Below are 55,052 nucleotides of genomic sequence, written 5' to 3' on the forward strand. Positions count from 1 at the left end.
CACCCGTGTGGGGCCATATCGCTCTGCCAGGCATGCCTGCGCGCTGCGGCGCGGGCCTGTTTCCGGCTGCCCGGCAGGCCGGTGCGAATGCCTGGCGACACCGGTGCATTCGGCGCATCATCCCTTGCGTGGCCACGTTTTGCGGATGATGCGCATGGGCAGGCCAGCGACGACTCGGTGGGGGGGCGCGACCGGATATGCCAGAAATGGCATGGATGTTGCGTGGCCTATTCGGCGCATCGCGCTGCCGTGCCCTGCCCGACGGGGTTGGCGGCGCGCAAGCGCAATCCCCATACAGACTCCTCGACAGCCTGAACATGACTTCAATCGACAACAAGGCCTTCAGCCGCCGCGACCTGCTTGCGCTGGTCGGCAAGGCGGCGGGTGGCGCGGCGATGTACCAGGCCATGACCTCGCTCGGCCTCGCGGCGGAATCCGGCTACACGGGCCCGCCAAAACTCGATGGCGCCAGGCGCGGCGCCTCGGTGCTGATTCTCGGCGCGGGACTGGCCGGCATGGTGGCTGCGCTGGAGTTGCGGCGCGCCGGCTACAAGGTGCAGATCCTGGAATACAGCGGCCGCGCCGGCGGCCGTTGCTGGACCCTGCGCGGCGGCGACGTTTTCGCCGAGATGGGCGGCGCCGTGCAGCGCTGCGAGTTCGCCAAGGGCGAATACCTGAATCCTGGGCCGTGGCGCATTCCTTACCACCACCATGCGGTGCTCGACTATTGCAAGCGGCTGGGCGTGGCGCTCGAGCCTTTCGTGCAGGTCAACTACAACGCGCTGGTGCACTCGGCCAAGGCCTACGGCGGCAAGCCGCAGCGCTACCGCCATGTGCAGAGCGATTTCCAGGGCTATGTGGCGGAGCTGCTCGGCAGGGCGGCCACGCAGGGCAACCTGGACACGGCGCTCACGCGTGAGGACAAGGAAAAGCTGCTGGAGGGCCTGCGCAAATGGGGCGCGCTCGATGCGCAGATGCGCTACCGCGAAAGCGCACTCACCAGCGACCGGCGCGGCTACGAGACCGATCCCGGCGGCGGCCTGATGCCGCTGGCCAAGCCATCCAGGCCGCTGGAGCTGGGCGACCTGCTGCAATCCGGCCTGTGGCGCTATATCGCCAGCGGGCAGGAGTACGAATTCCAGAGCACGCTCTTCCAGCCGGTGGGCGGCATGGACATGATTGCCCAGGCCTTCCAGCGCGAGGTGGGCAGCCTGATCCGCTATCACGCCAAGGTGACGAAGATCGTGCAGGACGAGCGCGGTGTCACCGTGACCTATACGGACGACGCGCACGGCGGCGCCGTCACCCAGGCCAGGGCCGACTGGTGCCTGTGCACCATCCCGCTGTCGGTGCTGAGCCAGCTCGATGTGCAGGTGGGCGACGCCATGCAGCAGGCCATCAACGCGGTACCTTATGACGCCTCCATCAAGATCGGCCTGCAGTTCAAGCGCCGCTTCTGGGAGGAGGATGAAGCCATCTACGGTGGCATCAGCTATACCGACCTGCCCATCACGCGCATCTCCTATCCCTCCACGCGCTACGGCGCCAAGGGCAAGTCGGTGCTGCTGGGCGCCTACGCCTTCGGCCCCAATGCCTACGAGTTCACCGCCATGACGCCGCAGGAGCGCGTGCGCCGCGCGGTGGAGCAGGGCAGCCAGCTGCATCCGCAATATGCGCGGGAGTTCGACAACGGCATCGCGGTGGGCTGGCACCGGGTGCCGTGGTCGCAGGGCTGCTATGGCTTGTGGACCGACGAAAGCCGGGAGAAGCACTACAGGAACCTCTGCCAGATCGATGGCCGCATCGCGCTGGCGGGCGAGCATGCTTCCTATATCCCGGCCTGGCAGGAGGGCGCGTTGCTGTCCGCGCTCGACGCGATCGAACGCCTGCATGCGCGTGCCGTCTCGTGATCCGCTGATCCGCTTCCACAGGAATCCACATCCATGAATGCCATGATCTTCCAACGTGCGCTTGCCGTGCCGGCCCTGCTGCTGGGGCTGGCGTTGTCCGGGCTCGCGCAGGCGCAGTCCGATCCGGTCTTTTCCGCCGGGCCCAGGTTCCAGCAGACTTCCGGCGAGGCGATCTTCCATGCCATCTGCCAGGGCTGCCACATGCCGCAGGCGCAAGGGGCGAAAGGCGCCGCCGCGTATCCCGCGCTGGCCGGCGATCCCCGGCTGGCGGGAGCGGACTATCCGCTCTATGTGGTGCTGAACGGCCAGAAGGGCATGCCGTCTTTCGGCAAGATGCTCGACGATGCGCAGATCGCCGCCGTGGTGGGCTACGTGCGCACGCATTTCGGCAACCAGTACACCGATACCGTCACCGCGGAAAACGTCGCGAAGCTGCGGCACTGAGCGACGCGCCGCAAGGTCCGCCCGAGGCAGCACCAACGCCGATATCAACTACAAGGATTCCTACATGTCATTTCACTTCCGCAAGCCGGTCCTCGCGCTCTGCGCACTGTCCGCCTTCGCCGCCGGCGCGGCACACGCCGCCGACGATGTGATCCGTCACCGCATCCCCAACTCCACCTTTCCCATCGCCGCCGCCGTCGAGATTCCGACCACGGTTTCCACGGTCTATCTGTCCGGGCAGGTGCCGCCGGTGCAGGACGCCACCCAGCCGCGCGACAACCCGCTCGCCTATGGCGGCGATACCAGGGCGCAGACCGTCGGGGTGCTGAAGGCGATCGAGAAAAGCCTGGCCGGCCTGGGCCTGGGGCTGGGGGACGTGGTGAAGATGCAGGTGTTCCTGGTGGGCGATCCCGCCAAGGACAACAAGATGGATTTCGCCGGCTTCATGGAGGGCTACACGCAGTTCTTCGGCACCAGGGAGCAGCCGAACCTGCCGACGCGTTCGGTGTTCCAGGTGATGGGGCTGGCCAATGCCGCCTGGCGCGTGGAGATAGAAGTGGTGGCCGCGCGCCGCAAGTAGGGCCGGCACGCTTGCGCGGGCGCTAGCCGGGTTCGAGTTCGCGCCACGCCAGGAACAGGCGCGTGTCGAATTCCAGCTGGTGGTAGGCCGGCTCCATGTATTCGCAGAGCCGGTAGAACGCCTTGTTGTGATCGCTTTCCTTCAGGTGCGCGAGTTCGTGCACCACGATCATCCGCAGGAATTCGGGTGGCGCTTCCTTGAACAGGGACGCCACGCGGATTTCCTTCTTGGCCTTGAGCTTGCCGCCCTGCACGCGCGAGATGGCGGTGTGCAGGCCGAGCGCGCGATGCACCACGTCGATCTTGGCGTCGAACGCAACCTTGTGGATGGGCGGCGCGGTGCGCAGGAATTCCTGCTTCAGCTCCGCCGTGTAGTCGTACAGCGCGCGGTCGGTCTGCACGGTGTGGCGCGCGGGGTATTTCTTCGCCAGGTGCTCGCCCAGCCGGTTGGCGGCAACCAGCTGGCGCACCTGGTCCAGCACGCCCTCCGGATACGCGCTCAGGAAGCGCAGCGGGTCCTTGACGCCGGGGCGCCAGGCGTTGCTGCCGGGGACGGGCATGTTACGGCTGCTCAATGGTGATGGTGGTGGTGATGCGACCAGTTGCCGTCGACGGAGCTGACGAAGGATGCCACTGCATCCTTGTCGCCGGTGGCGTGGCGCATCAGTTCACCGCACTTGCACCAGCCCTGGTACGGCGTGATATGCGAGCATGCCGATACTTTCTGCAGGAACAGCGTGACGGGCTTGGTGCACTTCTTGCACTTGAAGGTCAGGGTGCGGGCGGGTTTGGGGCTCATGTGATTCTTGCCTGGAAGCGGGATGATTCAACGGCGCCGGGACTGCCGCCGGCGCGCAACAAGCCGCATTTTAGCCTGCCCTCGCCACGCGCGTTCCCTTACTCCTTCACCGCCCCCGTCATGCCCGAGACGTAGTACTCGACGAAGAACGAATACACCAGCGCCACCGGCAGCGAGCCGAGCAAGGCGCCGGCCATCAGCGCGCCCCAGTGGTACACGTCGCCCTCGATCAGCTCGGTGACGATGCCCACCGGCACCGTCTTCACCTCGGAGGAGGAGATAAAGGTCAGCGCGTAGATGAACTCGTTCCACGACAGCGTGAAGGCGAAGATGCCGGCCGAGATCAGGCCGGGCACGGCCAGCGGCAGGATGATCTTGACCAGGATCTCCCAGCGCGTGGCGCCGTCGATCAGCGCGCACTCCTCCAGCTCGTAGGGAATGGAGCGGAAGTAGCCCATCAGCAGCCAGGTGCAGAACGGGATCAGGAAGGTCGGGTAGGTGAGGATCAGCGCCCAGCGCGTATCGAACAGCCCGAGCTGGAACACGATCGACGCCAGCGGGATGAACAGGATCGAGGGCGGGATCAGGTAGGCCAGGAAGATGGCTAGCCCGACCGGCTTGGCGCCCTGGAAGCGCAGCCGCTCGATCGCATAGGCGGCCAGCACGCTGGCCGCCAGCGAGGCAAAGGTGGACACCGTCGAGACGATCACGGTATTGAGCAGCCAGGCCGGGTAGGGCGTGTCGAACAGCAGCTTCTTGAAGTGCGCGAAGGTGGGCGCCATCACCCAGAACGGGTTGGCGCTGCGCATCAGCAGTTCGCCGTCTGGCTTGAAGGCGGTGATCGCCATCCAGTAGAACGGAAACAGCAGCACGAAAACGAAGATGCCCAGCGGGATGTAGATGGTCACCCAGCGCCGCGGGATCGACTGCAGGTAGTCCATGCCCTGCTGTTCGGGCGCCGTCAGCGCCGCCGCATCGGCTTTTGCTTTTGCTTTCATTTGTCGCCTCCCTGTTGCCAGGCGCGCCGCTGCAGGCCGAAGTAGGAGAACAGGATTGCCGCCAGCAGGAAGGGCACCATCATGGTGGCGATGGCCGCGCCTTCGCCCAGCGAGCCGCCGGGAATCGCGCGCTGGAAGGACAGCGTGGCCATCAGGTGGGTGGCGTTGAGCGGGCCGCCGCGCGTGAGTACGTAGATCAGCTGGAAATCGGTGAAGGTGAACAGCACCGAGAAGGTCATCACCACCGCGATGATCGGCGTCAGCAGCGGCAGCGTGACGTAGCGGAACTGCTGCCACGGCGTGACGCCGTCGATGGAGGCGGCCTCGTACAGCGTGGGCGAGATGGTCTGCAGCCCGGCCAGCAGCGAGATCGCGACGAAGGGAATGCCGCGCCAGACATTGGCGGCGATGGTGGAGAAGCGGGCCAGCCACGGGTCGCCGAGGAAGTCGATATAGCGGTCGATCAGCCCGAGCTTGACCAGGGTCCAGCTGATGATGGAGAACTGCGCGTCGTAGATCCACCAGAAGGCCAGCGCCGACAGCGCCGTCGGCACGATCCACGGCAGCAGCACGATGGCGCGGAAGAAGGACTTGAACGGCAGGTTCTTGTTGAGCAGCAGCGCCAGCCACAGTCCCAGCGCGAACTTCAGCACGCTGGCCACCACGGTGTAGAAGAGCGTGTTGAACAGCGCCAGCTGCGTCAGCGAGTCACCGGCCAGGTAGGTGTAATTGGCCAGGCCGATCCATTCGCCGGTGCCGCCGATCTTGGTGTTGGTGAAGCCGAGCCACACGCCGAGACCGAGCGGATAGGTCAGGAAGACCAGCAGCAACAACGCGGTGGGCAGCATGAACAGCAGCCCGAGCGCATGGCGGTTGTTCAACAGCCGCGAGAGCGCGGGCACGCCCGGCGGCGGCTCCGGCATGACGAGCGGCTTGTCTATGCCTTGGTCCATCGGACCTCCTTTCCCCCGAGGGGCCTGGTTTGATGCACCGGCTGCCGCTTGCCCGGCACGCCCGCAGTGCGCTGCTTTGCCTCGCCCCGTCAAGCTCGAGCGGGGGAGACACGCCAGACGTCTGCGATGCCGGCCACGGCAAGGGCCGGCGGCGCTAAGCCTTGTAATACCGCTGCGCCCGCTCCGCCGCGCGCGCCGCCGCCTCCTTGGGCGTCTTGGAGCCACTGGCGGCCTCGGCCACCATGTCGACCACGATGTAGTCGGCCATGGCCGCTGCCGAAGCCGTGCCCAGCGGGCCGGCGTGGCCGTTGTCGAGCATCAGCGAGGCGGCCTCGCGGTAGACGGTGTGCTTGGGGTCGGCCGTCCAGATCGGGTTGGCCTCGTAGGCCTTGAGCGGCTGGCTGACGTAGCCGATGGCGGCTTCCATCCACGGGTTGTATTGCTCGGGCTCCATCATGAACTGCAGGTAGGCCTTGGCCGCGTTCGGGTACTTGGCATGCTTGAACAGCATCATTTGCGTGATCTGCATCAGCTCGGTCGGCTTGCCCGATGTGCCGATGGGAAAGTGCGCGTGCTGGATGTCGCGCGCCATTTCCTGCAGCTTGGGTTCCTTCGAATTCTTGGCCGCGTAGTAGACCGAGATGCCGTTGGCGGTCAGGCTGATCTGGCCGTCGAGGAAGGCCTTGTTGTTCGACGGGTCTTGCCACGACAGCGTGCCCGGCACGAAGGTGGCGTAGAGCTGCCTGGCATACTCCAGCGCGGCCCAGGTCTCGGGCGAGTTGACCACGACCTTGCCCTTGGTGTCGACCAGCATGCCGCCATGCGACCACAGCAGCCAGTGCGCCCAGTTGTTGCCGTCGCCGACCGCCTTGCCCAGCGCGAAGCCGCAGGGCGTGCCCTTGGCCTTGAGGCCCTGGCACAGCTTGAGGAAGCCGGGGAGATCCTTGGGAATGGTGTCGAAGCCTGCTGCCCTGACATGGCTTTCGCGATAGACCAGCGCATTGCCGACCACGCCCAGCGGCAGGCCGATCCACTTGCCGTTGTGCGTGCCGTATTTGCGGCAGACGTCGTACCAGCCGCCGTACTTGCCGCCCAGGTAGTCGGCCAGGCCGGTGAGGTCGACCAGCTTGTCGGGGTATTGCTGCGGGTCGTCGAACCAGCCGACGATGATGTCCGGCCCGCTGCCGACGCTGGCCGCCACCGCGGCCTTGGGCCGCACGTCTTCCCAGCCTTCGTTGTCGACGCGCACCTCGACGCCGGTCAGCTCGGTGAATTTCTTCGTGTTGGCATTCCACAGGTCTTCGTCGCCCTGCACGAAGCGCTTCCAGCGCAGCACGCGCAGCTTGGCGCCGGCTTCCGGCTTGGCCAGCAGCGGGGCCGGGGCGGCGAAGGCATGGCCGCCCAGCGCCGTGGTGGCGGCGACCGCAGCGGTGGATAGCAGGAAATCGCGCCTCGTGAAATTGGTCGGTGTGCTCATTGCTTTGTCTCCTCCGTGGTCAGGGGCTGCGCCCCGTGCTGGTCTTGCCTGTTTCCCGGGTCGCCCGCCGGTGCCGGTGCGCCATGGCGCAGCAGCGTCTGGCCCGATTCGGCATCGAACAGGTGGCTGTGCTGGTGGTCGGGCACCAGGTGCAGGATGTCGCCCGCGGCGAAGTCGTGGCGCTCGCGGAAGACCGAGATGAACTCCGTCTCGCAGAAGCGGGAATAGATCTCGGTGTTGGCGCCGGTGGGCTCCACCACCGAAACGCGGGTCTGCAGGCCCTGGCCGGGCGCGCCCAGGCTCAGGTGCTCGGGGCGCGCGCCGTAGATCACGCGCTGGCCGTCGATGCCGGTGCGGCTGTCGAAGCGTGCGGGCGCGGGCAGGCGCGTGCCATCGGGGAACTCGACCATCGCCGCGCCGCCCTGGCGGTGCAGCACGCCGGGGATGAAGTTCATCGCCGGCGAGCCGATAAAGCCAGCCACGAAGAGGTTGTCGGGGCGGTCGTAGAGTTCGAGCGGCTTGCCGCGCTGCTCCACGCGGCCGTCGCGCATCACCACGATCTGGTCGGCCATGGTCATGGCCTCGATCTGGTCATGCGTGACATAGACCGAAGTGGTGCGCAGGCGCTGGTGCAGCTCCTTGATCTCCGCGCGCATCTGCACGCGCAGCTTGGCATCGAGGTTGGAGAGCGGCTCGTCGAACAGGAACACCTGCGGATCGCGCACGATGGCGCGTCCCATCGCCACGCGCTGGCGCTGCCCGCCGGAGAGCTGGCGCGGGTAGCGGTCCAGCAGGCTGTCCAGGCCGAGAATGGCGGAGGCCTTGTCCACCTTCCGCTTTATCTCGTCCTTGTTGCCCCGGGCGAGCTTGAGCGAGAAGGCCATGTTGTCGTAGACCGTCATATGCGGGTAGAGCGCATAGTTCTGGAACACCATGGCGATGTCGCGCTCCTTGGGCGGCAGGCGGTTGACCACCCGGCCGCCGATGGCGATCTCGCCGGTGGTGATTTCCTCCAGCCCGGCAATCATGCGCAGCAGCGTGGATTTGCCGCAGCCGGATGGCCCGACCAGCACGGTGAACTGGCCGTCTTCGATATCGATGTCCACGCCGCGTATGACCTGCGTGCTGCCGAAGATCTTCTCGATGCCGCGAATCTGTACCGATGCCATGCCTGGTGTCTCCGTGTGGCGTTCGTGCGGGGGCCGCTGCTGCTAATCGTTCGACGTACGCCTCAGTGGTTGTCCTTGGGCACGGCGGCGCCGCTCTTGCCCACCAGGAAATCCAGGTCGGCGCCCAGGTTGGCCTGCTGCACATGTTCGACGTAGAGCCGGGTCCAGCCGCGTTCCATCGGCAGGGCGGGCGCCTGCCACGCGGCGCGGCGGCGCTGCAGTTCTTCGTCGGAAACATGCAGGTGCAGCTTGCGTGCGGCGACATCCAGCTCGACCATGTCGCCGTCACGCACCAGCGCCAGCGGGCCGCCGGTCGCCGCCTCGGGCGCCACGTGCAGCACCACCGTGCCATAGGCCGTGCCGCTCATGCGCGCGTCCGACACGCGGACCATGCAGGAGGCCGCGCCCATCATCAGCGCCGGCGTGGTCTTGTCGCAGCCCATCAGCAGCACCGCGCCGTCGATCGGGTTGCCGCGGATCGATTCGTCCACGTCCATGCTGGCCAGGTTGCGGAACAGCATCGCGTCGGGCGCAGCATGGTCTCGCCCAGCGACATCACCGGGAATTCGAGTGGGAAACCTCCCGCTTCCCACACGCCGATCTTGACCTGTTCAGCCAGCGTGCGGAAGTGCGAGTTGCAGGGGGGGAGTTCGGAATAGGTGTTGCAGATGCCGATGACCGGGCGGCCGTCGAACTGGTCGTGGGGGATGCGGCGGTTCTTCAGCCACGAACGGTAGATGAAGCCATCGCGGTCGAGGCGGCCGAACCAGGCCTGGCTGCGGCGCGTGGGAGGCAATGGGGATGACGGGGGCTTCGGCGGCGTTTCGTCGTTCACTCGGGTCTCCTGCGTTCTGCGGGGTGCCGCGTGGCAACGTCCAGCGCGTTGGCGCCGCCTGTGCCGATGCCCGCTTTATTGTGCGATGCAGCTCCGGAATGCCTGCGACCGTCACTGCCTTGCCGCGCATGCCGAGTGAGCGGAGTCTAGTTCAGGAGTGTGGACAGGTAAACTGGTATTACCAATTAATGGTCTCTACGGATGCCGCCGCCCAGGCTGCGGCGCGTTCGCGCCCGGTCTGGACATTCAGGGGGGCGCTGCATAGACTCCAGCGGAGCGGACAACTGGTCAAGCCAATTGCGGGGCGGAACCTGTCCGCAGGTATGCCATCGTATAATCCGCGCCCTGGAGATTCGTCCTGGCCGCTCGGGGCCGCTTGTCCATGCCTATTCAGTCGATCGAACCGCAACGCCTCTACCGCCAGATCAGCAGCCAGCTGCGCGCGCTGATCCTGGCAGGCGAATTTCCCGCGGGCTCGCGCCTGCCGGCCGAGCGGGAGCTCTCGGTGCAGTTGGGCGTGAGCCGGCCGTCGCTGCGCGAGGCGCTGATCGCGCTCGAGGTCGAGGGCTATATCGAGGTGCGGATGGGCTCGGGCATCTATGTGCGCGAGCCGCCTGTGCCCGCCGAAGGCGGTTTCGACCTGTCCGGCGAGGAAGGGCCGCTTGAACTGATCCGCGCGCGCGCCCTGGTCGAAGGCGAGGTTGCCGCGCTGGCGGCAAGGACCGGGCGCAAGGCCCAGTTCGACGCGATCGAGGCGGCGATCGAACAGATGGCCGCCGATGCCGCGGCCGGCATCAAGCCGCTGGAAGCCGATCGCCTGTTCCATGTGCGCGTGGCCGAGGCCAGCGGCAACAGCGTGCTGGCGGGCGTGGTCAGGCGGCTCTTCGACCTGCGCCTGGGGCTGCTGTTCGACCAGCTGGACAGCCACTTCGAGACGCCCGAGGTATGGGCGCAGGCGATCGCCGAGCACCGTGAGGTGCTGGCGGCGCTGCGCGGCAAGGATCCCGAGCTGGCACGCAGCGTCATGCAGCGGCATATGGACATTGCCTTCCGCCGCCTGACCTCCAGCCTGACCCGCGCCCGCAAGCGCAACCGCAGCCCGAATGGCGGCGCAGACAGCAGTCCGGATGGCGCCAAGGGCCCGCCCGCCGTCACCGGGAAAACCGCCCGATCGCGCAAGAAGGCCTCCTGACGGGCCGCGGCCGGAGCGGCTTTGCTACACTTGGCCGATTCCCTCCCCCGATTCCCTCATTTCTCTCGGATCCGCATGGCACAGTACGTATTCACCATGAACCGCGTGGGCAAGATCGTCCCGCCCAAGCGTCACATTCTCAAGGACATCTCGCTGTCCTTCTTCCCGGGCGCCAAGATCGGCGTGCTGGGCCTGAACGGCTCGGGCAAGTCGACCGTGCTGAAGATCATGGCGGGCATCGACAAGGAGATCGAGGGCGAAGCCACGCCCATGCCCAACCTGAACATCGGCTACCTGCCGCAGGAGCCGCAGCTGGATCCCGAACAGACCGTGCGCGAATCGGTGGAAGCCGCGCTGGGCGGCGTGTTCGAGGCGCGCCAGAAGCTCGATGAGATCTATGCGGCGTATGCCGAGCCGGACGCGGATTTCGATGCGCTGGCGGCCGACCAGGCCAAGTACGAAGCCATCCTCGCGGCCAGCGACGGCAACAATGCCGAACTGCAGCTGGAGATCGCCGCCGATGCGCTGCGCCTGCCGCCGTGGGATGCCAAGGTGGGCAACCTGTCCGGCGGCGAGAAGCGCCGCGTGGCGCTGTGCCGCCTGCTGCTGTCGCGCCCCGACATGCTGCTGCTCGACGAACCCACCAACCACCTGGATGCGGAATCGGTGGAATGGCTGGAGCAGTTCCTTACGCGCTTCCCCGGCACCGTGGTGGCGGTGACCCACGATCGCTACTTCCTGGACAACGCGGCGGAATGGATCCTGGAACTGGACCGTGGCCACGGCATTCCCTGGAAGGGCAACTACAGCTCCTGGCTGGACCAGAAGGAAGCCCGCCTGAAGCAGGAAGAGTCGAGCGAGTCGGCACGCCAGAAGGCGCTGCACAAGGAACTGGAATGGGTGCGGCAGAACCCCAAGGGCCGGCAGGCCAAGTCCAAGGCGCGTCTTGCCCGCTTCGACGAACTGAACAGCCAGGAATACCAGAAGCGCAACGAAACCCAGGAAATCTTCATCCCCGCGGGTGAGCGGCTGGGCAACGAGGTGATCGAGTTCAACGGCGTGAGCAAAGCCTACGGCGACCGCCTGCTGATCGACGACCTCAGCTTCAAGGTGCCGCCCGGCGCCATCGTCGGCATCATCGGCCCCAACGGCGCCGGCAAGTCGACCTTCTTCCGCATGCTCACCGGCAAGGAACAGCCGGACAGCGGCGAGATCAAGGTGGGCCCGACCGTCAAGATGGCCTACGTGGACCAGAGCCGCGACGCGCTCGACGGCAGCAAGACCGTGTTCGAAGAGATCTCCGGCGGCGCCGACGTGCTGACGGTTGGCCGCTACGAAACGCCGTCGCGCGCTTATATCGGCCGCTTCAACTTCAAGGGCTCGGACCAGCAGAAGCATGTGGGCACGCTCTCGGGCGGCGAGCGCGGACGCCTGCACCTGGCCAAGACGCTGATCTCGGGCGGCAATGTGCTGCTGCTGGACGAACCCTCCAACGACCTCGACGTGGAAACGCTGCGCGCGCTGGAAGACGCGCTGCTGGAGTTCGCCGGCTGCGTGATGGTGATCTCGCACGATCGCTGGTTCCTGGACCGGATCGCCACCCACATCCTGGCCTTCGAAGGCGAGTCGCACGTGGAGTTCTTCCCGGGCAACTACCAGGAATACGAGGCGGACAAGAAGCGCCGCCTGGGTGAAGAGGGTGCCAAGCCCAAGCGTATCCGCTACAAGCCTATCGCGCGATAAGCACGATCAGGCCGGTGGCGCGCGGTTGCGCGCTACCACAGGGCAAAGGGCCCCGCGTGCGCGGGGCCCTTTGCTTTTTGCGTGTCCGGCTTTACGCCACGTTCGCGTTGCGCGCCGGCGCCGGCTTGGGCACCAGCCTCAGCTTGGTAATCTCCGAAGGCGCGCCAAACCGCTTGGGCGGTCCCCAGTAACCGGTGCCCCTGCTCACATATACCCACATCGCCTCGTGCCGGTTCAGCCCGGCGGTATAAGGCTGCTGCATCGGCACGAACAGGTTCCACGGCCAGAACTGGCCGCCATGCGTATGCCCGGAAAGCTGCAGGTCGAAGCCCGCGGTGGCAGCGGCGGTTGCCGTGCGCGGCTGGTGCGCCAGCAGCACGCGCGCGGCTGCGACGGCGGGTGCGCCCGCCAGCGCGCCGGCCGGGTCGCTGCGATGGCTTTCGTCGAAACGGTGCGCGGTGTAGTCGGTCACGCCGGCCAGCACCAGCGCTTCCTCGTCCTGGCCGATCACCACATGCTCGTTCATCAGCACGCGCAGGCCCAGCCTGCGCAGCTCGTCGATCCACGGCCCGGCGCCGGCGTAGTACTCATGGTTGCCGGTGACGAAGTAAGTGCCGTGGCGCGCTTTCAGGTCGCCCAGCGGGGCGGTGTGCGAGGCCAGTTCGCGCACGGTGCCGTCGACCAGGTCGCCGGTGATGGCGATGGCGTCCGGCGCCAGCCCGTTGACGCGCTCGACGATGCGTTCCAGGTAGGCGCGCTTGATGGTCGGGCCGACATGGATATCGCTGATCTGCACGATGGTGAAGTCGTGCAGCGAGTCGGGCAGGCCGGCGATCGGCACCTCCACCTCCACCACCCGCGCCAGTCTCCGCGCATTGACGAATCCCAGCGCGGTGACCAGCAGCGCGAGCACCGGCGCCGCGGCGGCGGTACGGGGCAGCAGCCAGGCCGGATGCCAGCCGGCGATGGCGCTCACCAGCAAGAGTACGTCGCGCCCCACCGTCAGCACCAGCAGCGAGGAGAAGAGGCCCATCGCCAGCATGCCGACCCAGGTGAGGGCGTCGGACCAGGGCTGGTCCAGGCGCCGGGCCAGCAGGCCGGCGGGAATCAGCGGCCAGGACAGCGCCAGCCACGCCACGGCCAGCGCCTTGGCGATGAACGGCACGGGCAGGTCGGGCAACAGGCGCAGCCCGATATAGGCGTGCAGCAGGCCGACCACGAGGGCGGCAACGAAAACGGTGGTGCGAGGGGGCATGGCACCTTCTGCGGAGGAGGATGGGCTTGGCGGCCGGCCGGGTGCGGCCCGCGTCACGCTGTTGCCGGTCGGGCGGCGGCCACAGTCAAGAGTAGTTTGGGCCGGAAGCGCCGCACTTCAAGGAAAGATTGCAGAGCGCGGCGACGCGTGCCGGCGGGCCGGATCAAGCAAGCTGCGAGCCCGGCATGCCCTGGCCAGCTCAGCGTGCCGACCAGTTCACCTGCCGCACGCCCAGCGCGGTTACCACGCCGTAGGCGCTGATGCCCAGCGCCACGCCGAGGAAGTGGCCGTCCAGGCCCATGCCGGCCACGTTCGCCAGCAGCCAGCCGCCGCCGGCGGCCAGCGCGATGCGCGAGACGCCGGCCGCCATCGGCCAGCCCATGCGGCCCGCACCCATCGACGCGAAATACAGCGCCATGCCCAGGCCGAAGCCGCCAAAGGCCGGGGCGACCCAGGACAGCGCGCGCGTGGCGATGCCCGCCACTTCGGCATCCTTGGTAAAGAGCGCGGCAAAGGTGTCCGGCGCCAGCCCGACCGCCGCGCCCACCGCGCCGGCCACCGCCAGCGCCAGCAGCGCCCCGGCCCAGGCCGTGCGCCGCGCGGTGATCCAGTCGCCCGCGCCCACCGAACGGCCCACCAGCGCGGTCAGCGCCGAGCCGACACCGAAGGCCAGCGGAATCATCAGGAACTCCAGCCGCGCGGAAATGCCGTAGGCGGCCACCGCCGCCGTGCCGTAGTGGCGCAGTTCGGCGGTCACCAGGATGGTGGTCAGGTTGGCCACCGAGGCCAGCGCGCAGGCCACCAGCCCCACCGACAGGATGCGCGTGAACAGCGCCCGCGAAGGGCGCGCCCGCAGCACCGGCACAAAGCCCGCGCCGCCACGCAGCACCACCCAGGCCATGGCCAGCGCCGCCGCCCACGACACCGCCGCCAGCGCCGCGCCGATGCCCGCCAGGCCCATGCCCGCCGGCTCGGCCAGCGTCCACGCCAGCACCGGGAAGGCGATCCACATCAGCGACAGCACGCGCGCCGCCAGCGCGTGGCGGCCGCCGCCGCGCAGCACCGAGGCCAGCGTGTTGGCCAGCCAGGCCGGCACCGCGCCCGCCCCGAACAGCCAGATCGCGTAGGTGGCGGCAGCGTCGGCGGCAGTCTGCCCGGCCACCGCGCCGAGGATGCCGCGCGGGAACCCGGCCAGCGTCACGGCGAATACCAGGCCCGCGGTGATGGCGATGATGAGCGCGTGCAGCACCAGCGACGAAGCCTCCTCGCGCTTGCCCGCGCCGAGCGCGCGGGCGATGGCGGCCACCACGCCGCCGCCCATGGCGCCGGTGGACATCTGCTGCAGCAGCAGGGCGAAGGGCAGCACCACCGCCCAGCCCGCCAGCGCCGCCGTGCCCTGGCGCGCCGCCAGCCAGGTCTCGAGCAGTTGCGCCGCGGCCTGCAGGAAGGCGATCAGGCTGGTGGGCGCGGCCAGCACCAGGATGCCACGCACCAGTTCGCCCATCGGCGGCTGGCCGGCAGCGGCGGTGTTTGCAATGGCAGAGGACGCCAGCGCGGCTCCGGCCAGCGGATTGGCTTGTGGCTCATTCATGGCCGGGCTCGCCTTCATCCGCCGTCATGGCGGCGGCTTCGCCGGCAAACCGCCGCCGCAGATAACCGCCCGCGCCCGGGCCGGGCGCCACGCGCAGGTCGTCCACCGTTACCGGACTGCCGTCGGCCCGGGTCAGCGCCGGCGCGGCGATCTCGCCGCCGGTACGCCTGTCCTGCAACAGGGTGAGCGGGCCGCGTTCGTCGGTCATCCAGCGGTCGGCCCAGGCCTTGAGCGCCACGAAGGCGGGGAAGAAGCCGCGGCCTTTTTCGCTGAGGCGGTAGACATGGCGCGCGCTGTCGGGCGCCGGCACCCGCTCCAGCATGCCGTGCTCCACCAGGGTTTTCAGGCGCGCGCTCAGGATGTTGGGCGCAATGCCCAGGTGGCGCTGGAATTCGTCAAAGCGGGTGCTGCCGTAGAACGCCTCGCGCAGCACAAGAATGGCCCAGCGCTCGCCCAGCACCGCCATCGAGCGGGCAATCGGGCAGGGCATGCTGGCAAAGTCGGTATGGCCCATGGTCTCCTCCGTCCGGCTTGCGGGTTTGGTCTTTACGTTTACTTTCGTATTGCAAGCCAAGGGTGTCCGCGCATCTTAGCTTGCAAATTGAAAGTTTGCAGGCGAGCGGGCAGGCTGCGGTTGCCGGCAGCCCCGGCCGGGCGTCAGGGTGGATCCAATGCAGCGGCATTGCCGCTGAAAACTTCCAGCGCCGGAATCCGCTGGCGCAGGAATTCGATCAGCGCCCGCGTGGCCATCGACGGGTGGAGGTTGGGCGTGGTGATGATGAAGAGCCGGTTGCCCAGGCCCTCGGGTTTCCATTCCTTCAGCACCGGCACCAGGCGGCCTTCGCGCACATCCTCCCAGCCCGCGTAGACCGGCAGTAATCCCACGCCGTGGCCCTCGCGCACCGCGCGCATCAGGAAGGGAAAATGCTCGGACTGCAGATGCGGGCTCAGCTCGACCTCGTCGCGCTGGTCGCCGCGATCGAGGGTCAGGATGAAGCGCCGCGCGGGGTAGGGCGGGCACAGGAACTGGCAGCGCGCCAGGTCGGCCGGCGCCAGCAGCGGTCCGCTGCGCGCCAGGTAGGCGGGCGCGGCGCAGAGTTGCCAGTCGATCGCGCAGATATCGCGCGCCACGTGGTCCAGCGGCGGCTGCGAGGTGACCTTGAGCGCCACGTCGATCTCGGCGGCGATCAGGTCTACCACGCGATTGGCGAAGAACACGCGCAGCGTGATGCCGGGATGCCGGTCGGCGAACTCCAGCAGCAGCGGCGCCAGGAAGGTGTCGCCCAGCCCGGTGGGCACGCTGATCCGCACATGGCCGCGCAGGGTCTTGCCCAGGCTGTCGATCTCGGCCTGGGCCGAGGCCACCTCCTGCAGGATGCGCAGGCCGTGCTGGTAGAGCGAGCGGCCCGGCTCGGTGAGCTCCAGCCGGCGCGTAGTGCGGCGCAGCAATTGCGCGCCGGCCTGGTGCTCCAGTTCGCGCAGCTGGCGGCTGACCTGCGAGCGCGTCACGCCGCGCCGGCGCCCCGCCTCGGACAGATTGCCGGCCTCGACGATATCGACGAAGGCCTGGATCAGGTTGAGGTCCATCGGGGATTCCATGGAGGATTGTCGATTCTGGCGCAACATTGTGAGTCGCTGCGGGGGAATTGTCGATGCCGTGCCACGGGACTACAGTGTCCCTTCCCCGCCGGACCGGCTGCGGCGGGGCCAGACCGGCGCAGGAACGCACCAAGGCGCCGCACAACAAGGAGGAGACACCATGTTCAAGGACGATCTTTTCGCCGGTCAGCGCGTGCTGATCACCGGGGGCGGCACCGGGCTGGGCCTGATCATGGCCCAGCGGCTGGCGGGGCTGGGCGCGGAACTCCACCTGTGCGGCCGGCGCCTGGCGGTGCTGGACCAGGCCGCCGAGATGCTGCGCGGCCAGCATGGCGGCAAGGTGGTGACCCATGCCGTGGATATCCGCGACGCCGCCGCCGTCGATGCCATGATCGAGTCCATCTGGACCCGGCACGGCCCGCTCGACTGCCTGGTCAACAACGCCGCCGGCAACTTCATCAGCCGCACCGAGGACTTGTCGCCCAATGGCTTCAACGCCATCTCCGACATCGTTTTCCGCGGCACCTTCTACACCACCCAGGCGGTCGGCAAACGCTGGATCCGCGACGGCCATCCCGGCACGGTGCTCTCCATCGTGGTGACCTGGGTCTGGACCGGATCGCCCTTCGTGGTGCCGTCCGCCATGTCCAAGGCCGGCGTGGATGCCATGACCAAGTCGCTGGCGGTCGAGTGGGGCCGGCACGGCATCCGCTGCAACGCCATCGCGCCCGGCGTGATCCCCACCGAGGGCGCGGGCTCGCGCCTGCGCCCGCAGGATTCGCAGCAAGACGCGATGAGCGGCCAGAACCCCACCGGCCGCATCGGCCAGCCGCAGGACATCGGTAACCTCGCTGCTTTCCTGCTGGCCCGCGACAACTCCTGGATCAATGGCCAGACCATTGCGCTGGATGGCGGCGACTGGCTCGCCAACGGCGCTTATTTCAAGCAATACCTGGGCTGGGGCGATGCCGAGTGGCAGGCCGCGCGCGAGCGCATCGCCGCCAGGAACGCCGCCGACCGTGCCGCCCGCACGGTCAACGCCCCGGCTCCCACGACCATGACCAAACAAGCTGGAGACAACTGAATGGCAGCCGACCTCTGGTTCGAAGGTACCCACCTGAGCGGCGACGCGCTGCTGGATCGCGGCGCGCGCCTGGCCGGCGGCCTGCGCGCGCTCGGCCTGGCCGAAGGCGACGTGGTGGCGGTGCTGCTGCGCAACGACGCGGTCTTTGCCGACATCGTTCACGCCTGCCGCACGGCCGGCGTGTATTACTGCCCGATCAACTGGCACTTCACCGCCGAGGAGATCCGCTTCCTGATGGCCGACAGCGGTGCCCGCGCCTTGATCGGCCATGCCGACCTGCTGGACGGCATGCGCGCCGCGATACCCGAAGGCGTGCAGGTGCTGGCCGTCGCGGTGCCGGGCCAGGACAGTCCCGCGGGCGCGATCGACTACGAAAGCTGGCTGGCCGTGCAGCCGCACTACGACGGCCCGCGCGTGGCGCCGCGCGGCCATATGGCCTATACCTCCGGCACCACCGGCCGCCCCAAGGGCGTGCTGCGCGCGGCGATACCGCTCGCCACGATGGAAGAACAGCTGGCGCGCATGCGCTCGGTGGTGGCGCAGACCATGGGCATCGAGCAGGGCTGCCGCGCGCTGATGGCCGCGCCGCTGTACCACAGCGCGCCGGGTGTGTTTATCCAGAACGCCCTGCAGGTCGGCGAACGCCTGGTGCTGTGCGCGCGTTTCGATCCGGAGCAGGTGCTGGCGCTGGTGGAGAAGCATCGCATCGATGTGCTCTACCTGGTGCCCATCATGTATGTGCGCATGCTCAAGGTGCCGCCCGAGGTGCGTGCGCGCTACGACCTCTCCTCGCTGCGCTTCGTCGCCTCCACCGGCGCGCCGTGCGCGCCCGAGGTCAAGCGCGCCATGCTGGACTGGTTCGGCCCGGTGATCCACGAAACCTACGCGTCGAGCGAGGCCGGCATGATCACCGTGGCCACGCCCGCGGACGCGGTGGCCAGGCCTGGCACAGCCGGCCGCGCGGTCGACGACGGCGAAGTGCGCATCCTCGACGAGCAGGGACGGCCTTGCGCGCCCGGCGAGATCGGCCTGGTCTATGTGCGCCAGCCGGCTTATCCCGACTTCACCTACCGCAACAACGAAGCGGCCCGCAGCGCCATCGACCGCGACGGCCTGGTCAGCCTGGGCGACATGGGCTATCTCGACGCCGACGGCTACCTGTTCATCTGCGACCGCGCCTCCGACATGGTGATCTCGGGCGGCGTGAACATCTATCCGGCCGAGATCGAGCACGAACTGGTGCGCTATCCCGGCGTGGCCGACTGCGTGGTGTTCGGCGTGCCCGACGACGAATATGGCGAGCGCCTGCTGGCCATGGTGCAGCCGGTGCCGGGCGCCAGCCTGGAAGAGGGCGCGATCATCGAATGGCTGCGCCGGCACCTGTCCGGCTTCAAGGTGCCGCGCACCATCGTGATCGAAGCCCAGCTGCCGCGCGACGACACCGGCAAGCTGGCCAAGCGCCGCCTGCGCGACAAGTACTGGGAAGGGCGCACGCGGCGCGTCTGAGACGGGCAGGCCCGGCTTCCGGCAAGCCGGGTACGAGGCAACAAGGCAACAAGGCAACAAGGCAACAAAGCAACAAAGCAACAAAGCAACAAACACGAAGGAGACGATATGCAACGCTGGATACCCGGATGGCGCGCCCTTGCCGGCGCCGCGGCGCTCGCTTGCGCGCAGGTCGCAATGGCTGCTGCCTTCCCCGACAGGCCGGTCAGGCTGGTGGTGCCCTATGCGCCCGGCGGCTCGGCCGACCAGCTCGCGCGCGCCATGGCCGATGGCATGGGCCGCGAACTCAGGCAGCCGGTGGTGGTGGAGAACCGGCCCGGCGCCAACACCATGATCGCCGCCACCGGCGTGGCGCGCGCCACGCCCGACGGCTACACCGTGCTGCTGGCGAGCAATGCCAGCATGGTGCTCAACCCGATGCTCTACAAGAAGGTCAACTACGACGCCAAGCGCGATTTCAAGGTGATCTCGATCACCGCGGAGATTCCGCTGGTGGTGGTGACCAATGCCCAGGTGCCGGCCGCCAATATCCGCGAGTTCGCCGGCTATGCCAAGGCCAACGCCGGCAAGCTGAACTACGCCTCGGTCGGCCTCGGCAACCCGCTGCAGCTGGCCACGGAAATGCTCAAGAGCGAACTGGGCATCAACCTCACCCATGTGCCCTACAACGGCAGCGCCCCCGCGCTGGCGGCATTGCTGGCCAACGACGTGCAATTGATGATCGATGTGGTCAGCACGTCGCTCCCGCATATCAAGGCCGGCAAGCTCAAGGCGCTGGCAGTGACCAGCAAGGAACGCCTGGAAGTGCTGCCTGACGTGCCGACCGTGGCCGAGGGCGGCCATCCCAACTACCAGGCCGCCACCTGGTTCGGCCTGGCGGTGCCGGCCCAGACCCCGCCCGACGCCATCGCGCGCCTGCAGGCCGCGGCGGCCAGGACCACCAGCGATCCGCAGTTCCGGCACACCTTCGCCACGCTTGGGCTGGTGATCCAGCGCCCGCGCGACAGCGCTGAAATCCAGCGCTACGTGGAGGCCGACCGCGCTCGCTGGGGTACGGTGATCCAGGCCAACCATATCTCGCTGGATTAACGAGGCACGAGGCGCGAGGCGCCAGGCTCCGGTAGCAGCGCGGCACCTGCGGCGGCGATGGGCGTATAGTTCCATCACGCCGTGATGAATCCGACCCTCGGGCCAGTCACGGTGTTTTTTTGCCCATGCCTGCCGCACCATGAACGACAACGCGTCTGATCCGCCACGCGACCCGCAGCACGATCCCCATCGCGATCCGCCCCCCGTCCCCCGCGAGCCGCATCGCGATGCCAGCGCCGAAACCGACCGGCTGCGCGCCCTGCGCCGCCGGGCCCGCCTGGCCGCCGACCGCAAGTCGCGCCAGATGTGGCGCATCTCCCGAACCACGCTGCGCTACGCCGTCTTCATGTGCGGCGCCGGCTGCGTGGCGCTGTTCTCCCTGATCTTTGCGTGGATTGCCGAAGTGGCGCTGCGCTGGAACTACCGGCTGACCGAGGCCACGCCCTGGCTGGCCTTCGTGCTGCTGCCCTTTGGGCTGGCCGCGCTGCGCTGGCTCACCATCCGCCTGGCCCCGCAGGCACGCGGCAGCGGCATTCCGCAGGTGATCGCGGCCGTCAATCTGCCACCCTCCGGGCCGGCGCAAACCGTGCTGGTGTCGTTCCGCCAGTCGATGTGGAAAGTGCTGCTGACCACCGGCGGCCTGCTGGCGGGCGCCTCGATCGGGCGGGAAGGTCCCTCGGTGCAGGTCGGCGCCGCCGCCATGCTGGCCTGGGGCCGCTGGTGCCATGAGCGCCTGCAGTTCCGCATCGGCTTCCACCCCAATGCGCTGATTGCCGCCGGCGCCGCCGGGGGCCTGGCAGCGGCGTTCAATACACCGCTGGCCGGCGTCGTGTTCGCGATCGAGGAACTCGGCCGCGGCACCGCCGTGCGCTGGGACCGGCTGGTGCTGTCGGGCGTCCTGACCGCCGGTTTCCTGTCGCTGGCCATTCTTGGCAACAACCCGTACTTCAGCGTCAAGACGCCAATCCTGGCACTGCATGATGCCTGGGGGCCGGTGCTGCTGTGCGCGCTGGTCAACGGCGTGCTTGGCGGCCTGTTCGCCAAGTTGCTGGCCGGCGGTGTGCCGGCGCTGCTGCCGGCGCGGCTGCGTGCGTGGCCGGCGCAGCACCCGGTACTGGTGGCTTTCCTGTGCGGCCTGGTGGCCGCGGCGATCGGCTGGTCCACCGGCGGCGCCACCTTCGGTACCGGCTATGAGCAGGCAGCCGGCCTGATCAACGGCGAGCCGCATGCCACGCTATGGTTCGGCATCGCCAAGCTGGCGGCCACCGTGGTGTCGTATTTCGCGGGTATCCCGGGCGGCATCTTTACGCCCTCGCTGGCCATCGGCTCCGGCATCGGCGCCAATGTGGCGCAACTGGTCGGCCACTTCTTCGGCGGCATGACCGAGCCGCGCGTGCTGGCGCTGGTTTCCATGGCGGCCTTCCTGGCCGCCGCCACCCAGGCGCCCATTACCGCCAGCGTGATCGTGATGGAAATGACGCGTTCGCAGGATCTCACGGTGTTCCTGCTGGCCGCCTCGCTGCTGGCCTCCTTCCTCGCGCGCCAGTTCTGCCCGCATCCGTTCTATCACCACGTGGGGCATGCCTTCCGGCGCGAAGCGCTGAATGTCACGCGCAAAGTGGCGTCCGCCCCATAAGGGCAGGATGAGGCCATGGTACGGGGCGCTGCTTTGCCTTAACATGAGCGGCGCCCGGGCCATGCACCCGGCGATGTGCAGCGGCGGCACATGAGGATTCGCGCCGGCATCATGCACCGGGGAGCACAGATGGCCACGCAACGACCGCCGGGCGCTACCGGCGCCAAACGTCCGTCCAGCACGCGCGCTGCGCAGCCGCGCCCGGCACGTTCGCCACGCCGGCAGCTACCACCCAGCCGGGTGCCGCGGCTGCTGTTGTGGGGCCTGCTGCTGGTGCTGCTGGCGGTATTGGCAAACGCGGTGCTGCATATGACGCATTAACCCCCGGCAGGCGGCTGCCATGCCACCTGATGGCAGGTGGCAGGAACCACGCACGCGGGGGGCGCTCCAATCCGGAGCTTTTCTCAGGAGTCTGGATGAAATACCCCCTCGCCGGGCTGGCCATGGCCAGCCTGCTGTTGATATCGCCCTGGGCCGGTGCCGCGTCCAAGGATGGCGCCGCCGACACGCTGGCGCCGATGCTGGATAGCCTGGCGATCGGCAGCCCGCTGCCGGCGCTGCCCGATTGTGCCGACAAACGCAGCGCCGATGGCCGCGATGTGACCGCCCTGTGCGTGGAATTGCGCGGTGACGGCGTGATGCGCCAGGTTGGCGTGCCGCGCGATAAGCGGCCCGCCTTCATGGACGGCCCGCATGTCGTCGCCTTTGTCGATGGCAATGCCCTGGTCGGGCTGATCGTGCCGACCGACGGCGTGCGCTCCGAGAACGACGCAGTGGAGAGCCTGACCGCGCGCTTTGGCAAAGCCTACCGATCGGAGCAACTGAGCATCAAGGACAAGGCTGGCAAGGTCGTCAAGAGCGTGCATGCCGGCTGGATGAAGAAGCCGCTGACCGTGGAGCTCTACGCCATTCCGGAAGATCCCAATACAGGCACCATCGAGATGCTGCTGCCCCAGGCGCGCTTGCTGATGGCCAACCAGGATGCCGCCATGGCGCAACAGCTCAATCCCACGCCGGCATCCGAAGCGCAGGCGGCCGGCAAGGCGGGGGCGAAGAAGGGGAAGGACGGGAAATGGTGAAGAGGCGCCGGCGCGGTTTGAAGCGCGTGACGCTTACCCGCCCGGGCGCAAAACGAAGCTGACCCGATTCGCCAAAGCCTCAAAGCCCTTCCATCACCTTGTCCAGCCCGCGCACCAGCCCCGTTACCGTGTGCACCTTGCGGATCGCCAGCAGCGCCCCGGACACATAAGGCTTGGAGCCGTCACCCGCCTCATGCTTGAGGTGCAGGCGCTGGCCGTCGGCGCCGAAGATCACTTCCACGCCCAATTGATACCCGGGCAGGCGCACCGCATGCACCTGGCTGCCGGACAGGGTGGCGCCCCGGGTTTCCTTCGGCCCTTTGACCTGATCGACGGGCACCACCTGCGCCGCCTCGCGGACCTGCCCCAGCCGATAGGCCAGCTCTCGTACCGTGCCGGAGGGCACGTCGACCTTGCCTGCCTTGGCGTAGTCGATGATTTCCCAATGTTCCAGGTGCCGCGCAGCCATCTCGGCGAATTTCTGCAGCAGCACCACCGTGATGGCGAAGTTGCCGCAGGCCAGCACGCCGCGCCCGGCCTGGTGCGCGGCGGCATCGATCTCGGCGTAGTCCTCGTCGGACAGCCCCGATGTGCCCACCACCACATGCGCGCCCTTGGCCAGCGCCTGCAGGATATTGCGCTTGGCAACGTCGGGCCTGGTGTATTCCACATAGACGTCGAAGGCGCCCTCCGCCAGCTCGTCGATGCTGGCCACCGCCACGCCGGGCGTGCCCTTGTGCGCGGTCAGTTCGGCCAGGGTCTGGCCGGCGGCGCCGCGCGACAGTCCGGCCACCAGCGTCATATCGTCCGCGTGCGCCACGCCGCGCGCCAGTTCGCCGCCGGCCCAGCCGGTCACGCCGCCCACGGCGACTCGAATGCGATTGCTCATCGTCCTGCTCTCCGATCGTTGGTCCTGAGGTTGGTCCGGCCTTTTCGCCGCGTTGTGCGGCATAGGCCTCTTGCATGCGCCGCGCGGTTCAGCCCGCCGCCCGCCGCCGGTCGATCTTGCGCGCCAGCACGATCGACGTAGTGGTGTGGTTGACGCCATCCAGCGCGCCGATTTCGTCAAGAAGCTTGTCCAGGCGGGCATGCGTGTCGCAGCGGATCACCGCCATATAGTCCACCGGGCCGCTGACCGAATTCAGCTCCTCTATCTCGGGAAAACGCTGCAGCGCCCGCACCACCGCAGGCGCGGCCTTGGGCATCACCGACATGCCGCAGAACGCCAGGATGGCGCTGTCCTCCATCACCTTGCCAAGCCGCACGCCATAGCCGGCGATCACGCCCTCCCGTTCGAGCCGCGCGATGCGGGCCACCACGGTGGTACGGGCAATGCCGAGCTTGCGCGACAGGTTGGCTGCGTTTTCACGCGCGTTGGCCTGCAGCAGGGAGAGCAGGTGGCGGTCGGTCTGGTCGAGGTCGGTCATGAGCCTGGCGGCAGCTGCGGGAAGGTCCCGGGCGGTACCCAGCGACGCATTGAATGAAAGGGTTTCGACGTTTCGACTGATTGTGATGTCGAATCGTTCGAAAGTCAGGCCTTTTCGTCAATCTTGTCCCTTCATTCTGACTGTGCCCGCAACCATACTTTAATCGCGGACAGACACCGATGAAACACTGCCAAGAGGGACATCATGACCAACATCACGCCAACCGGCCATCTGGACCACACTGGACACCTCACCGAAGCCACCGCCCTTGCCGCCCTCGCCGACGCCCCGGGCACCGGCGCCTCGACCGGCATGCCCACGTCCGGCACCAGGCGGGCGCCGATGCGCGTGGTCGTGCTGGGCGCGGGCAAGATCGGCCGCACCATCGCTGTCATGCTGCATGACAGCGGCGATTACCATGTCACCCTGGTCGACCGCGAACCCACCCAGCTCGAAGGCCTGCCCGAAGGCGTCGCCGTACGCGTAGGCGACCCGGACGAGGCCCAGGACTGCGCCTGGCTGCTGGGTGGCGCCGACGCCGTGCTCAACGCGCTGCCGTTCCATGCCGCGGTCGGCGTGGCGACGGTCGCGGCCAGCCTTGGCGTGCATTACTTCGACCTGACCGAGGACGTTGCCGCCACCCATGCCATTCGCCGCCTAGCCGATGGCGCATCCTCGGTGCTGATGCCGCAGTGCGGGCTGGCCCCCGGCTTCATCGGCGTGGTCGGCAACGACCTGGCCCAGCGTTTCCTGCGTGGTGGCGGCGAACTGCTCGACCTGAAGATGCGGGTCGGCGCGCTGCCGCGCTACCCCAGCAACGCGCTCAAGTACAACCTGACCTGGAGCACGGAAGGGCTGATCAACGAATACTGCAATCCCTGCGAGGCCATCGTCGACGGGCGCCGCGTGGAAGTGCCCGCGCTGGAAGGGCTGGAGAGCTTCGCGCTGGACGGCATCGAGTACGAAGCCTTTAATACATCGGGCGGGCTCGGCACGCTGCCCGAGACACTGGCGGGCCGGGCGCGCGACGTGGATTACAAATCGATCCGTTATCCGGGGCACTGCGCGGTGATGAAGCTGTTGCTCAACGACCTGCGGCTGCGCGAGCGCCGCGACTGGATGCTGGAAATCTTCGAGAGCGCGATCCCTGCCACGCAGCAGGACGTGGTGATCGTGTTCGCCAACGCCACCGGCTATGCCGCCGGGAGCAAGGGCGGGCGCGGTCCGCTGACGCAGGCCTCGTTCTCGGTGCGTATCGGCGGCGCCGATACCGCTGCGGGCCACGTCAATGCGATCCAGCTCACTACGGCGGCAGGCATCTGCACCGCGCTGGACCTGGTCGCCAGCGGCAAGCTGCCGCAAGCCGGCTTCGTGCCGCAGGAGGCGATGCCGCTGGACGCTTTCCTGGCCAACCGTTTCGGCCGGCACTACACCCGTCATCCGCTTCAGGAGGCAACGGCATGAAAGCACAGGAATTCGCGGCCTGCTGGCAGGCCATCGGGCTGAAGACGCCCTGGCGCGACGGTGAAGGCCCTGCCGGCGCACTGCCGGTGCGCTCGCCCATCGACGGCGAGGTCTTCGGGCATCTGCCGGCCTGCAGCCTGGCCGATGCGGATGCGCGCATCGAACGCGCCCGCGTGGCGCAGGCCGGCTGGGCCCTGGTGCCGGCGCCGGTGCGCGGCGAGGTGGTGCGGCGTTTCGGCGAAGTGCTGCGCGAACACAAGAAGCATCTCGGCGAGCTGGTCTCGCTCGAATCCGGCAAGATCCTGCAGGAAGGGCTGGGCGAAGTGCAGGAGATGATCGACATCTGCGACTTCGCGGTCGGGCTGTCGCGCCAGTTGCACGGCCTGACCATTGCTTCGGAACGGCCGCAGCACGCCATGCGTGAAACCTGGCATCCCTATGGGCTGTGCGGCGTCATCTCCGCCTTCAATTTCCCGGTGGCGGTATGGGCGTGGAACGCGGCGCTGGCGCTGGTGTGCGGCAACGGGGTGATCTGGAAACCTTCGGAAAAAACGCCGCTGAGCGCGCTGGCCATGCAGAGCCTGCTCGACGGCGTGCTGGAGATCGCCGCGCCCCTGCATGGCGGCATCGCCACGGTGCTCCCGGGCGGGCAGGCGCTGGGCCGGCATCTGGTCGAGCACGCCGATGTGCGGCTGGTGAGCGCCACCGGCTCCACCCGCATGGGCCGGGAAGTCGGCATGGCCTGCGCCTCGCGCTTCAAGCGTGCCATCCTTGAGCTTGGCGGCAACAATGCCGCCATCATCGCGCCCTCGGCCGATCTCGAACTGGCGATCCGCGCGATGACCTTCTCCGCGGCCGGCACGGCGGGGCAGCGCTGCACCTCGCTGCGCCGCGCCTTCGTCCATGCCGATCTGCTGGAGACCGTGACGCAGCGCCTGATCCAGGTGTTCGGCAGCCTGCCGGTGGGCGATCCGCTTGCCGAAGGCACCCTGGTCGGTCCGCTGATCGATGGCGCCGCCGGCGCGGCCATGGCCGGTGCGCTGCTCCGGTGCCGCGAGCTCGGCAACACTGTGCATGGCGGCGAGCGCGTGCTGGCTGAGCATTTTCCCAACGCCGAATACGTGAGGCCGGCGCTGGTGCTGACCGATCGCCAGCACGAGACGATGCTGACGGAAACGTTCGCGCCGATCTTGTATGTGATGCCCTACACCACGCTGGAGGAAGCCATCGCATTGAACAACGCGGACGAGCACGGCTTGTCGTCCTGCATCTTTACCGAGTCGCTGCGGGAGGCGGAGCGCTTCATGTCCGCCGCCGGCAGCGATTGCGGGATCGCCAATGTGAATATCGGGACGAGCGGGGCGGAGATCGGCGGGGCGTTCGGCGGGGAGAAGGCTACCGGAGGGGGGCGTGAATCCGGCTCCGATGCCTGGAAGGGCTATATGAGGCGGGCTACCAATACGGTGAATTATGGGGATGTGTTGCCGTTGGCGCAGGGGGTCAGGTTTGAGGTTTGAGGTTTGGGCGTGAGGGGGCGTGAGTGGGCGTCTGTTGGGCGTTTGTGCTTCAACGTCAACTGCAGTTTCACCTCGCATACGGGGAGCCGTGTCGCCACGGCTCGCTTCGCCCCGCAATCCCAAGTCCCTTTACGTTCACCCAAACGTTGCGATTCGTAACAAGGGTTACAGCAGGTTGACCCTGTATTACCAACCCGCCCCGTATAACGTTCTTAAGGCAACAACCAAGCCGCAAGGACGATGACAATGAAAACACTGATGATTGGGCTGGTGGTCGCAGGCGCTGCGATGCTGGGCGGCTGCGCGGTCTATCCGGCTTATCCTGCGTACGGTGGCGATGTGGGCGTGGCGGTGGCGCCCGCGCCGGTCTATGCTCCGCCGGTGGTGGTGGCCCCTGGCTTCTACGGCGGCTACTATGGCTATCACGGCTACGGCGGTCGCCGCTACCGTTATTGGCGTTGATGTGGGCTGACGGCGACGGAGCCCGCGCGAGGCGCGTGCCGTTTCAGGCCTGGCCGTTGAGGCCGCCCCAGCTCGGCGCCAGGGTCTGCGGCACGTCGATCAGGTCGAGCACGCGGCCGACGGTGTGGTCGACCAGTTCCGCCAGGGTCTGCGGTTTCTGGTAGAAGCCGGGCACCGGGGGAAAGATGATGCCGCCCATCTCGGTGACGGCGGTCATATTGCGCAGGTGGGCGAGATTCAGCGGTGTTTCGCGCACCATCAGCACCAGCTTGCGGCGCTCCTTGAGCGTGACGTCGGCGGCGCGGGTGATGAGGTTGTCGGACAGGCCGTGCGCGACGGCCGCCAGCGTGCGCATCGAGCAGGGCGCCACTACCATCGCGTGGGCGCCGAAGGAGCCGCTGGCAATGGTGGCGCCGATATCCCGCACGTTGTGCACCACGTCGGCGAACGCTTCCACCTCGGCCTTGCCGAGGTCGAGTTCGTGCTGCAGGTTCATCACGCCCGCGGGCGAGATCAGCAGGTGCGTCTCCACGCCAGGCGCGGCGCGCAGCACCTGCATCAGCCGGACGCCGTAGACCGCGCCGGTGGCGCCCGTGATGGCGACGATCAGGCGCCGCGGCTGGCTGCCGCCGGTCGCGGTCATGCCAGCGCTCAGGCCTTGAGCAGCGATTGCAGTTCGCCGTTCTGGTACATCTCCATCATGATGTCCGAGCCGCCGATGAACTCGCCGTTCACGTAGAGCTGGGGAATGGTCGGCCAGCTGGCGTATTCCTTGATGCCCTGGCGGATGCCTTCATCCTCGAGCACGTTGACCGTGGTCGGTGCGTCGACGCCGCAGGCCTTCAGGATCTGGATGGCGCGGCCGGAGAAGCCGCACATCGGGAACTGGGCGGTGCCCTTCATGAACAGGACCACCGGGCTGCCCTTGACGATCTGGTCGATCTTTTGCTGCACGTCACTCATGATGTCTCTTTTCGGTTGAAGCGCGATGCCGGCTCGGGCCGGTCGCCACTATCGGGAAATCGGAGGGCGCGCGGACGGCGCGCACCGTTGAATCATTGATTTTACCGGAATCGGCCGCTTGCTTCAGGCGCCCGCCAGGGGTGCGGGCCGCAGCCGGGCGCCGGTGCAGCGCTCGTGGCCGGCAAGGTCCCGCGCGGTGAAGATATCGGCCATGCCGGCTGCCGCCAGCAGGTCGCGCGCTGCCTGGCCCTGGTCGTAGCCGTGCTCCATCAGCAGCCAGCCGCCGGCGCGCAGGTGCGCGGCCGCCCCGGCCACGATGGCGGCCAGGTCCGACAGGCCGTCGCCATGATCGGTCAGGGCATCGATCGGTTCGAAGCGCAGGTCGCCCTGGACCAGGTGCGGGTCCCCGGCGGCGATATAGGGCGGATTGCTGACAATCAGGTCGAAACGCTGCCCGGCGGGCAAGCCGGCATACCAGTCGGAAGCGAGAAAGCGCACATTGCCGGCGTCCAGCGCCTGGGCGTTGTCTTGCGCCACCCGCAGCGCGCCGGGGGAGATATCGGTGGCCCAGACCTCGGCGTCGGGCCGCTCGCAAGCCAGGGTGACGGCCAGCGCGCCTGAGCCGGTGCCCATATCCAGTACCACGGGGGTGGCCAGCGGCGCCAGCAGCCTGAGCGCGGCTTCCACCGCGATCTCCGTGTCAGGACGCGGAATCAGCACGTCGGGCGTGACGCGAAAGGCGCGTCCGAAGAATTCGCGTTCGCCCAGCAGGTAAGCCACCGGTTCGCCGGCCAGGCGGCGCCCCAGCAGTGCCGCAAAGCGGTCGCGCTGGGCGGGCGCCAGCATGTCGCCGTCGCGCGTGATCAACTGCGTGCGGGTCAGTCCGGTGACGTGGCTGAGCAGCAGGCGCGCTTCCAGCGCCGGCAATCCTGCCGCGATGGCCAGCGCCTGCGCTGCATGCACGGAAATCGTTTCAGGCAGGTCAGCCGGCGCGGAACTGCCGATGGCTGCGGGGGAGGCGGCGTGCGTGGTGCTGGACATGGGCGGGGGAGCGGGGCGAAGCGCCTGGCGATGGCGCAAAACCATGAATCGAAAAAGGAAAACCCCGCCGGGACGTATCCTGGCGGGGTTTGCAGTGTAACGCGGCAGCCAGCGGGGCGGGGAGGTCCGGGCCGCGATCGCCGCAGGCCGGCCTGTTGCCGCCCGGCAGCCTTGATTACTTGTTGACTGCGTCCTTGGCCTTGTCGGCGCCGGCGTTGACCGCGTCCTTCGCGGCTTCCTTGGCCTTGGCCATGGCGTTGCCGGCGTCTGCCTTGGCCTGGTCGGCTGCGGCGGAGACATCGGAAGCGGCGCTGGCGGCGGCAGCCTTGGCTGCGTCAGCGGCGTTGCCGGCTGCGGATGCGGCATCGCTGGCGGCGGCCTTCGCGGATTCGGCGGCGTTCTGCATGGCGCTTTCGGCGCTCGGCGTGGCAGGCGCTTCTTCCTTCTTGCTGCAGGCAGCCAGGGCGGCGGTGATCATCAACAGCGCGAGCAATTTCTTCATGATTTCGTCCTTTTGTCCGTTTCGAGTGTCGACACGCCGACCTCTGGGATGGAGGCTCAGTCGAAAACGATTATAGACAGCGAAGAATGGCACGCCAGTGCTGTTGCAAGCATTTACAACAGATACAAAGGTTTTCGTTCAGAAATCCGGATTTATGCAGCACAACCCGGATCATTGCCTTAATGCGGGTTGTCTCGTCGCAATATCGTGGTAATAGCGCGACGATTAATGGTCTTCGCCAAGCGCCGCCAACTGGTCGGCCTGGTGCTCCGCGGCCAGTGCGGACAACAGTTCATCGAGGTCGCCGTCCATGATCATGTCGATCTTGTAGAGCGTCAGGTTGATGCGGTGATCGGTCACCCGGCCCTGCGGGAAATTGTAGGTGCGGATACGGTCGCTTCTGTCCCCGGAGCCGATCAGGTTGCGCCGCGTGCTGGCTTCCTTCGCCTGGGCAGCGCGCAATTGCTGGTCCATCAGCCGGGCGGCCAGCACTTTCATGGCCTTGTCCTTGTTGCGGTGCTGGCTGCGGTCGTCCTGGCATTCCACCACGATGCCGGTGGGCAGGTGGGTGAGGCGCACCGCCGAATCGGTCTTGTTGACGTGCTGGCCGCCCGCGCCCGAGGCGCGGAAGGTATCGACGCGCAAGTCGGCGGGATTGATCTCGATCTCGGCCACTTCGTCCGCCTCGGGCATCACTGCCACCGTGCAGGCCGAGGTGTGGATACGTCCCTGCGCCTCGGTGGCCGGCACGCGCTGCACGCGATGGCCGCCCGATTCGAACTTCAGCCTGGAAAACACCGCATCGCCGGCGATGCGGATAATCACTTCCTTGTAGCCGCCCAGGTCCGAGGGCGACTCGCTCATCAGTTCCACCTGCCAGCGCTGGCGTTCGGCGTAGCGCGTGTACATGCGCAGCAGGTTGGCCGCGAACAGCGCGCTTTCCTCGCCGCCGGCGCCGGCCCGGATTTCCAGCAGCAGGTTGCGGTCGTCGTTGGGGTCCTTGGGCAGCAGCAGCTTCTGCAGGCTGCTCGCCAGTGTGTCCAGCCGCTCGCGGGCCGCGGTGATCTCGTCGGCGGCGAATTCCTTCATCTCGGGGTCGTCCAGCAGCGCTTGGGCGGTGCCCAGGTCTTCCTGGGCCTGGCGGTACTGCGCATATTGCTCGGCCACCGGCGACAGTTCGGCGTGCTCGCGGGTGAGCTTGCGGTACTGGTCCATCTTGGCGGTGGCGTCTTCGCGTGCGAGCAGGGCGTTGACTTCGTCGAGTCGCTCGGCCAGTTGGTCGAGCTTGGATAGCATGCTGGCTTTCATGGAATTCCGGGCAGGGGCGCGATAAGACGGGTGGATGGGCGGGTGGATGCGGCGTGTTGCGGGCTGGGGCTGCGTGCAGGGCGGCGGCACAATGGCCTGCGCGCCGGGCGCGACGCGAGGTTGGCCGGGCGCAGGACGCGCGCGGCCGGGGCGAGCGCGGCTAGCGCTCGGAGTGGCTGCTGTGGCGGAACAGGCCCGGCACCAGGCGCAGCAGGGTTTCGCGGTCGTCGCCCTGGGTGTGGTTCAGCGCGTGGGTGGGGCCGTGCAGGAATTTGCGGGTGAGCGCGCCGGACAGCGCTTCGAGCACGGCCTCGGGATCGTCGCCGCGCGCCAGCATGCGGCGCGCGCGCTCCAGTTCGGCCTGGCGCATGGCCTCGCCCTGCGCCTGCAGGTCGCGGATGACCGGCACCACGCTGCGGGTTTCGAGCCAGTGCATGAAATTCTGCACGCGGCTCTCGATGATGGCCTCCGCCTGGGCCACGGCGGCCTGGCGCATGGCATTGCCCTCGCGCACGATGGCGCCGAGGTCGTCCACGGTGTACAGGAAGACGTCGTCCAGGCGCGCGACTTCGGGCTCCACGTCGCGCGGCACGGCCAGGTCCACCATCATGATGGGGCGGTGGCGGCGCAGCTTGACCGCGCGTTCCACCGCGCCCAGGCCGATGATGGGCAGGGAACTGGCGGTGCAGGACACCACGATATCGAATTCATGCAGGCGCGCGCCCAGGTCCGACAGGCGGATCGCCTCGGTGGTCAGGCCCTGGCCGGCAAGCGCCTCGGCGAGCTTTTCGCCGCGCTCGACGGTACGGTTGGCCACCACCATCTGGCGCGGCGTTTGCGCCGCGAAGTGGGTGGCGCACAGCTCGATCATCTCGCCCGCGCCGATGAACAGCACGCGCTGGGTCGAGACGCTTTCGAAAATGCGCTGGGCCAGGCGCACCGCGGCGGCGGCCATCGACACCGAATGCGCGCCGATCTCGGTCTGGCCGCGGACTTCCTTGGCCACCGCGAACGTGCGCTGGAACAGCTGGTTCAGGTAGGTGCCGAGCGCGCCGGCTTCCCCGGCGGTACGCACCGCATCCTTCAACTGGCCCAGGATCTGGGTTTCGCCCAGCACCATCGAATCCAGCCCGCTGGCCACGCGGAAGGCATGGCGCACGGCCTCGGATTGCGGCAGCGAGTAAAGATGGGGCGCGAGTTCGCCGGCCGGCACGTTATGGTGCTGCGCCAGCCAGCGCAGCGTATGCTCGAAGCCTTCCGAGCCCGACACCAGCACATCGGTGGCGCAGTAGATCTCGGTGCGGTTGCACGTGGAGAGGATGGCGGCTTCGGTTCCCGACTTGCCCGCCAGGTGGGTGCGCAAGGCGCCCAGCGCCGGTTTGATCTGCTCAAGCGGAAACGCCACTCGCTCGCGCAGCGAGACGGGCGCCGTGGTGTGATTGATACCGATCGCGAGCAGTTGCATGGTGGGGAACATGTCTCTTGGGCCGGAGCTCCGTGCCGTGGCGACGAACGCCGCAGCGCGGGCATGTGATGCCAATCCGGACGCGGATTCGCGCACGGATTCCGGCGCAAAGCGCCGCCGAACCGGGCTACATTATAGCGCCAGGTGCGAACCTTGCGCCCTAGCCAGATGGCTGTGGCTGGGTTTGCCGTATCGTTACGGCCACGGGCGGCTTGTGGCCGCGCGGATCGGATGACCCGGAAGCTAGGAGAAAAGTGATGTTGGATACGCTGGTAGTGGGGGCGCTGGCCGGGCTGGCGGCGCGGTCGCTGCACCCCGCAGGCAGGATCAGCCTGCTGGCGGCGGTGGTGTTTGGGGTGCTGGGCGCGCTTGCCGCTTTTTATGGCGGGCGCGGTGTTCACCTGTTCGTGGATGGGCAGATGATGGGGTGGGGGGCTGCGATTCTGGGGGCGGGGGTGATGGTCGGGGTCTGGGGGGTGGTCAGGGGGCGGTGACTTCCCCCCTATTACGCCTCCAGATACGCCTGCAGATTATCTCGTCTCCAGAAACCGCTTCAATACCCCGCTCGAATAATGACTGGCAACCTCGGTCAGGAACGCAGCAAAATCCACGTGCGCGGTATCGTCGGCCCGATCCGATAACGTCCGCATCACCGCGTATTTCACGCCATATTCATGGCAGACCTGTCCCACCGCGGCCCCCTCCATTTCCACCGCCAGCACGCCGGGGAGGCGTTCGCGCAATTCGGCCGCGGCGGCGGGCGAGCCGATGAACTGGTCGCCGCTGGCGATCATGCCCACGTGCAGCGCCGGCGCGCCGACGCCGAAGCGGGCCAGCACATCGGCCGGTACCGAGGCCGGCAGGTCTTCGCGCAGATAGCCGGACACGGCTTCGCGCAGCGCGGTGGTCAGGGCGGGGTCGGTGGGGAATTCCGCGCGGTCCAGCAGCGGGACTTCATGCCGCCCGAAGAACGGGCGCGCGTCCAGGTCGTGTTGCAGTGTGCGGTCGGCTACCACCACGTCGCCCACCCGCGTATCGGCGCCGATGCCGCCGGCCAGGCCGGTGAAGACGATCTCGTCCACGCCGAACTCGCGGATCAGCGTCACCGTGGTGGCCGCGGCGGCCACCTTGCCCATGCGCGCCAGCACCAGCACGCAGCGCTGGCCGTACAGGTGGCCGACGTGATAGTCGCGCATGCCGATGCGCTGCACCGTGGCGCGCGCGTCGTCGTGGCGCATGGCGGCCACCAGGCCGTCGACTTCATCGTGAATGGCAGCAAGGATACCTAGGGTCATGGCAGGCGGGCCGGGCGCGGCCGGATTGGAAAAACGCACAGCATACCGGGCCGGGCCACGGCGGCAAAGCGGCGGCGGGCGCGGATGCCGCGCCTTGCCGCCAGCGTCGCGCCAAGCTGCGCAGGGCGCGCGCCTTTGCTACAGTGCACTGGCGTATCCATCACATGGGGCTTTCATGCAGCCATCCTCAATGCAAAGCTTTCAAGCCCGGCGAGCCGTGCGCCAGGCACTGGCCGACTGGCGCGAGCAGGGCCTGCTCGGCGCCGACGGCGTGGCCACGGCCTGGCCGCCGACCGAGCCCGATGCGGGCGGCTGGCGAACCTGGCTCGACCGCGCCTTGCTGGCGCTGGGCGCGGCGCTGCTGTGTGCCGGCGTGATCGTGTTCTTCGCCTTCAACTGGCAGGATCTGCACAAGTTCGCCAAGTTCGGTCTGCTCGCCGGCGCTTTGAGCTTGCTGGCCGCGTTCGCCCTGCTGCGCCCGCCCGCCGACATGGCGGGCCGCGCCGCGCTGTGCGGCGCCCAGGTGGTGGCCGGCGTATTGCTGGCGGTGATCGGGCAGGTCTACCAGAGCGGCGCCGACGCCTGGCAACTGTTCGCCTTGTGGGCCTTGCTCGCGGTGCCATGGGCGCTGGCGGCGCGCGCGGCGCCGCACTGGTGGCTGGTGATCGTGCTGGCCAATGTGGCATTGCTGCGGTATCTCAGCGTCCGGCTCGGGGTGGGCGGCATGTTCGACCTGCTGTTCAGGTCCGATAGCGAGCGCGCGACCACCTTGCTGCTGCTGGGCGCCGCCCTGCTGCAACTGGCATGCTGGTTCGCGCTGTGCGCCCTGGCCCCGGTCTTCGGCTTTCGCGGGCTGGCCGGCGCGCGCATCCTTGCCGCGCTGGCGTGCGGGTATGCCGGCTGGCTGGGCCTTGGCAGCATCCTGCACAATCGCTTCGACCCCGCCATGTTCGGCATCGCCTTGCTGGCGCTGGGGGGCCTGCTTGCCTGGTTCCGCCTGCGCGCCTTCGACGTGGTTGCGCTCAGCCTGGCCAGCTTTTCCGGCATCGTGGTGCTGGTCACCGCGGTGGCGCGGCTGCTGCTGGATGTCAACCGGGCGGGCTTCGGCGCCTTCCTGCTTTTGGGGCTGCTGACCATCGGCCTGTCCGCCACGGCGGCGACGTGGCTGCTGCGCGCCTACCGGCAGCACGGTCCGGCCGACGCGGGTGGCACGCCGGATGGCGCAAGCAAGGGGGAGCCGGCATGAACAGCGATCGTCTCGCGGTACAGGCGCTGTGGCAGGAACTCGCCGCGCGCGGGCTGGTGCAGGGGCAGCCCGCGCCAGCGCAAGCCCGCACACCATGGGCGGTACGCTTGCTGATGGGGCTGGCGGGCTGGCTTGGCGCCGTGTTCTTTCTCGTCTTCCTGCTCGGCTCGGTATTTGTTGCCGCGCGCGATAACGGCGCGGCGATCGCGTTCTGCGGCGCCGCGATGATCGCGCTGGCGGCGGTACTGTACCGGCGGCGCGCAGGCGGTACGGCGCTCGAGCAATTCGCGCTGGCCATCAGCCTGAGCGGCCAGGGCCTGCTGGTGTACGGTGCCGGAGCAATCTACGACGGCAGCCGCCTGCTCGAATCCGCGGCCTTCTGGGGCTCGCTGGCGCTGCTGCAGGCGGTGCTATACGCGCTGGTGCCCAACCGGCTGCATCGCTTCCTGGCGGCGCTGGGCGTATGGACCGGCGTGGCGCTCGCGCTGCACCTGGCCATGATGCCGGGCCTGCACCATGCCTGGCAATCGTTGAGCTTTGCGCTGGGCTGGCTGGCGCCGCTCGCCCTGACGCTGCTGACCGGCTTCGTGCTCGCGGAAGCGCGGCTTTGCGCGGCGGGTCTCTACGGCTGGATCGAACCCGCGGCGGATGCCACGCTGCTGTTCGCGCTTGGCGCTGCCGTGTTCGTCACCGGGATCGGCCAACCCTACGCACTGCTGTTCGACGCCGACACCGGACGCCACACCGGCGCCTACTGGGTAGCCGGCGCACTGTGCGGCGCGGTGCTCGCCGCCTTCGTGCTTGCCGAGTCGGGCCGCCTGCGGCTACGCCCGGCAGTGCGCCTGGCCGCGCTAGTCGGCGCCATCCTGTTCAGCGCGCTGCTGGCCGGCGCGCCGGCGGTGGTCGCCGCCGCGCTGGCGCTGGGGCTGGCCTTGCGGCGCGGCTCATTGCCCTGGCTGGGGCTGGCCATTGCCGCGCTCGGCGGCGGCTTCATCTGGTACTACAGTGCGCTGCACTGGACGCTGCTGATCAAGTCCGCCACGCTGGCGGGCGCCGGCCTGGCGGTACTGGTATTGCGCATGGGACTGACGCGCCGCGACGGCGCAGGGAGGCAGGCATGAAACGCTGGATATGGCTGGCTTGGGTGCTCACGCTGGGGCTGGCCGCGGTTGCCGTCGGCAGCAAGGAGCGGTTGCTGGCGCATGGTGACACGGTGTATCTGCGGCTCGCGCCGGTCGATCCGCGCTCGCTGATGCAAGGCGACTACATGGCGCTCAACTTTGCGATCGCCGACGCCATTCGCTCGGCGCGCCAGCAGCAGGACATGGCGCCGGCGCGGGAACAAGTCGCGGTGATCCGCCGCGACGCGCGGGGCGAAGCGACGCTGGTGCGCTTGCATGCCGGTGAACCGCTGGTGCCCGGCGAGCAGTTGCTGCGCTTCCAGACCGTGCCGTCGCGCTGGGGCGGCGTGCAGGTCCAGGTATCGACGGATGCGTATTTTTTCCAGGAAGGGCAGGGCGAACGGTTCGAGAAAGCGCGCTATGGCGAGTTTCGGGTGAACGCGGACGGGCAGGCGCTGCTGGTGGGGTTGCGGGGGGAGGATTTGAAGGCGTTGTGAGCGGGGAGGGTGGTTGGCCGGCGGACCGCACATGGTATGTGAACTCCTGTTTCGGCCGGTGTCGCGTCCGCGATTGCGAGGCTATGCTTTGGCCGTCGCTGCAATCGAGCAGAGGACCGGAAGACCGCTTCGCTGACGGCGCCGCAAGCCCTTGCCTCGATCCCGGCTGTCCAGCGGACTCACGCTCGATCCTTGGGCGAGGGCAGGCAACACCGTCGAAGCCTTCCCTGAAGATTAATCTTTATAGTCGATCCACATTTGTTTAATTCGAATGACATTTGTTTGATTTATCTTCCTATTTTTCCGGTAATCTCCCCAGCGCGGCCATATAGAGCCGCAGAAGGCGGCCCGGTTCGGTACTCCGCCATAACGCACGCCAGTGTTGTCCACCCAACCACGGAAGGGTATGGCTTGTTAACCAGGCAGTCGTTATCCATTCGGCATTGCGCATTGCGCTGCCGCTCGGTGGCGGCGCAATTTCTTCGCTTCATGCCGGAATAATCAGGAGAAGTCTTAATGAAAAAAACAACTGCAATCCCTCTGCTCGGCGCAACGGTGTTGCTTGCCTCCCTGCTTGGCGGGTGCGCCACGGAAACCTCGACCGCCCTGCCGGTGCAGAAGGTGGAGAGCGCCAGCCGCCCCTACGCCGGCGTGCGGACCCCGATCGCCGTTGGCAAGTTCGATAACCGCTCGAGCTATATGCGAGGCGTGTTTTCCGACGGCGTCGACCGGCTGGGCGGCCAGGCCAAGACCATCCTGATCACGCATCTGCAGCAAACCAACCGCTTCAATGTGCTGGATCGCGACAATATGGAAGAGATCAAGCGCGAGGCGGCGATCAAGAGCCAGGCGCAGCGGCTGAAGGGCGCTGATTATGTGGTCACCGGCGACGTGACCGAGTTCGGGCGCAAGGAGACCGGCGACAAGCAGCTGTTCGGCATTCTGGGCCGTGGCAAATCGCAGGTGGCTTACGCCAAGGTTGCCTTGAACGTGGTCAATATCGCGACGTCGGAAGTCGTCTTCTCCGCCCAGGGCGCGGGCGAGTACGCACTGTCGAGCCGCGAGGTCATCGGCTTCGGCGGAACCTCCAGCTACGACTCGACGCTTAACGGCAAGGTGCTGGATCTGGCGATGCGCGAGGCGGTCACGAATCTGGTCACCGGCATCGAAAGCGGTGCCTGGAAGCCGGGCAATCCCTGAGCATTGACGACCGACCAGGAAAAGAGATGAACAAGATATTTCGGCCATGGCGCCCGCTGGCGCCGGTCTTGATGGGAAGCGTCTTGCTGGCAGGGTGCGCGGCGCCCAAGAGCCTGTATCAATGGGAGAGCTACCAGCCCCAGGTCTACGAGTATTTCAAGGGGGAATCGAAGCAGGCGCAGGTCGAGGCGCTCGAGCGCGATCTGCAGAAGATCACCGCGGCGGGCAGCAAGGCGCCACCGGGCTACCACGCGCACCTGGGCCTGTTGTATGCCGATATTGGCAAGGACGACCAGATGGTCCAGCAATTCCAGACGGAGAAGACCCTGTTTCCGGAGTCGGCGACTTATGTCGATTTCCTGTTGAAGAACGTCAAGCGGGGTGGGGATAAGAAATGAAGCCACTGTTCAAACGCATACTCGCCATCTCGGCGGTGGCCTTGCTGGCGGCCGGGTGCGCCGCGCCCAAGCAGGTCGACTATGCCGCCTTCAAGCAGAGCCGCCCCCGTTCGATCGTGGTCCTGCCGCCGCTGAACGAGTCGCCCGACGTGCAGGCGACGTACAGTATGCTGTCGCAGGTCACCTATCCGCTCGCCGAAGCCGGCTACTACGTGCTGCCGGTGGCGCTGGTGGATGAGACCTTCAAGCAGAACGGCCTGACCACCGCGGGCGATATCCACGGCGTCGCGCCGGCAAAGCTGAAGGACATCTTCGGGGCGGATGCGGCGCTGTACGTCACCGTGACGAAATACGGCACCACCTATATGGTGCTCAGCAGCGCCACCGTGGTGACCGCAAGCGCGAAGCTGGTCGACCTGAAGACCGGCGAGACGCTGTGGAGCGGCTCCGCCTCGGCCTCCAACGACGAAGGCGGCAACAGTGGCGGCGGGCTGGTCGGCATGCTGGTTACCGCGGCGATCAAGCAGGTGGTCAACAGCGTCACGGAAGCGGGTCATACCGTGGCCGGCGTGACCAGCCAGCGGTTGCTGTCGGCTGGGCGCCCGGGCAGCATCCTGTATGGGCCGCGCAATCCGAAGTACGGTACGGATTGAGGTCGGCAAGGGCGCGGCGTCGTGCCGCCCCCTGTCATGCCGTGCGAGCCCGGCGCGTGCGGTGCCGGCAAGAGACGGCGCCGCGCTTCGACGGGCAGGCGGCGCGGTCACTGCCGCTCGATCCTGCCGAGCATCAGCGCGCCCCCCATGTAGCCGCCGACGCTCAAAACACCAAAGCGTGGACGATCCAACGTTCCGGTCAGCAATGGTATCGGCAGCGCACGAATATGACGCCCGCCGGCGCCGCGGATAAAAATAAAAAACCCCGCAGGCACAAGGCCTTACGGGGTCTTTGTTGTCCGCCAATGTTGGCTGGCGGCCGGTATCTGGCTTAGACGTTGAACAAGAAATTCATCACATCCCCATCCTTCACCACATACTCCTTCCCTTCCGCCCGCATCTTGCCGGCTTCCTTGGCGCCTTGCTCGCCCTTGTAGGCGATGAAGTCCTCATAGGCGATGGTCTGGGCGCGGATGAAGCCGCGTTCGAAGTCGGTGTGGATCACGCCGGCGGCCTGCGGGGCGGTGTCGCCCACGTGGATGGTCCAGGCGCGCACTTCCTTCACGCCAGCGGTGAAATAGGTCTGCAGGCCCAGCAGGGTGAAGCCGGCGCGGATCACGCGGTCCAGGCCGGGTTCTTCCATGCCGAGGTCGGCCAGGAACTCGGCCTTGTCCGCCTCGTCGAGGTCGGCGATCTCGGCTTCGATGGCGGCGCAGACCGCCACCACCGGCGACTTGGTCTTGGCGGCGTGGGCGCGCACGGCGTCCAGGTGCGGGTTGTTCTCGAAGCCGTCTTCGCGCACGTTGGCGACGTACATGGTGGGCTTGGCGGTGATCAGGCACAGCGGCTTGATGGCTGTCCATTCTTCGTCGGACAGGTCGAGCGTGCGCACGGCCCTGGCTTCGTTGAGCACGGCCTGGGCCTTTTCCAGCACGGCCACCAGGCGCAGTGCTTCCTTGTCGCCGGCGCGGGCGGGCTTGATGTAGCGGGCGTGCGCCTTTTCCACCGTGGCGAGGTCGGCCAGCGCGAGTTCGGTGTTGATCACCTCGATGTCCGACAGCGGGTCGACCTTGCCGGCCACGTGGATCACGTTCTCATCCTCGAAGCAGCGCACCACGTGGGTGATGGCGTCGGTTTCGCGGATATTGGCCAGGAACTGGTTGCCCAGGCCTTCACCCTTGGAGGCGCCCGCCACCAGGCCGGCGATGTCGACGAATTCGACCACGGCCGGCAGGACGCGCTCGGGTTTGACGACCTCTGCCAGCTTGGCAAGCCTCGTATCCGGCACTTCCACTACGCCCACATTGGGCTCGATGGTGCAGAACGGGTAGTTCTCGGCGGCGATGCCGGCCTTGGTCAGGGCGTTGAACAGCGTGGACTTGCCGACGTTGGGCAGGCCGACGATGCCGCATTTGAGGCTCATGGTAAACCTTATAAATCAATGGGTTGCTGTTCGTCCCGGGTTGTCCTGGGTGCATCCGGCCCGTGGCAAGGGCGGCTTGGCGACGTCTCAGGGGGAACACCGGGCACGAGGCAAAACCAGCAAAACGGGGCGACGCTTCACCGGTTTTGTACTGGATTTGCCATCAGAAAAACGGCTATTGTAACCTTCCCTGGCACCGCGCTGGACCGCTACGGGGCGAGTCCGGGGGACCCATTCTTGCGGGATGGGTGTTTGGTACAGGCCCAGGCGCGGCCTGGTTTGCTCGTTGCAACCGGGCATGTGACCCAAGGCCGTCCCACAAGGGCTGGGCGTTGTGCGCCAGTGTTGCAGGCGCGAACGTGCGAGAGCGAGCCGAAGCCGTCACGGCAGGGTGGCTATAATCCACGCATGACTCGTCCATCTCCCTCCCGTTTCCAGGTTGCCGTGGTCGGCGGCGGCATCGTCGGCAAGGCTTGTGCGTTGCTGCTGGCCCAGCAGGGCATGCAGGTGGCGCTGATCGCGCCGCGCCCGCCGGCCGCCGCGCCGGAAGCGGACCAGTGGGACAGCCGCATCTACGCTTTCTCCGCCAGTTCGCAGGCCCTGCTCGAGCGGTTGAGGGTGTGGGAGGCGCTGAATCCCGCGCGGGTGCAGCCGGTCTGCGACATGCGCGTGTTCGGCGATGCGAGCGCGGCCCGGGCCGATGTCACGGCCGCCGGCGACCTGCATTTCTCCGCCTATGCCGCCACGGTGCCCCAGCTGGCCTGGATCATCGAGTCGGGCCATGTCGAGCGCACGCTCGATACGGCCTTGCGCTTCCAGCACCAGGTGCACTGGCATGACGACACCGCCGCGGCCTTCCTGCGCGACCATGACGGCGCCACGCTGACCCTGGCCGGCGGCGACAAGGTGCGCGCGGCCTGCGTGGTGGGCGCGGACGGCGCGCGCTCCTGGCTGCGCGATCAATGCCATATTCCGGTTTCCAAGCGCCGCTATCGCCAGCTTGGCGTGGTGGCCAATTTCGAGTGCGAGCTGCCGCACCAGGATACGGCCTGGCAGTGGTTCCTGGGCGTGCCGCCCAAGCTGATGGCCGACGAGGAACCCGCCAACGGCGAGATCCTTGCCATCCTGCCCTTGCCCGGGCGCCGCGTCTCCATGGTCTGGTCGGCCGATGAAGGCCACGCCAGCGAGTTGCTGGCGCTGTCGCCGGAGGCGCTGGCCGCCACCGTGATGCAGGCCGCCAGCGGCGCGGTGGGCCGCCAGTTCGGCGCGCTGCGCTGCATTACGCCGGCGCAGGGCTTCCCGCTGGTGCTGCAGCGCGCCGAGCAGTTCGTGCAGCCGCACGTGGTGCTGGTGGGCGATGCCGCCCATGTGGTGCACCCGCTGGCGGGGCAGGGGATGAACCTGGGTTTGCGCGATGTCGCGGAACTTGGCCGCGTGATGGCCGCCAAAGAGTCTTTCCGCGGCGAAGGCGAACTGCGCCTGCTGCGCCGCTACGAGCGGGCGCGCGCCACCGACCTGCTCTCCCTGACTGCCGCCACCGATGGCCTGCACCGGCTGTTCTCCCTGCCCGGCGGCGTTGCGCGCACGGTGCGCAATACCGGCATGCGGGTGGTGGGCGGACAGTCGCTGCTTAAACGTTTTCTAATCGGTCGCGCGCTGGGCTGAGCCCCGGGCACGCTATTTTGCGCTCCCTGCGCGCCCCGAACCATCGATTCACTGGAGTCATCATGTTGCAATTCCTGCGCCGCCGTCCCGCCCTTTCCGTCACCATTGCCGGTGGCCTTGCGGCAGCCGGCTTCGCGCTGCACGCCATGGCCGCGGGCGAGCCCGGCGTCGACCGCATCAAGGAATCGATGCAGAAAATGCTGGGCGGACGCGCCGAAGTGAAGAGCGTGGCCAAGACCCCGGTGCCCGGCCTGTTCGAGGTGAACATCGGCGGCCAGGTGGTCTATACGGATGCCAGCGGCCGCTACATCATCAACGGCGAGATGGTCGACACCAAGACCGGCACCAACCTGACCGAGGAGCGGCTGGCCAGCATCAACCGCATCAAGTGGACGGACCTGCCGCTGGCGCGCGCCATCAAATGGACCAAGGGCGACGGCAGCCGCCAGGTGGCGGTGTTCTCCGACCCGAATTGCGGTTACTGCAAGCGCATCGAGCAGACTTTCCAGCAGATGGACAACATCACGGTCTATACCTTCCTGTATCCGGTGCTGTCGCCGGATTCCGAGGTGAAGGCCAAGCAGGTCTGGTGCGCCGCCGACCGCACCAAGGCCTGGCGCGACTGGATGGTCAACAAGGTGGCGCTGACCGGCAACGGCAGCTGCAAGACCCCCGTGGATGAGAACCTGGCGCTCGGCCAGAGCCTCAATGTCACCGGCACGCCGGCCGTGTTCTTCATGGACGGCACCCGCATTCCCGGCGCCGCCGACGCCGCCACGCTCGAGCGCAAGCTCGCCAGCCTCAAGAAGTAAGCACACAGCGCCGGCGGCCTTCCCGGCACTGCCGTGCCGGGAAGGCCGGTCGTCTTTGCGCAAAGACCAGAATCCGGAAACCGGAAGGAGACACCATGACGTTCCAGGCCCTGCTATTGACCCAGGCCGATGGCGCCACCCAGGCCGCCGTGACCGCGCTCGACGAATCCAACCTGCCTGCCGAGGGCGATGTGCTGGTGGCGGTCGACTACTCCACCATCAACTTCAAGGACGGGCTGGCCATCACCGGCCGCTCGCCGGTGGTGCGCAAGTGGCCGATGGTGGCCGGCATCGACGGGGCCGGCACCGTGCTGGAATCCACCCATCCGCGCTGGAAGGCCGGCGACAAGGTGGTGCTCAACGGCTACGGCGTGGGCGAGACGCACTGGGGCTGCCTGGCGCAGCGCGCCCGCCTCAAGGGCGACTGGCTGGTGGCGTTGCCGGATGCCTTCACCACGCAACAGGCCATGGCCATCGGCACCGCCGGCTATACCGCCATGCTGTCGGTGCTGGCGCTGGAGCGCGCGGGCGTCAGGCCGGGCGACGGCGAGGTGCTGGTGACCGGCGCCTCGGGCGGCGTGGGCTCGGTTGCCATCGCGGTGCTGGGCAAGCTCGGTTATCGCGTGGTGGCTTCCACGGGCAAGACCAGCGAGGCGGATTTCCTCAAGGCGCTGGGTGCGGCCGAGGTGATCGACCGCGGGCCCCTGAGCGCCCCCGGCAAACCGATGCAAAAAGAACGCTGGGCCGCGGTGGTGGATTCGGTGGGTTCCCACACGCTGGTCAATGCCTGCGCGCAGGTGCGCTACGGCGGCGCGGTGACGGCCTGCGGGCTGGCGCAGGGCCTGGACTTCCCGGCCTCGGTAGCGCCCTTCATCCTGCGCGGCATCACGCTCTACGGCATCGACAGCGTGATGGCGCCGATGGTGCGGCGCGAAGAGGCCTGGCAACGGCTGGCGCAGGATCTGGAGCCGCAGCGCCTGCGCGCCATCACCCGCGAGATCGGCCTGTCCGAGGCGATCGAGGCCGGGCGCAGGATCGTCGACGGCGGCATGCGCGGCCGCGTGGTGGTGAACGTCAACGCCTGAGCGGGCGCGGGGGGCGGGGCGCAGGCATGGCGCTACAATCACGCTCATGAAGCCGATCCAATACGCCATCGCCCCGCTTCAACCGGAAGCGCACCTGTTTGCCGTCACCGTCACGGTCGACGTCCCCAATCCCGCCGGCCAGCAGTTCTACCTGCCGGCGTGGATTCCAGGCAGCTACATGATCCGCGAGTTCGCCCGCAATATCGTGCGCATCCGCGCGGATGCCGGGGGCAGGCCGGTGGCGCTCACCAAGCTCGACAAGCAGAGCTGGCAGGCGGCGCCGGTGGACGGTCCGCTCACGCTCAGCTACGAGGTCTATGCCTGGGACCTGTCGGTGCGTGCCGCGCATCTTGACGCCACGCACGGCTTCTTCAACGGCAGCTCGGTCTTCCTGTGCGCCGAAGGGCGGGAAGACCATCCCTGCACGGTGGATATCCATGCGCCTTTGGGCGAAGCCTACGCTGGCTGGCGCGTTGCCACTGCCATGCGCGAGGCCCCGGGGCGGGGCGGCGCAAAGCGCTACGGCTTCGGCCGCTACCAGGTGGCCGATTACGACGAACTGGTCGACCATCCCGTCGAGATGGGCAACTTCACCCTGGGCAGCTTCCGCGCCTGCGGCGCCCAGCACGACGTGGTGTTCACCGGCCGCGTGCCGCAGCTCGACCTGGACCGCGTGTGCCGGGACCTGAAGCAGATCTGCGAGGCGCAGATCCGGCTGTTCGAGCCGGGGACGGAGAAGGCGCCGTTCCTCGACAGCAACCGCCGCTACGTGTTCATGACCATGGTCACGACCGACGGCTACGGCGGCCTGGAGCACCGCGCCAGCACCGCGCTGATGTGCGCGCGCGCCGACCTGCCGGCACGCGGCAAGGCGGAGGCCAGCGAGGGCTACCGCACCTTTCTCGGCCTGTGCAGCCACGAATATTTCCATACCTGGAACGTCAAGCGCATCAAGCCCGCGGCTTTCGTGCCGTACCGGCTGCGCGAGGAAACCCACACGCCGCTGCTGTGGCTGTTCGAAGGCTTCACCAGCTACTACGACGACCTGATGCTGGTGCGCAGCGGCACCATCACGGAGAAGCAGTACGTGGAGTTGCTGGCCAAGACCTGGAACGGCGTGCTGCGCGGCAACGGCCGCACCAAGCAGAGCGTGGCGGAGAGCTCCTTCGATGCCTGGACCAAGTACTACCGCCAGGACGAGAACGCGCCCAACGCCGTCGTCAGCTACTACACCAAGGGTTCGCTGGTGGCGCTGGTGCTGGATCTCACCATCCGCGCCCGGACCCGCAACCGCCGCTCGCTCGACGACATCATGCGCGCGCTGTGGCAGCGCTACGGCAGCGGCTTCTACGCGCCGGGCGCCGAGCAGCGCGGCGTGACCGAGGCCGGGCTGTACGCCCTGTTCGATGAAGTGAGCGGCCTGCGCCTGGGCGCGCTGCTGCGCTCGCTGACCGAAGGCACCGGCGAGTTGCAACTGGCGGCGCTCCTCAAGCCCTTCGGCGTCAAGGCGGTGCCCACCAAGCCGGAGCGCAGCGCCGCGCTCGGCATCAAGACCAAGAATGAAGACGGCTGGGTGCGCGTGACCCAGGTGCTCGACGGCGGCGCCGCGCAGGCGGCGGGCCTCTCGGCAGGCGATCTGCTGGCCGCGGTGGACAGCCTGCGCGTGGTGCCCGGCCAGCTCGACAAGCTGCTGGCGCGCTACCGCGCCGGCGACAGCGCCGAGTGCCACGTGTTCCGCCGGGATGAGCTGCATGTGCTGCCGCTGACCTTCGCGCGCGAGCCGGCCGTGCAATACACCGTGACGGCCGAAGGCGGCCGGCAAGCGATGCGGGCGCGCTGGCTGGGCCAGTAAGCCCGCGCCCCCAGCAAGGACGCAACGACGCCACATGCAATACGCGCACGACGCACGCACCTTCGTTTATTCGCACTACGTCTATCGCGGACTGCGCTCCGCGACCGGGGTGATCGGCGCCACGCTGATCGCCCTGCAGTTCGCCGACCTGCCCACCGCCATGGTGGTGTCGATGGGCGCGCTGTGCACCAGCCTGATGGACCTGCCCAATCCGTTGAACCACAAGTTCAACGAGATGATGGCCAGCGTGCTGTTGTGCAGCGCGGTGACCTTGCTGGTGGCCATGGCCACGCCCTTTCCGCGCGTGATGCCATTCGTGCTGGTGCTGGTGACCTTCATGGCCGGCATGATGACGGCGTACGGCAACAAGACCTTGCCCCTGCAGTTCTCCGCCTTGTTCGTGATGACGCTGACCATCAACGAGGATTTCGTGGTGCGCCGCGCCATCGAGCATGCCTTGTTGTTCACCGTGGGCGCGGTGGCCTACATGGCCTACGCGATGGCGGTGAGCTGGGCGACGCAGCGGCGCACCAAGCAGCAGGTGCTGGCCGAGTCCTTGTACGAGATGGCGAGCTACCTGGAAATCAAGGCCGGCTTCTACGACGCCGGCAACGACTACGAGGCGCTGTTCAACCAGCTGGTGCGCCAGCAGATCGTGGTGGCCGAGCGCCAGCAGGCCGCGCGGGACCTGGTGCTGCGCGGCAACCGCACGACGCACGACGGGCTGCTGGTGCAGGTCCACATGCGCATGCTGGACCTGTACGAGTACATCCTGTCCACCAACACCGATTACCCGCTGCTGCGGCAGACCTTCGGCAGCACGCCGGTGCTCGACCACCTGCGCCGGCTGGTGCAATTGATGTGCAAGGACGTCGAGGCGATCGCCTTCGACATCACGCGGGGCCGGCCTTCCTACGCCGAGGTGGATTACCGGCAGGTACTGCGCGCGGTCGAGCAGGAGATTGCGCAGCTGCGCTATCACCACATCAACCCGGCGGCGATGACGGCGCTGGCGGAAACGCTCGACATGATCAAGGGCGCCATCGCGCTGGTCGAGCAGCTGCACGAGGCTTCGCGCACGCCCGTCGAGCCCAGCAAGGTCCTGCCCGGGCCGGACATGACGCCGTTCCTGACGCGCCAGCGCTACGAGCTGAAGGTGCTGCGCGACAACCTGAACTGGAAGTCGCCGGCCTTCCGCTTCGCGCTGCGCATCACCATGGCGGTGGGAGCGGGGTTGTGGATTGCCGACCACCTGCCTTATGTCTCGCACAGCTACTGGATCCTGCTGACCATCATCGTCATCCTGAAACCCAATTTCAGCATGACCAAGCAGCGCTACAACGACCGCCTGATCGGTACGCTGATCGGCTGCGCGATCTCGGTGGCGGTGCTCAAGGTGGTGCACCAGCCGCTGATCCTGCTGGGCGTGCTGTTCCTTGCGCTGGTGGCGAGCACGGCGTTTTCCACCATCAAGTACCGCTATACCGCCGTGGCCGCCTGCGTGCAGGTGCTGATCCAGATCAACCTGCTGATGCCGGGCAGTTCCACGGTGGCGGGCGAGCGGCTGATCGATACGGTGATCGGCGGGCTGATCGCGTCGGTGTTCAGCTTCGTGCTGCCGAGCTGGGAGTACCGCGCGCTGCCCGCGCTGGTGGACAACGTGCTGCAGGCCAACCGCCGCTATATCGCCGCCACGCGCGACCTGCTGCTGCGCGTGGCCAAGGACGACTTTGCCTACCGGGTGCAGCGCAAGCAGTTCATGGACAGCCTGTCCGCGCTGATCGGGTCGTTCCAGCGCATGCTCGACGAGCCCAAGAGCCGGCATCGCGCGGTGGACAACCTGAACCGCTTCATCGTGCAGAACTACCTGGTGGCGGCACACGTGGCCGCGGCGCGCATCCAGGTGCGCGAGCACTATGGCGAGCTCGACCTGCCGGCTGCCGAAGCCGCGATCCGGCAGGCCACCGATGCCGCCACGCACAGCCTGCAACTGGCCAGCCAGCGGCTGGCCGACGACGATCGGGCGGGCGGGCGCGGTGCGGGATTCATCCGTGCGGCGAAGGAGCCGGCGAAGGCGGCCGAGGGGCAACAGCCGCCGGACCGCTCAAAAACGGTCGGGAACACGCAGAGCCCGGGTGCGATGCTGGCCGGTGCCGCCGCTACGGTCATGGCGGCCGATATCGCCGGCAGCGGCGCTGCTGTCGCTGCCGGCGTCATGCCGGGCAACGATGTCGCGAATGCCGTCAAGGCCGCCGCCGCCGAGAATGCCGCCAACGCGGCGGCCGCAGCCGACGAGGCCAGCGAGCGCCGTGCCCGCCTGGCCGATTCCGCCGATCGCCGCCGCGCCGATGTGCTGGTGCAGGCCGCGGCGTCGGGCGAACTGGCCCGCGCTGCCAGCGAGGCCGGCGCCACCGCCAGTTCCGCCAGCTCGACCGGGCGCACCGCCAATGCCATCCTGGAGCGCCGCCTGCGCGCGCTGCGCGAGGACGCCGCCAAGATCGCGCTGCGTACCGGCGCGATCGGCCGCGCGATGCGCCAGCGCTAATGTCCTGACCTGAGTCTGAAACCCGTTGAAGAAACAGGTCTGTCGGGAAGGCGTGGGAGCCTGGGGGCGAAGCGCAGCAAGGCTGAAGCCTTGCGAGCATTGGTGACGACGGGGCGCGCGTCCCGTCGACGGACTGATTCGACGAATCTGTGAATCAGGACACTGGGCCAGGCGCCGTCAGGCCGATGCGTCGGTGTGGGCTGGCTGCTCTTCCTTGGGCAGCGTCAGCATGCCGCTGTTGTAGCTGTATTCGTAGACCTCGCCGTAGCGGCCCCATTCGATGCCGACGGTCAGCACGCGCTGCGCCTCGTCCGGCTTGAGGAAGGCCTCCAGTTCGCGCAGCACGTGTTCTTCCTTGATTTCGCCATCCTCGGCCTGTTCGAGTTCGTGGCGGACATGCGCGGCCAGCGCCACGTGCTGCAGCAACTGCTTGCCGAACAGCACCTTGCGCTCGGGCGGCTCGGTCTCGTAGTAGGCACGGCCAAGGGCGGTGGCGCTGATGTCGCCGCGCTCGATGGTGGCCAGCTGCAGCAGGTGCAGCGCCTCGCAGGCGGGCAGCAGCTCATCGTCGGTCAGGCTGGCTTCCTCGGCCAGGTGGGGCAGGTCGGCGCGGCCGAAGAAGGGCGCTTCGCAGAGCAGGTCGAGAATGGCCTCCATCTGGCTGATGTCCGCGTCCGGCAGGCGGTAGCCGATGTCCTGGGCGGCCGCCAGCGCGGGCACGCGCGGCCCGAGCGCCGCCGGCGAGGTCATCAGCGTATAGACCTCGTCGATCAGCGCGCGCACCTGCGACGAATCGCGGTTGCGCGGGCGCGGGAAGGGGATGTTCACCTCGGCGCGGATGCGGCCCGGATCGCTCGACAGGATGACGATGCGGTCCGCCATCATCACCGCCTCCTCGATATTGTGCGAGACGATCAGGATGCACTTGATATTGGTGCGGCCGTTCTCCCACAGGTCGAGCATTTCGTCGCGCAGGGTTTCGCCGGTCAGCACGTCGAGGGCGGAGAAGGCTTCGTCCATCAGCAGCAGGTCGGGCTCGGTCACCATGGCGCGGGCAATACCCACGCGCTGGCGCATGCCGCCGGAGAGCTCGCGCGGCAGCGCGCTGTTGAAGCCCGACAGGCCGATCATGTCGATCGCAGCCTCGGCCCGGCGCGCGCGTTCTTCCTTTTGCACGCCCTGTGCTTCCAGCCCCAGTTCCACGTTTTGCTGTACGGTCAGCCAGGGAAACAGCGCGAACGACTGGAACACCATGGCGATGCCCTCGGCGGTCCCGCGCAGCGGATGGCCGCGGAAGCGCACTTCGCCGCGGTCGGTGCCGACCAGGCCGGCCATGATGCGCAGCAGGGTGGACTTGCCCGAGCCGGACTTGCCCAGCATGGCGACGATCTCGCCGCGCTTGAGTGTCAGGTCCACGCCTTCCAGCACGGCGCGGTCGGTGTGGTCGGCGGTGCGGAAGATCTTTGAGACGCCGCGCAGTTCGATGACTGCCGGGGTTGCGTCTGCGGTGCTGCTTGCCATATTCGGATTCCGTTCGGGATGCAAAGGCGCGACGGCCATCGCGCAATAGCTAATCTAGTCGCTGGATCAGAGACGGGTGCGTTCCTGCGCGAGCTGGTACAGGCGGTTCCACAGCAGGCGGTTGAAACCCACCACGAACACCGCCATCACGCCGATGCCCAGCGCGATGCGGGGGAAGTCTCCCTTGGCCGTCATCTCCGCGATGTAGCTGCCAAGGCCGGTGGCGATCAGGGTGTGGTCGCCCCAGGACACGTACTCGGACACGATACTCGCGTTCCAGGAGCCGCCGGCGGCAGTCACCAGCCCGGTCAGCAGGCTGGGGAACACCGCGGGGATCAGGAAGCGCTTCCACATCAGCCAGCCGCGCAGGCCGAAGTTGCGTGCCGCCAGCTTGAGTTCGGTGGGGATGCCGGAGGCGCCCGCGATCACATTGAACAGGATGTACCACTGCGTGCCGAAAATCATCAGCGGGCTCAGCCAGATCTCCGGGTTCAGGCCGAAGCGCGCGATCAGCATGACCACCAGCGGGAACATCAGGTTGGCCGGGAAGGCCGCCAGGAACTGCGCAACCGGCTGCGCGATGCGCGCCACCGACGGGTTCAGGCCGATGCGGATACCGATTGGCACCCAGATCAGCGCGGCCAGCGCGATCAGCACGATCACCCGCACCATGGTGAGGAAGCCCAGCCACAGCACATGGCCCACTTCGGCCCAGCCCACCTCGGTACGCACGAAGTGCATGACGCGGTACATGGCTGCCATGGCGATCAGGATGATGATGAGGTTGGTGGCGCGCTCGAACCAGACCGCGCGCACGCCGTTGCCGGCTTGCGGCGCTGCCGCCTTGCGGCCGGAGCGCCAGGCCAGCGTGCGCTCGGCCAGCCCTGCGGTGCGGCCCAGCAGCACGCGCACCCATTCCGAGCGGCGCAGCAGGTCGAGCAGCCAGGACTGGGGTTCGTTCTCCTGCGCCATGGTCTCGAAGCGGAAGCGGTCGGCCCAGGCGATCAGCGGCCGGAACAGCAACTGGTCGTAGAGCACGATGCCGATCAGCATGGCGAGGATGGCCCAGCCGATCGCCGCCAGGTTCTGCTGCTGGATCGCCAGCGAGATGTAGGAACCGATGCCGGGCAGCTTGATGTCGTTGCCGGACACCGAGATGGCTTCGGAGGCCACCACGAAGAACCAGCCGCCGGACATCGACATCATCATGTTCCACAGCAGGCCGGGCATGGCGTATGGCACTTCGAGGCGCCAGAACTTCTGCCAGGCGGACAGCCGGAACATGGCGGCCGCCTCCTGCAGGTCGCTCGGGATGGTGCGGATCGACTGGTACAGGCTGAACGCCATGTTCCAGGCCTGCGAGGTGAAGATGGCGAAGATGGCAGCGCATTCCACACCCACCAGGCTGCCGGGAAACAAGGCGATAAAGCCCGTGACGGTGATCGACAGGAAACCGAGCACCGGGATCGACTGCAGGATGTCGAGCGCCGGCACCATCACTTTCTCGGCGGTGCGGTTCTTGGAGGCGATCGCCGCGAAGGCGAAGGAGAACAGCAGGGAGGCAGACAGCGCCGCCAGCATGCGGATGCTGGTGCGCATCAGGTAATAGGGCAGGTAGGCTATGTCCAGGTGCAGGTCCAGCGGTTCGCCGGGCTGGTAGGGCACGTTCATCTGCCGGGCGGCGAAGGCCACCAGCACGATCACCGCCAGGATGATGGGCAGCAGGGCCAGGTCGAAGCGGTTCGGCGGCGCCGTCAGCAACTGGCTGGCGTAGCCAGGAGAGGTGACCGTGCTGGCCTGGTCGTGTTCGGCTTGCTGCATCATTGTGGCAAAGGGTCTGTGGCGCGGTTGCCGGGCAAGGCCGGTTGGCCCCAGGCGTGGATCGGAGGGGTTGGCAGGGGCAGTGCGCGTACGCCGGCGCTGCCGGCCAGTCGAATGGGTTCGGCCAGGCCCGGCGCTGTGCCGTCGACGTTACCTGCGCTGCAGTGCCCTTACTGGTAACGTTTTGAATGGGCGCCTAGTTTACCTGTTGTGCATGTCGCGGCTGTTTCAATCCGCGCGAAATCGGCGTTTCAGGGGGCAATTCAGATGGAAACCTGGCACATCGTCGTCACTGGATTGGTGCAGGGCGTGGGCTACCGCGCCGCGTGCGCCGGGCAAGCCACTTCGCTCGGCCTGGGGGGCTGGGTGCGCAACCGGCAGGACGGCTCGGTCGAGGTGATGGCCTACGGCGCTCCGGAGCAGCTCGAAGCCCTGTGTGCCTGGATGCGGCGCGGGCCGCCAGGGGCCCGCGTCAGTACGCTGCAGGCGGGTCCCGGCGAGGGGGAGTTCGATGGTTTCGGCTGGTTGCCGACGGTTTGAGCGGAGCAGGCGGCTTGCGCCCTGCGCCGCTCAGGTTGCGCGCCAGTCCACCGGCGTGGCGCCGTGCCGTTCCAGCCAGTCGTTGGCCAGGCGGAAATGCCCGCAGCCCAGGAAACCCCGATGCGCCGAAAGCGGCGAAGGATGCGGCGCTTCCAGCACGCAATGCGAACCGGCCAGCAATGGCTTCTTGGCCTGTGCATGGCTGCCCCACAGCAGGAAGACCAGGTTGGGGCGGGCGGCGGACAGGGCCTGGATCAGGCAGTCCGTCACCGCTTCCCAGCCGCGTCTGGCATGGCTGGCGGCCTGGCCCTGTTCCACCGTCAGCACCGTGTTGAGCAGCAGCACGCCCTGGCGCGCCCAGCCCTCCAGGTTGCCGGAGACGGGCGCCGTGGTGCCGCCGTCGCCGTATTCGGCGGCGATTTCCTTGAAGATGTTGCGCAGGCTGGGCGGCACGCGCACGCCGTCCGGTACCGAGAAGGCCAGGCCGTGCGCCTGCGGTATCTCGTTGCCGTTGACCACGCCGGTGCCGTGATAGGGATCCTGGCCGAGAATCACCACTTTCACGGTCTCGGGCGGCGTCAGGTGCAGGGCGTGGAATACCTCGTGCGGAAACACCGGCTTGCCGGTGGCGCGCTCGCCGTCGACGAAGCCGGCCAGTTCCTGCCAGCCGGCCGTGTTCATGCAGGGGGCCAGCAGCTCGCGCCAGGCGGCGGGCAGCGCGGCGGCCTGCGCGGACAGGCTGGGGGGGACGGCCGCGGGCGCCTTGGCGGCCGTCGCCACGGCGGGGGCTGCGAACAGGTCGGCCTGTCCGCTGGTGTGCTTGCTCATGCTGGAGGGATACCTGTTTTTGATAGGGGATGCGGAAGGTGCGGCGCGCGCAGCGTCAGGCGCGGCCGGTGGCGGCAAGCCGGTAGCCGCGTGCGGCCTTGCTCAGGTCGGACGGCGTGAGCGGCGCGATGTGCTGCAGGCGCCGTGCCAGCGCGCGCAGCGCTGCCTCGGCCTGTTCCTGCGCAGGTGCCTTGCCGGCGCCGCCGGGCAGCCATTCCAGTTCCAGCTCCTGGATTGCCTCACGCGCCGCCGTGGCCGGCGCGGAGATCGTGCCGACGTCGAGCGCGGCCTCGATGCTGACGCCATCCTGTTCGATCAGCCAGGTACGGCGCGCGAAATCGGTGCGGAACACCGGCGCCAGGGTGGCGGCCAGCGGCGCCAGCAGGGCGCGGGCTTCGGGCGGGAAGGCATCGAGCTCGATGGACTCGGCCGCCACCTCGGTTTCCCACTCGTGGCGGGCGGCCAGGCCGGCCTGGCTCTTGCCGGCGGTTTTCAACGTCTGCAGCCATTGCTCGCCGCGGCGGCGCAGCCGCAGGGCGGCGCGGGCACCGGCCAGGTCGCGCGCGGGCGTGTCGAGGTAGACATTGAGCAGCGTGTGCTCGCCCTGCGCCCGCCCCTGCGCGTCCAGCCAGGCCGCGAGCGCCGGCATGGCGCCGTCCGGCACCGCCAGCTTGAGTTCGATTTCCTGGGCCATGTTGTTTTGCGGTTCCCGATCAGGCAAACAGGCGCGCCAGCTCGACACCGGGGTCGGGCGCGCGCATGAAGGCTTCGCCCACCAGGAAGGCGTGCACATTGGCGTCGCGCATGCGCTGCACGTCGTCCGGGCCGAGGATGCCGGATTCAGTCACCACCAGGCGCTCGTCCGGGATGCGCGGCAGCAGGTCCAGCGTGTTGTCGAGCGTGACCTCGAAGGTGCGCAGGTTGCGGTTGTTCACGCCCAGCAGCGGCGTCTTCAGGCGCAGCGCGGCGTCGAGTTCGTCGCCGCCGTGCACTTCCACCAGCACGTCCATGCCAAGCTCATGGGCGCAGGCTTCCAGCTCCGCCATCAGGCCGTGGTCGAGCGCGGACACGATCAGCAGGATGGCGTCGGCGCCCCAGCTGCGGGCTTCATAGACCTGGTAGAGGTCGATCATGAAGTCCTTGCGCAGGGCCGGCAGCGGGCAGGCGCCGCGGGCGCGCTTGAGGAAATCGGCGTGGCCCTGGAAGAAGTTCACATCGGTCAGCACGGACAGGCAGGCCGCGCCATGGCTGGCGTAGCTCTCGGCAATCGCCTCCGGCACGAAATTCTCGCGCAGCACGCCCTTGGAGGGCGAGGCCTTCTTGACCTCGGCGATCACCCCGGCGTGGCCGGCGGCGATCTTCTCGCGCAGCGCGCGCTCAAAGCCGCGCGGCGCCAGCCCCGGCTCGCTGCGCAGGCTCTCGGCCTCGGCCCGCAGGCTGGGCAGGTCGCGCTTCTTGCGCGC

The 55,052-nt window shown here is 67.8% G+C and carries 52 protein-coding genes and 1 pseudogene (1 of these 53 cut by a window edge); 27 read left to right on the forward strand and 26 right to left on the reverse strand.

Annotation, left to right across the window (positions count from 1 at the left end):
- Window positions 1-317: 317 nt before the first annotated feature.
- The 3 genes from AC3FOF_RS15850 (at window position 318) to AC3FOF_RS15860 (ending at window position 2,934) form a co-directional block, all read left to right on the forward strand.
- Window positions 318-1,910: a flavin monoamine oxidase family protein gene (locus AC3FOF_RS15850; protein WP_488727087.1), complete on the forward strand. Its 1,593-nt coding sequence runs from the start codon at window positions 318-320 to the stop codon at window positions 1,908-1,910.
- A gap of 33 nt (window positions 1,911-1,943) precedes the next feature.
- A complete protein-coding gene (locus tag AC3FOF_RS15855) occupies window positions 1,944-2,354 on the forward strand; it encodes a c-type cytochrome (protein WP_017228839.1) in 411 nt (136 codons plus the stop codon).
- Between the two features lie 64 nt (window positions 2,355-2,418).
- On the forward strand, window positions 2,419-2,934 hold the full coding sequence (locus AC3FOF_RS15860) for a RidA family protein (protein WP_017228840.1): 516 nt from the start codon (window positions 2,419-2,421) through the stop codon (window positions 2,932-2,934).
- A gap of 22 nt (window positions 2,935-2,956) precedes the next feature.
- Here AC3FOF_RS15860 and AC3FOF_RS15865 read toward each other — a convergent pair whose 3' ends face one another.
- The 7 genes and pseudogenes from AC3FOF_RS15865 to AC3FOF_RS15895 form a co-directional block, all read right to left on the reverse strand.
- Window positions 2,957-3,493, reverse strand: coding sequence for a M48 metallopeptidase family protein (locus tag AC3FOF_RS15865; RefSeq protein ID WP_017228841.1), 537 nt, complete (start codon window positions 3,491-3,493; stop codon window positions 2,957-2,959).
- An 11-nt stretch (window positions 3,494-3,504) separates the two neighbouring features.
- Window positions 3,505-3,732, reverse strand: a complete 228-nt coding sequence (locus AC3FOF_RS15870; protein WP_017228842.1) for a hypothetical protein — start codon at window positions 3,730-3,732, stop codon at window positions 3,505-3,507.
- Between the two features lie 98 nt (window positions 3,733-3,830).
- Window positions 3,831-4,730, reverse strand: a complete 900-nt coding sequence (locus AC3FOF_RS15875; protein WP_017228843.1) for a carbohydrate ABC transporter permease — start codon at window positions 4,728-4,730, stop codon at window positions 3,831-3,833.
- Window positions 4,727-5,683, reverse strand: coding sequence for a carbohydrate ABC transporter permease (locus AC3FOF_RS15880; protein ID WP_017228844.1), 957 nt, complete (start codon window positions 5,681-5,683; stop codon window positions 4,727-4,729). The genes AC3FOF_RS15875 and AC3FOF_RS15880 overlap by 4 nt, the downstream gene beginning before the upstream one ends.
- Window positions 5,684-5,837: 154 nt before the next feature.
- Window positions 5,838-7,160, reverse strand: coding sequence for an ABC transporter substrate-binding protein (locus tag AC3FOF_RS15885; protein ID WP_488727088.1), 1,323 nt, complete (start codon window positions 7,158-7,160; stop codon window positions 5,838-5,840).
- Window positions 7,157-8,329, reverse strand: a complete 1,173-nt coding sequence (locus AC3FOF_RS15890; RefSeq protein WP_488727089.1) for an ABC transporter ATP-binding protein — start codon at window positions 8,327-8,329, stop codon at window positions 7,157-7,159. Before AC3FOF_RS15890 ends, AC3FOF_RS15885 begins: the two co-directional genes overlap by 4 nt.
- A 62-nt stretch (window positions 8,330-8,391) precedes the next feature.
- A pseudogene (locus AC3FOF_RS15895) lies at window positions 8,392-9,125 on the reverse strand (dihydroxy-acid dehydratase domain-containing protein).
- Window positions 9,126-9,546: 421 nt separating this feature from the next.
- On the opposite strand from AC3FOF_RS15895, the gene AC3FOF_RS15900 reads away from it, so the two are divergent.
- Entirely contained in the window at window positions 9,547-10,356 is an 810-nt protein-coding gene (locus AC3FOF_RS15900; protein ID WP_017228848.1) for a FadR/GntR family transcriptional regulator, read from the forward strand.
- Window positions 10,357-10,431: 75 nt separating this feature from the next.
- A complete protein-coding gene (gene ettA, locus AC3FOF_RS15905) occupies window positions 10,432-12,099 on the forward strand; it encodes an energy-dependent translational throttle protein EttA (protein WP_017228849.1) in 1,668 nt (555 codons plus the stop codon).
- Window positions 12,100-12,190: 91 nt separating this feature from the next.
- On the opposite strand, the gene AC3FOF_RS15910 is transcribed toward ettA, so the two are convergent.
- The 4 genes from AC3FOF_RS15910 to AC3FOF_RS15925 all read right to left on the reverse strand — a co-directional run bounded on the left by AC3FOF_RS15910 (window position 12,191) and on the right by AC3FOF_RS15925 (window position 16,532).
- Window positions 12,191-13,354 (reverse strand): metallophosphoesterase, encoded by a 1,164-nt coding sequence (locus tag AC3FOF_RS15910; RefSeq protein WP_276264964.1) that lies wholly within the window; start codon window positions 13,352-13,354, stop codon window positions 12,191-12,193.
- A 199-nt stretch (window positions 13,355-13,553) separates the two neighbouring features.
- Window positions 13,554-14,858, reverse strand: a complete 1,305-nt coding sequence (locus tag AC3FOF_RS15915; protein ID WP_488727114.1) for an MATE family efflux transporter — start codon at window positions 14,856-14,858, stop codon at window positions 13,554-13,556.
- A 79-nt stretch (window positions 14,859-14,937) separates the two neighbouring features.
- Entirely contained in the window at window positions 14,938-15,459 is a 522-nt protein-coding gene (locus AC3FOF_RS15920) for a winged helix-turn-helix transcriptional regulator (protein WP_488727090.1), read from the reverse strand.
- Window positions 15,460-15,602: 143 nt separating this feature from the next.
- A complete protein-coding gene (locus AC3FOF_RS15925; RefSeq protein WP_488727115.1) occupies window positions 15,603-16,532 on the reverse strand; it encodes a LysR family transcriptional regulator in 930 nt (309 codons plus the stop codon).
- Window positions 16,533-16,704: 172 nt separating this feature from the next.
- Here AC3FOF_RS15925 and AC3FOF_RS15930 point away from each other — a divergent pair, with 172 nt between their 5' ends.
- The 6 genes from AC3FOF_RS15930 (at window position 16,705) to AC3FOF_RS15955 (ending at window position 22,938) form a co-directional block, all read left to right on the forward strand.
- The gene (locus tag AC3FOF_RS15930; RefSeq protein ID WP_488727091.1) at window positions 16,705-17,628 is read left to right on the forward strand and encodes an SDR family oxidoreductase; all 924 of its coding nucleotides are present in this window, start codon (window positions 16,705-16,707) and stop codon (window positions 17,626-17,628) included.
- Window positions 17,629-19,134 (forward strand): acyl-CoA synthetase, encoded by a 1,506-nt coding sequence (locus AC3FOF_RS15935; RefSeq protein WP_488727092.1) that lies wholly within the window; start codon window positions 17,629-17,631, stop codon window positions 19,132-19,134. It begins immediately after the preceding gene.
- A 108-nt stretch (window positions 19,135-19,242) separates the two neighbouring features.
- Window positions 19,243-20,223, forward strand: coding sequence for a Bug family tripartite tricarboxylate transporter substrate binding protein (locus tag AC3FOF_RS15940; RefSeq protein ID WP_488727093.1), 981 nt, complete (start codon window positions 19,243-19,245; stop codon window positions 20,221-20,223).
- A gap of 139 nt (window positions 20,224-20,362) precedes the next feature.
- Window positions 20,363-21,859 (forward strand): chloride channel protein, encoded by a 1,497-nt coding sequence (locus tag AC3FOF_RS15945; protein WP_488727094.1) that lies wholly within the window; start codon window positions 20,363-20,365, stop codon window positions 21,857-21,859.
- Between the two features lie 129 nt (window positions 21,860-21,988).
- Window positions 21,989-22,180 (forward strand): hypothetical protein, encoded by a 192-nt coding sequence (locus tag AC3FOF_RS15950; protein ID WP_017228541.1) that lies wholly within the window; start codon window positions 21,989-21,991, stop codon window positions 22,178-22,180.
- 95 nt (window positions 22,181-22,275) lie between these two features.
- The gene (locus tag AC3FOF_RS15955) at window positions 22,276-22,938 is read left to right on the forward strand and encodes a hypothetical protein (RefSeq protein ID WP_017228542.1); all 663 of its coding nucleotides are present in this window, start codon (window positions 22,276-22,278) and stop codon (window positions 22,936-22,938) included.
- Between the two features lie 79 nt (window positions 22,939-23,017).
- On the opposite strand, the gene dapB is transcribed toward AC3FOF_RS15955, so the two are convergent.
- The gene (gene dapB / locus AC3FOF_RS15960) at window positions 23,018-23,827 is read right to left on the reverse strand and encodes a 4-hydroxy-tetrahydrodipicolinate reductase (protein ID WP_017228543.1); all 810 of its coding nucleotides are present in this window, start codon (window positions 23,825-23,827) and stop codon (window positions 23,018-23,020) included.
- A gap of 88 nt (window positions 23,828-23,915) precedes the next feature.
- A complete protein-coding gene (locus tag AC3FOF_RS15965; protein WP_017228544.1) occupies window positions 23,916-24,365 on the reverse strand; it encodes an Lrp/AsnC family transcriptional regulator in 450 nt (149 codons plus the stop codon).
- Between the two features lie 312 nt (window positions 24,366-24,677).
- Between AC3FOF_RS15965 and AC3FOF_RS15970 the strand changes: the two genes are divergently transcribed.
- The 3 genes from AC3FOF_RS15970 (at window position 24,678) to AC3FOF_RS15980 (ending at window position 27,808) form a co-directional block, all read left to right on the forward strand.
- Complete coding sequence (locus AC3FOF_RS15970) at window positions 24,678-25,829, forward strand: saccharopine dehydrogenase family protein (RefSeq protein WP_276263282.1); 1,152 nt, start codon at window positions 24,678-24,680, stop codon at window positions 25,827-25,829.
- Window positions 25,826-27,346 carry an L-piperidine-6-carboxylate dehydrogenase gene (amaB, locus tag AC3FOF_RS15975; protein WP_488727095.1) on the forward strand — a complete coding sequence of 507 codons (1,521 nt, stop codon included), beginning with the start codon at window positions 25,826-25,828 and terminating at the stop codon, window positions 27,344-27,346. The genes AC3FOF_RS15970 and amaB overlap by 4 nt, the downstream gene beginning before the upstream one ends.
- A 246-nt stretch (window positions 27,347-27,592) precedes the next feature.
- Window positions 27,593-27,808, forward strand: coding sequence for a hypothetical protein (locus AC3FOF_RS15980; protein WP_035813955.1), 216 nt, complete (start codon window positions 27,593-27,595; stop codon window positions 27,806-27,808).
- Window positions 27,809-27,851: 43 nt separating this feature from the next.
- Here AC3FOF_RS15980 and AC3FOF_RS15985 read toward each other — a convergent pair whose 3' ends face one another.
- From AC3FOF_RS15985 to hemA, 6 genes are all read right to left on the reverse strand, one after another.
- Complete coding sequence (locus AC3FOF_RS15985; protein ID WP_017228549.1) at window positions 27,852-28,451, reverse strand: UbiX family flavin prenyltransferase; 600 nt, start codon at window positions 28,449-28,451, stop codon at window positions 27,852-27,854.
- Between the two features lie 8 nt (window positions 28,452-28,459).
- Entirely contained in the window at window positions 28,460-28,771 is a 312-nt protein-coding gene (grxD, locus tag AC3FOF_RS15990; RefSeq protein WP_488727096.1) for a Grx4 family monothiol glutaredoxin, read from the reverse strand.
- Window positions 28,772-28,894: 123 nt separating this feature from the next.
- Entirely contained in the window at window positions 28,895-29,812 is a 918-nt protein-coding gene (gene prmC, locus AC3FOF_RS15995; RefSeq protein WP_488727097.1) for a peptide chain release factor N(5)-glutamine methyltransferase, read from the reverse strand.
- A gap of 175 nt (window positions 29,813-29,987) precedes the next feature.
- Window positions 29,988-30,314, reverse strand: coding sequence for a hypothetical protein (locus AC3FOF_RS16000; RefSeq protein WP_017228551.1), 327 nt, complete (start codon window positions 30,312-30,314; stop codon window positions 29,988-29,990).
- A 225-nt stretch (window positions 30,315-30,539) separates the two neighbouring features.
- The gene (gene prfA / locus AC3FOF_RS16005) at window positions 30,540-31,622 is read right to left on the reverse strand and encodes a peptide chain release factor 1 (protein WP_017228552.1); all 1,083 of its coding nucleotides are present in this window, start codon (window positions 31,620-31,622) and stop codon (window positions 30,540-30,542) included.
- Between the two features lie 160 nt (window positions 31,623-31,782).
- Window positions 31,783-33,087, reverse strand: coding sequence for a glutamyl-tRNA reductase (hemA, locus tag AC3FOF_RS16010; RefSeq protein ID WP_488727116.1), 1,305 nt, complete (start codon window positions 33,085-33,087; stop codon window positions 31,783-31,785).
- Window positions 33,088-33,344: 257 nt separating this feature from the next.
- Between hemA and AC3FOF_RS16015 the strand changes: the two genes are divergently transcribed.
- Window positions 33,345-33,581 carry a hypothetical protein gene (locus tag AC3FOF_RS16015; RefSeq protein ID WP_017228396.1) on the forward strand — a complete coding sequence of 79 codons (237 nt, stop codon included), beginning with the start codon at window positions 33,345-33,347 and terminating at the stop codon, window positions 33,579-33,581.
- A gap of 36 nt (window positions 33,582-33,617) precedes the next feature.
- Here AC3FOF_RS16015 and AC3FOF_RS16020 read toward each other — a convergent pair whose 3' ends face one another.
- The gene (locus tag AC3FOF_RS16020) at window positions 33,618-34,382 is read right to left on the reverse strand and encodes a 5'-methylthioadenosine/adenosylhomocysteine nucleosidase (protein ID WP_276265807.1); all 765 of its coding nucleotides are present in this window, start codon (window positions 34,380-34,382) and stop codon (window positions 33,618-33,620) included.
- A 190-nt stretch (window positions 34,383-34,572) separates the two neighbouring features.
- On the opposite strand from AC3FOF_RS16020, the gene AC3FOF_RS16025 reads away from it, so the two are divergent.
- The 6 genes from AC3FOF_RS16025 (at window position 34,573) to AC3FOF_RS16050 (ending at window position 39,497) form a co-directional block, all read left to right on the forward strand.
- The gene (locus AC3FOF_RS16025) at window positions 34,573-35,628 is read left to right on the forward strand and encodes a DUF2157 domain-containing protein (RefSeq protein ID WP_488727098.1); all 1,056 of its coding nucleotides are present in this window, start codon (window positions 34,573-34,575) and stop codon (window positions 35,626-35,628) included.
- Complete coding sequence (locus AC3FOF_RS16030) at window positions 35,625-36,749, forward strand: DUF4401 domain-containing protein (RefSeq protein ID WP_488727099.1); 1,125 nt, start codon at window positions 35,625-35,627, stop codon at window positions 36,747-36,749. The genes AC3FOF_RS16025 and AC3FOF_RS16030 overlap by 4 nt, the downstream gene beginning before the upstream one ends.
- A complete protein-coding gene (locus tag AC3FOF_RS16035) occupies window positions 36,746-37,246 on the forward strand; it encodes a GDYXXLXY domain-containing protein (protein WP_488727100.1) in 501 nt (166 codons plus the stop codon). The genes AC3FOF_RS16030 and AC3FOF_RS16035 overlap by 4 nt, the downstream gene beginning before the upstream one ends.
- 516 nt (window positions 37,247-37,762) lie before the next feature.
- Window positions 37,763-38,446: a CsgG/HfaB family protein gene (locus AC3FOF_RS16040; RefSeq protein ID WP_017231189.1), complete on the forward strand. Its 684-nt coding sequence runs from the start codon at window positions 37,763-37,765 to the stop codon at window positions 38,444-38,446.
- Between the two features lie 26 nt (window positions 38,447-38,472).
- Window positions 38,473-38,844: a DUF4810 domain-containing protein gene (locus tag AC3FOF_RS16045; RefSeq protein WP_017231190.1), complete on the forward strand. Its 372-nt coding sequence runs from the start codon at window positions 38,473-38,475 to the stop codon at window positions 38,842-38,844.
- Window positions 38,841-39,497 carry a DUF799 domain-containing protein gene (locus AC3FOF_RS16050; RefSeq protein ID WP_017231191.1) on the forward strand — a complete coding sequence of 219 codons (657 nt, stop codon included), beginning with the start codon at window positions 38,841-38,843 and terminating at the stop codon, window positions 39,495-39,497. The genes AC3FOF_RS16045 and AC3FOF_RS16050 overlap by 4 nt, the downstream gene beginning before the upstream one ends.
- A 331-nt stretch (window positions 39,498-39,828) precedes the next feature.
- Here AC3FOF_RS16050 and ychF read toward each other — a convergent pair whose 3' ends face one another.
- Window positions 39,829-40,920 carry a redox-regulated ATPase YchF gene (ychF, locus tag AC3FOF_RS16055; protein WP_017224034.1) on the reverse strand — a complete coding sequence of 364 codons (1,092 nt, stop codon included), beginning with the start codon at window positions 40,918-40,920 and terminating at the stop codon, window positions 39,829-39,831.
- Window positions 40,921-41,328: 408 nt separating this feature from the next.
- Here ychF and AC3FOF_RS16060 point away from each other — a divergent pair, with 408 nt between their 5' ends.
- From AC3FOF_RS16060 to AC3FOF_RS16080, 5 genes are all read left to right on the forward strand, one after another.
- On the forward strand, window positions 41,329-42,585 hold the full coding sequence (locus AC3FOF_RS16060) for a UbiH/UbiF family hydroxylase (protein WP_276263516.1): 1,257 nt from the start codon (window positions 41,329-41,331) through the stop codon (window positions 42,583-42,585).
- Between the two features lie 62 nt (window positions 42,586-42,647).
- On the forward strand, window positions 42,648-43,397 hold the full coding sequence (locus AC3FOF_RS16065) for a DsbC family protein (protein WP_017231300.1): 750 nt from the start codon (window positions 42,648-42,650) through the stop codon (window positions 43,395-43,397).
- A gap of 95 nt (window positions 43,398-43,492) precedes the next feature.
- Window positions 43,493-44,482, forward strand: coding sequence for an acrylyl-CoA reductase (NADPH) (gene acuI, locus AC3FOF_RS16070; RefSeq protein WP_488727101.1), 990 nt, complete (start codon window positions 43,493-43,495; stop codon window positions 44,480-44,482).
- Between the two features lie 46 nt (window positions 44,483-44,528).
- A complete protein-coding gene (locus AC3FOF_RS16075) occupies window positions 44,529-46,334 on the forward strand; it encodes a M61 family metallopeptidase (RefSeq protein ID WP_488727102.1) in 1,806 nt (601 codons plus the stop codon).
- Between the two features lie 34 nt (window positions 46,335-46,368).
- Entirely contained in the window at window positions 46,369-48,879 is a 2,511-nt protein-coding gene (locus tag AC3FOF_RS16080; protein WP_488727103.1) for an FUSC family protein, read from the forward strand.
- 177 nt (window positions 48,880-49,056) lie between these two features.
- Here AC3FOF_RS16080 and AC3FOF_RS16085 read toward each other — a convergent pair whose 3' ends face one another.
- Together AC3FOF_RS16085 and AC3FOF_RS16090 are read right to left on the reverse strand one after the other, a co-directional pair.
- Window positions 49,057-50,400: an ABC transporter ATP-binding protein gene (locus AC3FOF_RS16085; protein ID WP_017226312.1), complete on the reverse strand. Its 1,344-nt coding sequence runs from the start codon at window positions 50,398-50,400 to the stop codon at window positions 49,057-49,059.
- A gap of 66 nt (window positions 50,401-50,466) precedes the next feature.
- Entirely contained in the window at window positions 50,467-52,221 is a 1,755-nt protein-coding gene (locus AC3FOF_RS16090; RefSeq protein ID WP_276263522.1) for an ABC transporter permease, read from the reverse strand.
- Between the two features lie 267 nt (window positions 52,222-52,488).
- Here AC3FOF_RS16090 and AC3FOF_RS16095 point away from each other — a divergent pair, with 267 nt between their 5' ends.
- On the forward strand, window positions 52,489-52,761 hold the full coding sequence (locus AC3FOF_RS16095) for an acylphosphatase (protein ID WP_276263520.1): 273 nt from the start codon (window positions 52,489-52,491) through the stop codon (window positions 52,759-52,761).
- A 30-nt stretch (window positions 52,762-52,791) separates the two neighbouring features.
- Here AC3FOF_RS16095 and AC3FOF_RS16100 read toward each other — a convergent pair whose 3' ends face one another.
- The 3 genes in view from AC3FOF_RS16100 to trpC are tightly spaced (at most 55 nt apart) and all read right to left on the reverse strand, a layout consistent with a single transcriptional unit that may run on beyond the window.
- Window positions 52,792-53,589, reverse strand: coding sequence for a uracil-DNA glycosylase (locus AC3FOF_RS16100; protein ID WP_488727104.1), 798 nt, complete (start codon window positions 53,587-53,589; stop codon window positions 52,792-52,794).
- Window positions 53,590-53,644: 55 nt separating this feature from the next.
- Window positions 53,645-54,283, reverse strand: a complete 639-nt coding sequence (locus AC3FOF_RS16105; RefSeq protein ID WP_488727105.1) for a CYTH domain-containing protein — start codon at window positions 54,281-54,283, stop codon at window positions 53,645-53,647.
- Window positions 54,284-54,302: 19 nt separating this feature from the next.
- Window positions 54,303-55,052: the 3' portion of an indole-3-glycerol phosphate synthase TrpC gene (trpC, locus tag AC3FOF_RS16110; RefSeq protein WP_017225606.1), read on the reverse strand. The gene runs 54 nt beyond the window's last position; only the last 750 of its 804 coding nucleotides appear in the window; the start codon falls outside the window, past its right edge; its stop codon occupies window positions 54,303-54,305.

The sequence above is a fragment of the Cupriavidus sp. 96C5-1 genome, from assembly GCF_057798855.1.

Excerpts from the sequence above, each read along its gene's own strand:
- AC3FOF_RS15850 (WP_488727087.1), top strand. The coding sequence starts at position 318 with ATGACTTCAATCGACAACAAGGCCTTCAGCCGCCGCGACCTGCTTGCG.
- AC3FOF_RS15855 (WP_017228839.1), top strand. The coding sequence starts at position 1,944 with ATGAATGCCATGATCTTCCAACGTGCGCTTGCCGTGCCGGCCCTGCTG.
- AC3FOF_RS15860 (WP_017228840.1), top strand. The coding sequence starts at position 2,419 with ATGTCATTTCACTTCCGCAAGCCGGTCCTCGCGCTCTGCGCACTGTCC.
- AC3FOF_RS15865 (WP_017228841.1), bottom strand. The coding sequence starts at position 3,493 with ATGCCCGTCCCCGGCAGCAACGCCTGGCGCCCCGGCGTCAAGGACCCG.
- AC3FOF_RS15870 (WP_017228842.1), bottom strand. The coding sequence starts at position 3,732 with ATGAGCCCCAAACCCGCCCGCACCCTGACCTTCAAGTGCAAGAAGTGC.
- AC3FOF_RS15875 (WP_017228843.1), bottom strand. The coding sequence starts at position 4,730 with ATGAAAGCAAAAGCAAAAGCCGATGCGGCGGCGCTGACGGCGCCCGAA.
- AC3FOF_RS15880 (WP_017228844.1), bottom strand. The coding sequence starts at position 5,683 with ATGGACCAAGGCATAGACAAGCCGCTCGTCATGCCGGAGCCGCCGCCG.
- AC3FOF_RS15885 (WP_488727088.1), bottom strand. The coding sequence starts at position 7,160 with ATGAGCACACCGACCAATTTCACGAGGCGCGATTTCCTGCTATCCACC.
- AC3FOF_RS15890 (WP_488727089.1), bottom strand. The coding sequence starts at position 8,329 with ATGGCATCGGTACAGATTCGCGGCATCGAGAAGATCTTCGGCAGCACG.
- AC3FOF_RS15900 (WP_017228848.1), top strand. The coding sequence starts at position 9,547 with ATGCCTATTCAGTCGATCGAACCGCAACGCCTCTACCGCCAGATCAGC.
- ettA (WP_017228849.1), top strand. The coding sequence starts at position 10,432 with ATGGCACAGTACGTATTCACCATGAACCGCGTGGGCAAGATCGTCCCG.
- AC3FOF_RS15910 (WP_276264964.1), bottom strand. The coding sequence starts at position 13,354 with ATGCCCCCTCGCACCACCGTTTTCGTTGCCGCCCTCGTGGTCGGCCTG.
- AC3FOF_RS15915 (WP_488727114.1), bottom strand. The coding sequence starts at position 14,858 with ATGGGCGAACTGGTGCGTGGCATCCTGGTGCTGGCCGCGCCCACCAGC.
- AC3FOF_RS15920 (WP_488727090.1), bottom strand. The coding sequence starts at position 15,459 with ATGGGCCATACCGACTTTGCCAGCATGCCCTGCCCGATTGCCCGCTCG.
- AC3FOF_RS15925 (WP_488727115.1), bottom strand. The coding sequence starts at position 16,532 with ATGGACCTCAACCTGATCCAGGCCTTCGTCGATATCGTCGAGGCCGGC.
- AC3FOF_RS15930 (WP_488727091.1), top strand. The coding sequence starts at position 16,705 with ATGTTCAAGGACGATCTTTTCGCCGGTCAGCGCGTGCTGATCACCGGG.
- AC3FOF_RS15935 (WP_488727092.1), top strand. The coding sequence starts at position 17,629 with ATGGCAGCCGACCTCTGGTTCGAAGGTACCCACCTGAGCGGCGACGCG.
- AC3FOF_RS15940 (WP_488727093.1), top strand. The coding sequence starts at position 19,243 with ATGCAACGCTGGATACCCGGATGGCGCGCCCTTGCCGGCGCCGCGGCG.
- AC3FOF_RS15945 (WP_488727094.1), top strand. The coding sequence starts at position 20,363 with ATGAACGACAACGCGTCTGATCCGCCACGCGACCCGCAGCACGATCCC.
- AC3FOF_RS15950 (WP_017228541.1), top strand. The coding sequence starts at position 21,989 with ATGGCCACGCAACGACCGCCGGGCGCTACCGGCGCCAAACGTCCGTCC.
- AC3FOF_RS15955 (WP_017228542.1), top strand. The coding sequence starts at position 22,276 with ATGAAATACCCCCTCGCCGGGCTGGCCATGGCCAGCCTGCTGTTGATA.
- dapB (WP_017228543.1), bottom strand. The coding sequence starts at position 23,827 with ATGAGCAATCGCATTCGAGTCGCCGTGGGCGGCGTGACCGGCTGGGCC.
- AC3FOF_RS15965 (WP_017228544.1), bottom strand. The coding sequence starts at position 24,365 with ATGACCGACCTCGACCAGACCGACCGCCACCTGCTCTCCCTGCTGCAG.
- AC3FOF_RS15970 (WP_276263282.1), top strand. The coding sequence starts at position 24,678 with ATGCCCACGTCCGGCACCAGGCGGGCGCCGATGCGCGTGGTCGTGCTG.
- amaB (WP_488727095.1), top strand. The coding sequence starts at position 25,826 with ATGAAAGCACAGGAATTCGCGGCCTGCTGGCAGGCCATCGGGCTGAAG.
- AC3FOF_RS15980 (WP_035813955.1), top strand. The coding sequence starts at position 27,593 with ATGAAAACACTGATGATTGGGCTGGTGGTCGCAGGCGCTGCGATGCTG.
- AC3FOF_RS15985 (WP_017228549.1), bottom strand. The coding sequence starts at position 28,451 with ATGACCGCGACCGGCGGCAGCCAGCCGCGGCGCCTGATCGTCGCCATC.
- grxD (WP_488727096.1), bottom strand. The coding sequence starts at position 28,771 with ATGAGTGACGTGCAGCAAAAGATCGACCAGATCGTCAAGGGCAGCCCG.
- prmC (WP_488727097.1), bottom strand. The coding sequence starts at position 29,812 with ATGTCCAGCACCACGCACGCCGCCTCCCCCGCAGCCATCGGCAGTTCC.
- AC3FOF_RS16000 (WP_017228551.1), bottom strand. The coding sequence starts at position 30,314 with ATGAAGAAATTGCTCGCGCTGTTGATGATCACCGCCGCCCTGGCTGCC.
- prfA (WP_017228552.1), bottom strand. The coding sequence starts at position 31,622 with ATGAAAGCCAGCATGCTATCCAAGCTCGACCAACTGGCCGAGCGACTC.
- hemA (WP_488727116.1), bottom strand. The coding sequence starts at position 33,087 with ATGCAACTGCTCGCGATCGGTATCAATCACACCACGGCGCCCGTCTCG.
- AC3FOF_RS16015 (WP_017228396.1), top strand. The coding sequence starts at position 33,345 with ATGTTGGATACGCTGGTAGTGGGGGCGCTGGCCGGGCTGGCGGCGCGG.
- AC3FOF_RS16020 (WP_276265807.1), bottom strand. The coding sequence starts at position 34,382 with ATGACCCTAGGTATCCTTGCTGCCATTCACGATGAAGTCGACGGCCTG.
- AC3FOF_RS16025 (WP_488727098.1), top strand. The coding sequence starts at position 34,573 with ATGCAAAGCTTTCAAGCCCGGCGAGCCGTGCGCCAGGCACTGGCCGAC.
- AC3FOF_RS16030 (WP_488727099.1), top strand. The coding sequence starts at position 35,625 with ATGAACAGCGATCGTCTCGCGGTACAGGCGCTGTGGCAGGAACTCGCC.
- AC3FOF_RS16035 (WP_488727100.1), top strand. The coding sequence starts at position 36,746 with ATGAAACGCTGGATATGGCTGGCTTGGGTGCTCACGCTGGGGCTGGCC.
- AC3FOF_RS16040 (WP_017231189.1), top strand. The coding sequence starts at position 37,763 with ATGAAAAAAACAACTGCAATCCCTCTGCTCGGCGCAACGGTGTTGCTT.
- AC3FOF_RS16045 (WP_017231190.1), top strand. The coding sequence starts at position 38,473 with ATGAACAAGATATTTCGGCCATGGCGCCCGCTGGCGCCGGTCTTGATG.
- AC3FOF_RS16050 (WP_017231191.1), top strand. The coding sequence starts at position 38,841 with ATGAAGCCACTGTTCAAACGCATACTCGCCATCTCGGCGGTGGCCTTG.
- ychF (WP_017224034.1), bottom strand. The coding sequence starts at position 40,920 with ATGAGCCTCAAATGCGGCATCGTCGGCCTGCCCAACGTCGGCAAGTCC.
- AC3FOF_RS16060 (WP_276263516.1), top strand. The coding sequence starts at position 41,329 with ATGACTCGTCCATCTCCCTCCCGTTTCCAGGTTGCCGTGGTCGGCGGC.
- AC3FOF_RS16065 (WP_017231300.1), top strand. The coding sequence starts at position 42,648 with ATGTTGCAATTCCTGCGCCGCCGTCCCGCCCTTTCCGTCACCATTGCC.
- acuI (WP_488727101.1), top strand. The coding sequence starts at position 43,493 with ATGACGTTCCAGGCCCTGCTATTGACCCAGGCCGATGGCGCCACCCAG.
- AC3FOF_RS16075 (WP_488727102.1), top strand. The coding sequence starts at position 44,529 with ATGAAGCCGATCCAATACGCCATCGCCCCGCTTCAACCGGAAGCGCAC.
- AC3FOF_RS16080 (WP_488727103.1), top strand. The coding sequence starts at position 46,369 with ATGCAATACGCGCACGACGCACGCACCTTCGTTTATTCGCACTACGTC.
- AC3FOF_RS16085 (WP_017226312.1), bottom strand. The coding sequence starts at position 50,400 with ATGGCAAGCAGCACCGCAGACGCAACCCCGGCAGTCATCGAACTGCGC.
- AC3FOF_RS16090 (WP_276263522.1), bottom strand. The coding sequence starts at position 52,221 with ATGCAGCAAGCCGAACACGACCAGGCCAGCACGGTCACCTCTCCTGGC.
- AC3FOF_RS16095 (WP_276263520.1), top strand. The coding sequence starts at position 52,489 with ATGGAAACCTGGCACATCGTCGTCACTGGATTGGTGCAGGGCGTGGGC.
- AC3FOF_RS16100 (WP_488727104.1), bottom strand. The coding sequence starts at position 53,589 with ATGAGCAAGCACACCAGCGGACAGGCCGACCTGTTCGCAGCCCCCGCC.
- AC3FOF_RS16105 (WP_488727105.1), bottom strand. The coding sequence starts at position 54,283 with ATGGCCCAGGAAATCGAACTCAAGCTGGCGGTGCCGGACGGCGCCATG.